This window comes from Stenotrophomonas sp. WHRI 8082 (assembly GCF_040223995.2).
GTDB lineage: Bacteria > Pseudomonadota > Gammaproteobacteria > Xanthomonadales > Xanthomonadaceae > Stenotrophomonas.
In genome coordinates this window covers 345624-403294 of the sequence record NZ_CP167826.1, presented here as the reverse complement: position 1 = coordinate 403294, position 57671 = coordinate 345624, and the positions used below count along the sequence as shown (strand labels likewise).

Genomic DNA, 57671 nt, shown 5'->3' with positions numbered 1-57671 from the left:
GGAAGTGCGCAGCTTCCGGGTCAAGGAAGAGGTCATCTCGGTGGCCAACATCAACGGTGTGTTCGGCAAGAACTTCCAGACCACCGGCCTGGAGAAGCGTGAGTCCGAAGACCTGGCGAAGATGCTGAAATCCGGCTCGCTGGCCGCGCCGATGGACTTCGTCGAAGAAAAGATCGTCGGCCCGAGCCTGGGTGCCGAGAACGTGCAGCGCGGTGTGACCGCAGTGGGCTTCGCCTTCCTGTTCACGCTGGTGTTCTTCACCGTGTATTACCGCATGTTCGGCGTCATCACCTCGGTGGCGATGCTGTTCAACCTGCTGATCGTGGTTGCGGTGATGTCGCTGTTCGGCGCCACCATGACCCTGCCCGGCTTTGCCGGTCTGGCCCTGTCGATCGGCCTGTCGGTGGACGCCAACGTGCTGATCAACGAGCGCATACGTGAAGAGCTGCGCGCCGGGATGCCGGCCAAGGCCGCCATCGTGGCCGGTTACGAAAAGGCATCGGGCACCATTCTCGACGCCAACCTGACCGGCATGCTGGCCGGCGTGGCGCTGTATGCGTTCGGTACCGGCCCGTTGAAGGGCTTCGCGGTGACGATGGTCGTGGGCATCATCGCCTCGATGTTCACCGCGATCACCGTTTCCCGTGCCCTTGCCGTGCTGCTGTATGGCCGTCGCAAGAAGCTCAAGTCCCTGGCCATCTGACGGGAAAAGGATCGATACCATGAAATTGTTTCCGCTCCACCTGATCCCGAACGATACAAAGTTCGATTTCATGCGCACCCGCTGGATCGCCATCGGCGTTGCCGTCCTGGTGTTCATCGTGGCCTTGGGCAGCATCATCGGAAAAGGCTTCAACTACGCACTGGATTTCACCGGTGGCACCGTGGTGGAAGTGCGTTTTGACCGCCCGGCCGACGTCGATGCCGTTCGCGAACACCTGGAGACCGCCGGGTACGGCGGTGCCCAGGTGCAGAGCTTCGGCAGCGGCAGCAACCTGCTGATCCGCCTGCAGCCGCAGGCACAGGCAGAAGGCGAAAGCGCCGGCGATGCCAACAACCGCACCGCGGAAGCTGTACGTACCGCCGTGTCGCTGGAAGGCAACGCGGCGACCGTGCTGTCCTCGGAGTTCGTCGGCCCGCAGGTCGGCAAGGAGCTGGCCCTGAACGGCCTGTACGCGGCCTTGTTTGTGCTGGTCGGCTTCCTGATCTACATCGGTTTCCGCTTCGAGTGGAAGTTCGCCGTGGTCGCCATCATCACGACGCTGTTCGACGTGCTGGTGGTGGCGGGGTACTTCTCCCTGAGCGGCCGCGAGTTCGACCTGACCGTACTGGCCGGCCTGTTGTCGGTGATGGGCTTCTCGATCAACGACACCATCGTGGTCTTCGACCGCGTACGTGAAAACTTCCGCAGCCTGCGCGTCGAGCCGCTGGAAGTGATGAACCGTTCGATCAACCAGACCCTGTCGCGCACCATCATCACCTCGCTGGTGTTCTTCCTGTCCGTGCTGGCGCTGTACATCTACGGCGGCGGTTCGCTGGAAGGACTGGCCCTGAGCCAGATGATCGGCGCGGTGATCGGCACGCTGTCCTCGATCTTCATCGCCTGCCCGCTGCTGACCATGGGCGTCCTCGCGGTGACCAAGCAGGACCTGCTGCCCAAGACCAAGGACGTGGAAGCGCTCGCCCGCCGCCCGTAACCGTCCCCGCAGCAGTTGAACAAGAGAGCCGCACGAAAGTGCGGCTCTTTTTTTTTGCTTTGCGCCTCCCCACCCGCACACACCGCGGCGAGCAGGAAACCATCCGGAGGAGGTCGGAGGGTCCGTGCGGGACACTGTGAGGCAGGAGCCGAACGGTAGCCTACATGGACGTACTTGCGGCGTGTCCCGCGCGGGCCCTCCGACCTCATCAGCGCAGGCGCCTGCATACGCCGCCGTCGGTTGTGCATAATCCCCCCGCACACTACGATTCCAGCGTTAAGCGTATGCGCGCCTCCGCGTTGCGCCTGTCCCACACCGAGGTATCCATGGTCATCAAACCGCGCATCCGCGGCTTCATCTGCGTCACCACCCATCCCACCGGCTGCGATGCGGCGGTCAAGCAGCAGATCGACTACATCAGCAGCAAGCCCAGGATCGTCAACGGTCCCAAGCGCGTGCTGGTGATCGGCGCCTCCACCGGCTATGGCCTGGCTGCGCGCATCACCGCCGCCTTCGGCAGCGACGCCGCCACCCTGGGCGTCTTCTTTGAAAAGCCCGGCAGCGAAACCAAGCCGGGCAGTGCCGGCTGGTACAACTCGGCCGCGTTCCACAAATACGCAGACCAGGCCGGGCTGTATGCCAAGAGCATCAACGGCGATGCGTTTTCCGATGAGGTCAAGGCGCAAGTCATCGCGACGATCAAGGCCGACCTGGGTGAAGTCGACCAGGTGGTCTACAGCCTGGCCTCGCCGCGCCGCCGACACCCCAAGACCGGCGAAGTGATCAATTCCACGCTGAAGCCGATCGGCGCGCCGATCACCCTGCGTGGGCTGGATACCGACAAGGAAAAGCTGACCGAGACGCACCTCGAACCGGCTACCGACGAAGAGATCGCCGGCACCGTGGCCGTGATGGGCGGCGAAGACTGGCAGATGTGGATCGATGCGCTGGCCGATGCGGGCGTGCTCGCCAACGGCTGCACCACCACCGCGTTCACCTACGTCGGCGAAGAGATCACCCAGGCCATTTACTGGAACGGCAGTATCGGCGCGGCCAAGAAAGACCTGGACCTGAAGGTGCTGGGCCTGCGCGAGAAGCTGGCGAAGATCGGCGGCGACGCGCGCGTATCGGTACTGAAGGCAGTGGTCACCCAAGCCAGCTCGGCCATCCCGACCATGCCGCTGTACCTCTCGCTGCTGTTCAAGGTGATGAAGGAAAAAGGCACGCACGAAGGCTGCATCGAGCAGCTGGATGTGCTGTACGACATCCTTTACGGCGGCAAGGACGAGGGCACGGCAGTGGATCGTCTGCGCCGCGAACTGATCGACGGCGATGGCCGCACGGTACCCCTGATCGATGCAGAAGGCCGCCTGCGTGCGGACTACAAGGAAATGGTCCCGGAGGTCCAGGCCGACGTGCTGGCGCTGTGGCCGCAGGTGACCAACGAGAACCTGTACCAGATCAGCGATCTGGCCGGCTACAAGGCGGATTTCCTGCGTCTGTTCGGCTTCGGCGTGGAAGGCGTGGACTACGACGCCGACGTCGATCCGGACGTCAAGATCGACAACCTGGTCGACATGACCTGATGCCGCCCGCCGCGCATGGCGCGGCGGTTTTTGTCTACGGGCGCCGATGCGCCCCGCCGAGCATGGCTCGGCGCTACCGGTACTCCGGAGCGCCGGGCCTCAGCCGAACTCAAACTCCATTCGCGGCGTCGCTACGCCGACGAACTCGCCCTGCACGTAATCCACGCCGGCGCTGAACAACAAGGTCATCGAGTTGGCGTCGGTCACGAACTCGGCGATGGTGGCGATGTCCGCCGCCTGCGCGCGCGCCGTGATTTCCTTGATCTTCTCGAAGTTCTCGCGGGTGCTGGCCACGTCGCGGGTGAATCCACGATCGAGTTTCAGGAACTGTGGCTGGAAGTGCGCCAGCAGCTGGAACGAATCCAGGCCGGAACCGAACTGCTCCAGGCCGATGCGGCAGCCTAACGGTGCCACGTCCTGCAGGAACTGCTGGGCGTTGCGCAGGTGGGTGAACACCTTCGATTCCGGCGTGTGCAACCACAGCCGCTCACCGGGCACACCATGGGCGCGTAGTTCGTCGTGAAGCACTGCGATCAGCTGCGGATCAGCGAAGGATTCCGGGGTGATCTTGACCAGCATGCTGGTCGTTCGGCCGGCACGCTGATGCTCGCCGAGAACGGCGATCGCGCGACGCACGACCCAGCGGTTGATGTCCGCCAGCAGGCCATGCTCTTCAGCGATGCCCAGGAAGGCCACCGGGCTCTGCAGTTCACCGTTGTTGTCCAGCCGCAGGTAGGCTTCGTACAGCTCGCGCGGCTCGCCCTGCAGGTTCAACACGGGTTGGTAGTGCAGCTGGAAGCCATCGCCATCCAGTGCCTCGCGGATGCGCGATACCCAGCGCGCAATGCGCTCTTCCTCGACGCGGTCCGTCGCGCCGGGATCGAAGATGCGCACCGTGTTGCCCAGCTCGGAGGCATCCCGCACGCAGGTTGTGGCGCGGGCCAACACCTGGCCGATGCTGGCGATCTTCTCACCCACCTGCACGCCACCAATGCTGACGGTGACGGTCGCGGAGCGGTTGCCGATGCTGAAGACATGGGCGGCGTAGGCAGCGCGGATGCGCTCGGCAAGTGCAGACGTATCGGCGAAGGCGCCCTCGAGCAGCACGCCGAAGCTGTGTTCACCGAAGCGCGCCAGCTCGGCCTGTTCGCCCACCGTGTCCTGCAGCAGGGCGGCCATGGCGGCGATCAAGGCATCGGCCGAATCCAGGCCGAAGTCCGGCAGCAGCCGGGCGTAGTGGTCCGGCTCGACCAGCAGCAGTCCGGCGCGGCCTTCGCTGCGGCCGGCCTGGGCGACGGCGTTCTCCACGCGCACCATGAACGTCGGCCGGTTCAACAGACCGGTCACCTGGTCGCGCTGGCGCAGCTCTTCCACCTCGCGGGCCAGTTCGGGGTCCAGTTCAAGGCGGCGGCGGAACACCACCTGCAGGCAGGTCTCACCCTCGTAAGTGGCCGCGGTGAACTCCATCGTGGCGGCAAACGCGGAGCCATCCTGGTGGCGCGCATCCACTTGGTACTGCGGCGGTGGCGCCTCGCCCTTGCTCAGGCCCTTCAACAGCTGTTTGAAGCCTTCAACGTGCTGCGCTGACACCATGTCCAGCAACGAGATGCCTTCCACATCGTCGAAATGCTCGAAGCCGAACATCTCCAGGTAGGCCTCGTTGGCACGGATGTGCATGCCTTCGTGGATGTACGCGATAGGGTCGCGCGACGAGGCGATCAGTGCATCGCAGCGGCGCTCGGTCTCGCGCATCTGCGCCTCGATGCGGCGCAGGCTGCGACGCGCCTGCAGATCCACCCACTGGTCGCGCACGACGGCCAGCAGGTGCTCCGGACGCGGTCGCAGGGCGAGGGCGCGGAAGCCGTGCGCACTGGCTTCCACCAGCGCGTCTTCCTCGATGTGGTCCACCAGCAGGATGAGCGGCACATCCTTGCCGCTGGCGGCAATCTGCTGGGATACCTGCGGCAGGCTGATCGACTGCGACGGCGTGGCCAGCACCAGGTCGATGGCCTGTGCGGTCAGCACCTGGCCCAGCTCCGCGGCGTCCTGCGGGCGCGACGGGCGGACGGCGATGCCACTGTTGCGCAGCGCGCTCACGATGGCTTCGGCGTTCTCGCCACTGTCATCCACGATCACCAGGCGCAGGGTGATGTCATTCGAGTTCTGCATTCATTGCTCCCCAAGCTGCGCATTAGATACACGATGCACGTCCGCAGGTCCATGCGCCAGCCCCTGGGGCGGACGGGAACTGCGCCATGCCTACACCACGCTGCCGGCGGCATGTCCGCTGGCCCACGCCCACTGGAAGTTGTAGCCGCCCAGCCAGCCGCTGACATCGAGCACTTCGCCGATGAAATACAGCCCGTCCACCTGCCGCGATTCGAAGGTCGACGAAGACACCTGTGCGGTATCCACCCCGCCCAAGGTGACCTCGGCGGTGCGGTAGCCTTCGGTGCCGCTGGCTACCAGCGGGAAGGCGCCCAGCAGGGCCGCCGCCTGCCGCAGTTGCGGTTCATCCAGCTGCTTGACCGGGCGATCCGGCAACCAGTGCTCGCACAGACGCTGTGCCAGCCGCTTGGGCAGCACATCGCCCAGTACCGTGCGCAGCGCCGCGTCCGGGCGGTCGCGCTTCATCTGGCGCAGCCAGTCCGCTGCATCCTGGCCAGGCAGCAGGTCTAGCTCCAGCGCGTCGCCCGGTTGCCAGAACGAGGAGATCTGCAGGATCGCCGGGCCGCTGATGCCGCGGTGGGTGACCAGCATCGCATTGCGGAACGACACCCCGTTGCTGCGTGCTTCCACCGGCAGCGCCACGCCGGCCAGGTCGGCCAGGCGTTGCTGGTGGGTACCACTGAGGGTCAGCGGCACCAGGCCGGCGCGGGTGGGCAGGACATCGTGGCCGAACTGGCGTGCGATCTCGTAGCCGAAGCCGCTGGCGCCCAGGCTGGGGATGGACAGCCCGCCGGTCGCCACCACCAGCGAAGCAGCGAAGATCACGCCATCGGCGGTGTGCACATGAAACCCATCACTGCCACGCTCGATGCGCTGCACCGCGCAGTCCGTGCGGATCTGCACACCGGCCTGCTGGCATTCGTCGACAAGCATCTTCACGATCTGCTTGGACGACACATCGCAGAACAGCTGGCCCAGTTCTTTTTCGTGATACGCGATGGCATGGCGCTCGACCATGTCGATGAAATGCCAGGGCGTGTAGCGGGCCAGCGCGGACTTGCAGAAGTGCGGGTTGGCTGACACGAAGTTGGCCGGCGTGGTGCCGGTGTTGGTGAAGTTGCAGCGGCCACCGCCGGACATCAGGATCTTCTTGCCGACCTTGTTGGCATGGTCGATGACCTGCACCACGCGGCCGCGCTTGCCGGCGGTCAGCGCGCACATCAGCCCGGCTGCGCCGGCACCGATCACCAGGACATCGCAACGGGGGGGCGCCACGCCGCTCACGCCTTGGCGGTTTTGCGCCAGACCGGAATGACGTCCAGCTGCATGTGGTCGGCGATCAGCTGTACTTCGGTGTCCTGGATCAGCACGCTCCAGCGCATCGCGCGCTGGATCTGCGTGGTCCACTGTTCTACGAACGGGGCGGGCAGGTCCAGTACCGACAGGTTGCCGAAGCGCTCCAGCGCCTTGCCCTGCTTCTGCCACCACACATCCGACGCGTGGCCGGCATAGTTGACGATCTGCACCTGCCGGCTGCGGTTGCAGGCCTTGCGGATGCGCGACTCGTCCGGGTGCCCCAGGTCGATCCAGCGCAGGATCTCGCCGGTGTAGTCGTGCTCCCACAGGTCCGGCTCGTCGTCGGTGCTCAGGCCGCGGCCGAACTCCAGGCGATCCGCTTCGTTCAACGCGAAGGCCAGCAAGCGCACCATCAGGCGCTCGTCGGTCTCCGACGGGTGCTGGGCGAGGGTGAGGTTGTGGGTCGCGTAGTAGCCGCGATCCATGTCGCTGATCTGCAGCTCGGCCTTGCGGATGGTGGCGGTGAGGGCCATGGGGCTTCCGTGTACAAAGAGCACCATGATAATGGGTGGGCCATGATGCCGTCCGATCCGATGTGCCCGCACGTTGCCGCCAGTCGCCTGCAGTTGCCGCCGGGGGCATGGGGCTGCCTGCTGGATGGGCTGTGCGCGCGCTTCCCGCGGATCAGTCGCGCGCAGTGGCTGGACCGGTTCGGCCGTGGGCGGGTGCAGGATGCGCAGGGCAGGGCGCTCGACCCTGCACAGCCGTGGCAGGTCGGTCTGGAGATCCGCTATTTCCGCGAGGTGGCGCACGAGCCGATCGTGCCGTTCGCCGAGCGCATCGTGCATCACGATGCGCACCTGCTGGTCGCCGACAAGCCCCACTTCCTGCCGGTGGTGCCGGCGGGCGGGCACGTCCAGCAGACGCTGTTGGCGCGCCTGATCGCCGCGACTGGCAATCCAGACCTGGTGCCCCTGCACCGGTTGGACCGGCTGACTGCGGGCCTGGTGCTGTTCTCGACGCGGCCCGGCAGCCGGGATGCCTACCAGCGCCTGTTCCGCGAGCGCCGTATCGAAAAGACCTATGAGGCGTTGGCGCCTGCGCTGCCTGCGACGGCGTTTCCGCTGCGCTACTGCAGTCGTTTGGAGCGCGGGACGCCCTTCCACCGCATGGCCGAAGTGGAGGGCGCGCCCAACAGCGAGACCGATGTGGAGGTAATCGAGGGAACCGGTCCGGTCTGGCGTTACCGGCTGCGCCCGGTCACGGGCCGCAAGCACCAGCTGCGGGTGCACATGGCCGCCCTGGGGGCACCCCTGCAGGGAGATGATCTGTACCCGACCCTGGCTCCGCGGGACGCGGGGGACTACTCCCAGCCCTTGCAACTGTTGGCCCGGACGCTTTCATTCAGCGATCCGCTCAGCGGGGAGGTGCGCCATTTCTGCAGCGGATTGACCTTGGAGGAGCCGTGGCGAGGATCCCCCGGCAAGGCCACGGGGGCTGACACCAACGCGCCGGAAGCCTGAATTGGGCTTGATGAACGTCTCCGCTATCGCTTTTTAGTCCAAACACGCGTATTGTCCGTCCCACTGTGTTTGCTAGGGTCACCGTAAATCGTGGCCTGGTGCAGTTGATCTCACGATCTGCTCCATCGATCCGCTTTGCCAACGCCTGCAACTCAGTCTCGGCCCCGATATCCGGTGGCTGCGATTTATTTCATATTGTTTCAGGAGTTTCAAAGATGTCTGATCGTCAGAGCGGTACCGTGAAGTGGTTCAACGATGCCAAGGGCTTCGGCTTCATCACCCCGGAAAGCGGCCCGGACCTGTTCGTGCACTTCCGTGCCATCCAGGGCAACGGCTTCAAGTCGCTGCAGGAAGGCCAGAAGGTAACCTTCGTCGCCGTGCAGGGCCAGAAGGGCATGCAGGCTGACCAGGTGCAGGCGGTCTAATCCGCTTGCTACCTTAAGGTAGCTATGAACGCCGGAAGCGAAAGCTTCCGGCGTTTTTTTTTGCCCGCGTTCCAGCCGGGCGACGCCCTTGTTCGTCACGCTTCGCGCAAACGCTGCCCACTACGCTATGGGAACCCTTCATCGCGGATCCCCTGCATGCGCATCGTCCACCACCTCGACAATTCCCGTTCCCTGCGCGTCCTGTGGGCGCTGGAAGAGCTCGGGCTGGACTACGAACTCAAGCAGTACGCGCGGGATGCCAAGACCATGCTCGCGCCTGCCGCGCTCAAGCAGATCCACGGGCTGGGCAAAGCCCCGGTGCTGCAGGACGGGACGCGGATGCTGGCCGAATCCGGTGCGATCCTGGACTACCTGGCCGATACCTACGACAAGGAGCGCGTGCTTTCCCCCGCGCCGCAGCCGTCCGGCAGTGACGAGCGCATGGCGTACCGGTATTGGCTGCACTACGCCGAAGGTTCGGCCATGCCGCCGATGCTGCTGACGCTGGTGATGGCCCGTATCCGCAACGCGCCGATGCCGTTCTTTGCCCGCCCCATCGCGCGCGCGATCGCGGACAAGGCAGAGCAAGGCTTCGTCGGGCCACAGCGTCGCCTGCATTTGGACTGGATGGAGCAGCGGCTCAGCGAAAGCCCGTGGTTTGCCGGTCAGCGCTTCACCTTGGCCGACATCCAGATGAGCTTCCCCTTGCAGGCCGCGGGCAGCCGCGGCGATGGCCTGGCCGACAAGCCGGCGATCCGCAGCTTCCTGCAGCGCATCGAGCAGCGTCCGGGCTACCAGCACGCCGTGGCGCGTGGCGGCAGCCTGAAGGCGCTGGACGGCCGCTGAGGAGGCGACTTGCCGGCTCGCGCGGGCATCCCCATGTAGTCGGCATGGATACGCAATCGCCGCACTTCGACAACCGCCTTATCGCCACCCTGCCGGGGGATCCAGAGCAGGGGCCACGCCGCCGTGAGGTGATCGGGGCCGCGTGGTCGGCGGTCATGCCCACCCCGGTCGCCGCGCCGGGCACCCTGGCCGTCTGGCCGGAGGTCGCCGCGCTGCTCGGTCTGCCGGCTGCGTTCGTTGAAAGCAGTGAGTTCGCGGAGGTGTTCGGCGGCAACGCCTTGCTGGCCGGCATGCAGCCGTGGGCCGCTAACTACGGCGGCCATCAGTTCGGCCATTGGGCAGGGCAACTGGGTGATGGACGGGCGATCTCGCTGGGTGAACTGGCCGCTGCCGACGGACGCCACTGGGAGCTGCAGTTGAAGGGCGCAGGGCCGACGCCCTACTCGCGCGGGGCCGATGGCCGCGCCGTGCTGCGGTCGTCGATACGCGAGTTCCTGTGCAGCGAGGCGATGCACCATCTGGGCGTGCCGACCACGCGCGCGCTGTCGCTGGTCGGCACCGGCGAAGGTGTGGTGCGCGACATGTTCTACGACGGCCATGCAAAGGCCGAGCCTGGCGCCATCGTATGCCGCGTGGCGCCTTCATTCCTGCGCTTTGGCAGCTTCGAGCTTCCCGCTTCGCGCGGCGATGTGGTGTTGCTGAAGCGGATGGTCGACGCGTGCATCGCCCGTGATTTCCCCGAGCTGCAGGGCAGCGATGATGCGCTGCTGGGTGCATGGTTTGGCGCGGTGTGCAGGCGCAGCGCGGAAATGGTCGCGCACTGGATGCGCGTGGGCTTCGTGCATGGCGTGATGAACACCGACAACATGTCGGTGCTCGGGCTCACCATCGACTACGGCCCGTATGGCTGGGTGGAGGATTTCGACCCGGAGTGGACGCCCAATACGACCGACGCACAGGGGCGGCGCTACCGGTTCGGCACCCAGCCACAGGTGGTGTTCTGGAACCTCACCCGGCTGGCGCAGGCGGTGGCGCCGCTGTTCGCCGACGTGCAGCCGCTGCAGGCGGGATTGGACACCTTCCAGGTCACGTTGGCCGCCTGCACGCGACGCGACGTCGCCGCCAAACTCGGTCTGTCCGTGGCGGGCGAGGACGACCTGCAGTTGCACCAGCGTTGGCAGGGGCTGATGCAGGACGGAGCGATGGACATGACCCTGGCCTACCGGGCGCTGATCCGCTTCGATGTCACGCGTCCGGATGCCGCTGTGCTGGACGGCGTGTATTACGACCCTGCGCGCCAGGCCGCCGTCCATGCGTCGCTGCTGCAGTGGCTGGGTGACTATGCCGCGCGGTTGCGTGCCGATCCCCTGTCGGTATCGGAGCGGATGACGCGGATGACCCGCGCCAATCCCCTGTACGTGCTGCGAAACTGGCTGGCCCAGGAAGCGATCGAGCGTGCCGAGCAGGGCGATCTGGGCGGTGTGCGGGCGCTGCAGGAGGTCCTGCGTGATCCCTACACCGAACGTGCCGGGCTGGAGCATTACGCCGGCAAACGTCCGGCGTGGGCGGATCACAAGGCAGGCTGTTCGATGCTGTCGTGCAGTTCCTGAGAAGCGCGGTGGAGTGCTCTTCTGTAAGACGATGGCACTACCTGTTCAGTTCGGTAATCGCACACATAGTCGATAAACGCACTTGAATGGTGCAGTGCGATAAAACTACTTTCATCCTCGTTCCAAGCGATCCACCCCTGGCGGGGCGAGGGCAGTGCCGAAGCGGTGCTGAAGCCAGGTGCAGGGGAAGACCGCCGGGATTCCTTCCACCTGTGCGGAGTTCGCATGCGCCGTCGTCTGTCTGCCGTTTCCCTGTTCCTGCTTGCCGTGCTGCCATCGCTGGCGCTGGCCTACCAGGCCGAACCGCCGCGCGAGGCGCTGCAGGTGCTGCGCGTGGACCGCTATACCGACGATGCGGCGCCGGGTTCGCTGCGTTGGGCGATCACCACCGCCAACCAGGCTCCCGGCCGTCATCGCATCGAGATCGAAGCGGTCGGCCAGGCGCCCTACGTGATCCGCCCGGCTTCGCCGTTGCCGGAGATCATCGGGCCGGTGCAGATCATCGGCATGCCGTGGGGACGCGAGGGCGTGCACGTGGCCATCGATGGTTCGGCCTATGTCACCGGCACCGGCACTGACGCGTGCCCGGGTGCCGAGCCGGGTCAGTCGGGCACCAACGTGCGCACCACCACGCTGCCGGGACTGGTGCTGCGCGATACGCAGGGCGTGGAGCTGGCCGGGCTGGAGATCCGCAACTTCTGCATCGGCGTGCTGATCAACCGCGCCAGTCACAGCGAGATCCATGACAACCGCATCGTCGCCAACAAGGGCGGCGCCGGCATCATGCTCACCGGCGATGATGGCACGGGCCAATCTACGCCCACCACCACCGTGCACAACCGGATCGTGCGCAACGTGTTCCTGGACAACGGCGATGGCCTGGAGCTCACCCGCGGCGCGGCCTGGAACCTGGTCGCCGACAATCTGTTCCAGTCCACCGACGCCAATCCGGAACCTTCGCAGGGCATCGAAATCCTGTGGGGCAACGACAACAGCGTGATGCGTAACCGCTTCGTCGATTACTCCGACGGCCTGCAGATCAACTGGGGCAACCGCAACTACATCGCCGCCAACACGTTCACCGGCAACTCGATCGGCCTGAGCATCACCGGTACCGGCAACGTGGTCGATGGCAACACCATCACCGGCAATGGCATCGGCATCGCCGTGCGTCCGCAACCGATCAGTGCACCGAACCGCTTCACCGCCAACCGGCTGGCCGGCAATGGCCTGCGCATCGAACGCTGCGAAGCCGGTGGTGCATGTGCGCCCGGCCAGGCACGCGGCGCGATCGTGTTCGGTGTGCCGGGGCTCGAACATGCCACGTTCGAAGGATCACGCGGCCGTGGCGTGGACACCGACCCATCCAAGCGTGCACGCATCTGCAGCGCCGCAGGGCAGGCCGACTGCCAGCCATTGGCCAACCTCGGCCAGGCCGCACCGACGCTGCAATCGGTGCAGGGCAGGGGTGCTGCACGCGTCGTGCACGGTGTGTTCAACGGCGCGCCGGACCAGCGCTACCAGGTCGAACTGTTCGGTAACGCGGCAAAGGGCAGCAGCGAGGCCGAACGCGTGCTGGGTACGGTGCAGGCGATCACCGATGCGCAGGGGCAGGGGCGGTTCGAGGTGCCGCTGGCCGATGCGGGAGACGGCGCCGGGCTCGCCACTGTGACCGCGACGGTGACGTCCGCGTTGGGCGCCACCTCCCCGTTGAGCGCGCCGCTGGCGCTGCGCTGATGACCTCCTTCCGGAACCTTTCGATGACGTCCACTTCCTCCTGCCTGCGGACCACCGCCACCGTCGCCGCCCTGCTGATGCCGATGCTGGCCAGCGCGCAATCCGCCAACGCTTACGACGGCCAGACGCTCACCGGTGACTGGGGCGGCACGCGCAGCGAGCTCGCCGCGCGCGGCATCACGTTCCGCGGCGACTACGTCGGTGAAGCGATGGGCGTGGTCGACGGCGGCTACGGTGAGACCGGCGCGCGCTACGCACAGCAGGTCCGCGTGGGCATGGACCTGGACATGGGCAAGTTGGCCGGGTGGGACGGCGGCATGCTGCACGTCACCCTCAATGATCGCCGCGGGCGCAGCACCTCGGTCGACTTCGTCGGCAACCGGTTCCCGATCCAGGAAGCCTACGGCGGCCAGTACACGCGCCTGACCGAGCTCAGTTACGACCAGAAATTCGCCGATGGCCAGTCGTATTTCAAGCTGGGCTATTACGCGATGGGCAACCAGTTCGGGCTGCACAGCCTGTTGACGCATTTCGTCAACGCGGCGTTCTGCGCGCATCCGTTGGCAATGTCCGGCAACAGCGGCTGGTACAACTACCCGGTGGCGCGCTGGGGCGGTGAGATCGCCCAGCAGGTCAGTCCGGCGCTGAATGTGCGCACCGGCTGGTTCCAGGTCAATCCGAACCTGGGCGGCAACATCGAGCGCAACGCCTTCCGACCGTTCGCTTCGGGCACCACCGGGTCGTTGTTCCCGGTAGAGCTGATCTGGACGCCCGGCAAGGGCGGTAATCATCCCGGCGTCTACAAGTTCGGCGGTTACTACGACACCTCGCGCGTGCCGCGGCGCGGCCTGGAACCGACCGCTACCACCGGCCGCCATGGCGGCTACGTGCTGGCCGAACAGCGTCTGACCCGTGAGGCCGGTGACCCGGAGCGGGGCCTGACCGCCTTTGCCCAGTACATGGTCTCCGACACCGATACTGCGCAGATCCGTCGCTGGTATGCCGTGGGCGGTGTCTACCAGGGAATCGGCTCACGGGACCAGGACAGCATCGCGCTGGGTTACGTCGGTGCCGACATCAATCGTCGGCTGATCGATGACCGCCGCGCCACCCTGGTCGAGGCGGGTGTACCCGGCGATTCGTCGCTGTACCACCTCAGCCAGGCCGAGGAACTGTTCGAGCTGTCCTACAGCGTGCAGGTCAATCCATGGCTGATGATCCGCCCGGACGTGCAGTACATCGTCAATCCGGGCACGTTTGCCTACACCCGCACCGACAACGCCTGGGCGCTCGGCGTGCAGGCCAAGGTGACCTTCTGATGCGTTTCTTTTCTTGCCCGATGACTCCCATGCGCGCGCTGACGCCCCTGCTGCTGGCCGTGGCCTGTGCCACCTCGATTACTGCGGTACAGGCCGCGCCGCCAGCGGTGGCGCCGTTGCAGATCGGCACGCTGCGCATCGGCGAGGGCATGCCCAAGACGATCGTGCCGATTACCGGGGCGACGGCGGAGCAGGCACTGCAGCAGGCTGCGGTGATCGCCGCCAGCGCGTCCACCGATATCGCCGAGTGGCGGATCGATTACCTGGATATCGCCACCGACGGCACCGCCCTGCTCGCGCTCGGCAAGCGCATCGAGCAGGCGTTGGCAGGCAAGCCGCTGATCGTGACCTTCCGCACCCAGGCCGAGGGCGGCAGCAAGCCGATCCGCGATGCCGACTACGGTGCGCTGTACGCCACCCTGCTGCGCGGCGGTTTCGTGCAGATGCTGGACGTGGAGATGTTCCGTGACCCGCAGGTGGTGCAGTCACTGGTCAGCGCGGCACACCAGGCCGGTGCCAAGGTGGTGATGTCCAGTCATGATTTCCACGGCACGCCACCGCGCGAGGAAATCGTGGCGCGCCTGCTCAGGCAGCAGGCGATGGGAGCGGACGTGCTGAAGATCGCGGTGATGCCGCGCGACGCCGGTGACGTACTGGCGCTGCTGGATGCCACCTGGCAGGTGCGCCAGCAGAGTGACCGTCCGTTGCTGACGATGGCCATGGGCGGCACCGGCGTGGTCTCGCGGCTGGCGGGGGAAACCTTCGGCCAGGCGATGACCTTCGGCATGATCGGCACGCCCTCCGCGCCCGGACAGGTCGACGTAGAGCAGCTGCAATCGGTGCTGCAGGTCATCCATGCATCCAGCCAGGCCGGCCGTTGAAGCGCGCCTGCCAGCTCCTTTCCGTCGTGTGTCGTCGCAGGTATTCCGCATGAGCAGTGCTTCCGTAACCGCCCCACCGCTGGTCCTGGAAAAAATGACGTCGTTCCAGTGGACGGCCATCGCCATCTGCGTGCTGTTGAACATGCTCGATGGCTTTGACGTGATGGTGATGGCGTTCACCGCACCCCACGTGTCCAGTGACTGGGGACTCTCCGGCAAGGCACTGGGCATGATGCTCAGCGCCGGCCTGGTCGGCATGGCACTGGGCTCCTTCCTGCTGGCACCGCTGGCTGATCGCTGGGGACGGCGGCCGATGATCATGTGCTGTCTGGCGATCCTGACCGTGGGCATGGCGCTGTCGGCGCTGGCCGCCACGGCCTGGCAGCTGGCCGCGCTGCGGGTGTTCACCGGTATCGGCATCGGCGGCATGCTGGCCGGCGTCGGGGTGATCACTGCCGAATATGCCAACGCCAAATGGCGCAGCACGGCGGTGGCTCTGCAGGCGACCGGCTACCCGATCGGTGCCACGTTGGGCGGGGTGCTGGCCGCGTGGATGCTGCAGCACTTCAGCTGGCACAGCGTGTTCCTGATCGGTGCGGCGGCCTCGCTGCTGTGCATCCCGCTGGTGCTGGCGTGCCTGCCCGAATCGCTGGATTTCCTGATCGCACGGCGTCCGGCCGACGCACTGCCTCGCTTGAACAAGCTGCTGGCGCGGATGCAGATGCCCGCGCTGCAGGCGCTACCCCCGGCGCCGTCGCACGGAGGTGGGCGCAAGGGCTATGCCGCGTTGTTCGTCGGTCATCTGCGCCCGGTGGCGGTGTTCATCGCGCTGGCGTTCTTCCTGCACATGTTCGCGTTCTATTTCGTGCTCAGTTGGACGCCCAAGCTGCTGGTATCTGCCGGCGTTTCGGCACAGCAGGGCATCACCGGCGGGGTGCTGCTGAACCTGGGTGGCATCGTCGGCGGCAGCCTGTTCGGGTGGCTGGCCTCGCGCTGGGCGCTGTCACGGCTGACCGCCGCCGCCTTGCTGATGGCGATGATCGCGATGCTGGTGTTCGCCGGCTTCAACACCACGCTCGGCGTCGCCTTCCCGGTGGCCTTCGTGATCGGTGCGGCGCTGTTTGCCGCGATGGCCGGCCTGTATGCGGCCGCGCCGGTGGTATTCGCTGCGGATGTACGCACCACCGGGTTGGGCTGGGCGATCGGCATCGGCCGGGTCGGCGCCATCCTGTCGCCCCTCAGTGTCGGCCTGCTGGTGGATCGAGGGTGGCCGCCGTCCGCGCTGTACGTGCTGTGCGCGCTGCCGCTGGGTCTGGCGGCATGGGCCTGCCTGCGGCTGCGGGTCGGCGTGGGGCAGGCACGCACATGACCACGGGATCGGCAAATGAAAGCGTGTTCGATTATCGAACGGCATGTCCGAATATCGGATTGATCGTCCGGTCCCGCATGACGACCATGTCGGTATCCGGTTCTTCTTCGTACGTCGCATCACCGCCTGCCGCTACCGGCAATGCAGGGATGGTGCAGGGAGCAATGCAGTGATCGACAAGACCGTGGCCGATGCAACAGCTGCAGTGGCCGATATCCACGATGGTGCGACGGTGATGATCGGCGGGTTCGGTACCGCCGGCATGCCCGATGCGCTGATCGAGGCGCTGATCGAACAGGGCGCGCGCGAACTGACCATCATCAACAACAACGCCGGCAACGGCGATTCCGGCCTTGCTGCGTTGATCCGCCACAAGCGCGTGCGCCGCATCGTCTGCTCGTTCCCGCGGCAGGCCGATTCGCAGCATTTCGATGCCGCCTACAAAGCCGGTGAGATCGAACTGGAACTGGTGCCGCAGGGCAACCTGGCCGCGCGCATCCACGCTGCCGGCGCGGGGCTGGGCGCGATCTTCACGCCGACCGGCTATGGCACGCAGCTGGCCGAAGGCAAGGAAACGCGCGAGATCGACGGACGCCACTACGTCCTGGAGCTGCCGCTGCATGCCGATTTCGCGCTGATCAAGGCGGACCGCGGCGATCGCTGGGGCAACCTGGTGTACCGCAAGACCGCGCGCAATTTTGGCCCGCTGATGGCGATGGCCGCGCGCTGCGCGATCGTGCAGGTGCGTGAGGTGGTGGCGCTGGGTGGGCTGGATCCGGAAGCCGTGGTGACGCCTGGCATTTTCGTGCAGCGGGTGGTCGCCATCGGCGCTGCGCAGGCTGCAGAAAGGAGTGCGGCATGAACCGTCTGAGCCGCCAGCAGATGGCTGCACGCGTGGCGCGCGACATTCCCGAAGGGGCCTACGTCAACCTCGGCATCGGCCTGCCGACCACCGTGGCCAACTTCCTGCCGGCCGACAAGGAAATCCTGCTGCAGAGTGAGAACGGCCTGCTTGGGATGGGCCCTGCGCCCGATGCCGGCGAGGAAGACCCGGATCTGATCAATGCCGGCAAGCAGCCTGTGACGCTGTTGCAGGGTGGCTGCTATTTCCACCACGCCGATTCGTTCGCGATGATGCGCGGCGGCCACCTGGACATCTGTGTGCTCGGCGCCTTCCAGGTGTCGGCACACGGCGACCTGGCCAACTGGAGCACCGGGGCGGCCGATGCCATTCCCGCCGTCGGCGGTGCGATGGACCTGGCGATCGGTGCAAAGCAGGTGTTCGTGATGATGGACCTGCTGACCAAGCAGGGCGAGAGCAAGCTGGTTGCCGAATGCAGCTATCCCTTGACCGGCCTGCGCTGCGTATCGCGTGTGTATACCGATGTCGGCGTATTCGACGTGGGTGCCGCGGGTGCGCGCGTGGTGGAGATGGTCGAGGGCGCCAGCCTTGAGCTGCTGCGCGAGCTGACCGGCCTGCCGCTGCAGATGGCCGAAGGAGCTTGACATGAGCCTGCACGATACCTACATCGTCGACGGCATCCGCACGCCGATCGGTCGCTACGCCGGCGCACTGGCCGGCGTCCGTGCCGATGACCTCGGCGCGGTCCCGCTGAAGGGCCTGCTGGCGCGTCATCCGGGGCTGGATCCGGCGCTGATCGAAGAGGTTTACCTGGGCTGCGCGAACCAGGCTGGCGAAGACAACCGCAACGTGGCGCGCATGAGCCTGCTGCTGGCGGGCTTGCCCGTTACCGTGCCCGGCAGCACGGTCAACCGCCTGTGCGGCTCCGGACTGGATGCCATCGGTACGGTGGCCCGCGGCATCGCCGCCGGCGAGTTGGGGCTGGCCATTGCCGGTGGCGTGGAATCGATGTCGCGCGCACCGATGGTGATGGGCAAGGCCAGCACCCCGTTCGCTCGTGATCAGATGCTCGAAGACACCACGATGGGCTGGCGTTTCATCAACCCGCGCCTGCGCGAACTGCATGGCGTGGAGACCATGGGTCAAACCGCCGAGAACGTGGCCGAGCGCCATGCGATATCGCGCGAGGACCAGGACCGGTTCGCGCTGCGCAGCCAGCAGCGCGCGGCGGCGGCGCAGCAGGCGGGCTTCTTCGACGGCGAGATCGTCGCGGTCGACGCGCCGGGCCGTAAGCGCGGCGAAACGGTGCGCGTCGAGTACGATGAACACCCGCGCGCGGACACCACGCTGGAGGCGCTGGCCCGGCTGAAGCCGCTGTTCCGCCAGCCCGGCACCGTCACCGCCGGCAATGCATCGGGCATCAACGACGGTGCCGCCGCGCTGCTGCTTGCTTCCGCAGCACAGGTGCATGCCCTGGGCCTGATGCCGCGCGCGCGCATCCTCGGCTTTGCCAGTGCCGGCGTGGAGCCATCGGTGATGGGCATGGGCCCGGTGCCGGCGACGCGCCGGCTGCTCGCGCGGCTGGGCTTGTCGATCACCGACTTCGATGCCATCGAACTGAACGAGGCCTTCGCCTCGCAGGGCTTGGCCTGCCTGCGCGAACTCGGCGTCGCCGACGATGCGCCGCACGTCAACGCCAACGGCGGTGCGATCGCGCTCGGCCACCCGCTGGGCATGAGCGGCGCCCGCATCGTGCTCACCTTGATGCGTCAGCTGGAAGCCAGCGGCGGTCGACGTGGCCTTGCCACCATGTGCATCGGGGTCGGCCAGGGCGTGGCGCTGGCCATCGAGCGGGTGTGACCCGCGCTTCCCCCATCCTGTTTCACGGCCGCCGCCCGCCCTGCGTGGCAGCGTGCGCGAATGCATCAGCCGCGGCCTACGGGCCGCCAGCCAACCGGAGTACGCGATGAGCGATCCCACTGAACTGCGCGGCTATCGAAAGCCGTATCCCGGCACCCAGCCGCCCCGCATCCACCTGCCGTACGCGTCCACCGCGAAGCGCGGGCCCAGCCGTGATCCGATCGCGATCCCGGTAACGCTGTCCGAGGCGACCGGCCCGACCCTGGACCGCATCACCCTGGGCGAGCATGCGGCCGATCTCACCGCCGGGTTCGCCGGCGAACCGCTGGGCGAGCGCATCATCGTCAGCGGCCGCGTGCTGGATGAGAACGGGCGTCCGGTGCGCAACAGCGTGGTGGAGGTGTGGCAGTGCAATGCGGCCGGTCGTTACCTGCACAAGGGCGACCAGCACGATGCACCGCTGGATCCGAACTTCAAGGGCACCGGCCAGGTGTTGACCGATGCGCACGGCCGCTACCGCTTCACCACCATCAAGCCCGGTGCGTATCCGTGGCGCAACCACTACAACGCCTGGCGCCCGGCACACATCCATTTCTCGCTGCACGGCGAAGGCATTGGCCAGCGCCTGGTGACCCAGATGTATTTTCCGGGCGATCCACTGCTGGACTACGACCCGATCTTCAACTGCGTGGATGACGCCAAGGCGCGTGCGCGCATGGTGTCGGCATTCGACTGGGAAACCAGCGCCAACGAATTCGCCCTCGGCTACCGCTTCGACATCGTGTTGCGTGGCCGCAAGATGACCGTGTGGGAGTGAACCAATGAGTTTCCAATCTACCCCGTGGCAGACCGTTGGGCCGTACTACCGTCTGGGCCTGGAACCGCTGTACCGCACCGACATCGCACCGGCCAGCGCGCTCGGCGAGCGCGTGGAAGTACGCGGGCAGGTGTTCGATGGCACCGGGCTGCCGGTGTCCGATGCCGTGCTGGAAATCTGGCAGGCCGATGCCAAGGGAATCTATGCCCATGCCGAGGATCCACGCCGCGACGACCACGACACGGCCTTCGATGGCTGGGGACGGGTGCCCACCGATGAGAACGGGCGCTTCGCCTTCAGCACGATCAAGCCGGGCAGCGTCGCCGGGCCCGGTGGCCGCGCACAGGCGCCGCACCTGGTGGTTCTGGTATTCATGCGCGGCCTGCTGCGCGCAGCCAGTGCACGGCTGTACTTCAGTGACGAGCCGCGCAATGCAGAGGACCCCATCCTGCTGCTGGTGCCGGCGGAACGTCGTGGCACGCTGCTCGCGCAGGCACAGGGCGATGGCTTGTACCACTGGAACGTGCACATGCAGGGACCGGACGAGACGGTCTTCTTCGATTACTGAGCGGTTCTCCACGCCCGCTGATCGCGGGCGTGGGTAAGCTGGTCCCCTCTGGATGGATGGCGGTACATGAGCGAAACCCATTCCCTGCTCGGGGACCTGTTCGGCGATCCGATCGTCGATGCCGGGTTCACCGATGCCGCACGCCTGCAGGCGATGCTTGATGTGGAGCGCGCGCTTGCACACGCGCAGGCGCGCTGCGGTGTCATTCCGCAGACGGCGCTGCCCGCCATCGAAGCGTCCTGCCACGCCCACCTCTACGACATCGCGGCGCTGGCCCAGGCCACGGCATTGGCAGGAAACCCCGCCATTCCGCTGGTCAAGGCACTGACCGCGCGCGTGCGCGCCGATGACGCCGACGCCGCGCGGTGGGTGCATTGGGGGGCCACCAGCCAGGACATCATCGATACCGGTGCGGTACTGCAACTGAGGCGGGCGCTGGGCCAGATGCAGGCGAAACTGCAGCACCTCTGCGCCGCACTGGCTGCACTGGCCAACGCCGAGCGTGATACCGGCCTGCCGGGACGCACCCTGCTGCAGCAGGCCGTGCCGGTCACCTTCGGGCTGAAGGCGGCGGGTTGGCTGGATGCCCTGCAGCGCAGCCAGCAACGGCTGCAGTCGCTGCATGCCGATACGCTGGTGCTGCAGTTCGGCGGGGCCGCCGGCACGCTGGCGTCGCTGCAGGGACGCGGCCTGGACGTGGCGCAGGCGCTCGCGGAGGGACTGCAGCTGCCGTTGCCGGCGCTGCCCTGGCATGCCGCCCGGGACCGCATCGCCGAACTGGGCAGCGTTTTCGCACTGCTGGTCGGCAGCCTGGGCAAGATCGCCACCGATATCGTGCTGCTGATGCAGTCTGAAGTGGCAGAAGCCTTCGAACCGGCGGGCGAGGGCAAGGGCGGATCGTCGGCGATGCCGCACAAACGCAATCCGGTGGGCTGCGTGGCGGCGATTGCCGCGGCCACCCGCGTGCCCGGATTGCTGTCCACGTTGTTCAGCGCCATGCCGCAGCCGCACGAACGCGCGGCCGGGCAGTGGCATGCGGAATGGGAAACCGTGCCGGAGATCGTTCGCCTGTGCGCCGGCAGCCTGGCCCAGGTCACGGTGGTGGTGCAGGGCCTGCAACTGGACCGTGCGCGCATGCAGCAACACCTGGGCAGTCACGGTGGCCTGCTGTATGCCGAGGCGGTAGCGGTCACCCTGGCGGAGCAGGTCGGCAAGGCGGCCGCACACGCACTGGTGGAGCAGGCCGCGCAGCAGGCGCTTGCCCGTTCGCAGCCCCTGCGCGAGGTGCTGCAGTCAAATCCAGAAGTCACCCGGCATCTGGGCAGCGACCAACTGGATGCGCTGTTCGCCGCCGACAGCTGGCGTGGCATGGCCGATACATGGATCAACCGCGTGCTGGCGCGCGTCCCCCACCATGATTGATGGAGCATGCATGGCGTTCCTTGAGCTTCCGCGACACCGTCTCCGCTATGTAGTGGAAGGGCCGGCCGATGCCCCTTGGCTGACCTTCTGCAATTCGCTGGGCACCGATCTGCACATGTGGGAGCCGCAGGCACGCGCCTTCAGCGGTCGCTTCCGCGTGCTGCGTTACGACCGGCGCGGCCACGGACTGTCCAGCACGCCGCCGGGCCTGTACACGGTGGATGACCTCGGTGCCGACGTGCTGGCGCTATGGGACCACCTGGGCATCGAACGCAGCCATTTCTGCGGGCTGTCGATCGGCGGACTGACCGGACAGTGGCTTGGCGTGCACGCCGGTGAACGTCTGGCCTCACTGACCGTGGCCGCCACCGCCGCCAGGATCGGCACCGTGGAAAGCTGGCAGGCACGTATTGCAGAGGTGCGCCAGTCCGGGCTGCAATCGCTGCTGGAAGGCACCCGCGAGCGCTGGTTCAGCAAGGCGTTCGCGCAGGCGCATGCGCAGCAGGTCGAAGACATCCTGCAGCGCTTCCTGACGACCTCGGCCGAAGGCTATGCCGGCTGCTGCAATGCGGTCGGCCATGCCGATTTCCGCGGCCGGCTGGCGGACATCAAGGTGCCTACGCTGGCCATTGCCGGTGACGAGGATCCCGTCTGCCCGCCGGCCGACCTGCAGGCCATCGCCGCCGGTGTCGCGCAGGGACGCTATGCCAGCGTGCGCGGGCGGCACATCTGCAACCTGGAGTCGGTCGACGCGTTCAACGCGGCGCTGGCTGATCATCTGAACGCCTGAGGAGCATCACGATGGACGAACAGCAACGTTACGAAGCCGGCTTGGCGGTACGCCGCGAGGTCCTGGGCGAGGCACACGTGGAGCGCTCGCTGCAGGCGCGTACCGATTTCACCGAGGAGTTCCAAGCCTTCATCACCCGCACGGCGTGGGGCACGGTGTGGACGCGCGACGGTCTGCCGCGGCACACCCGCTCGCTGCTGACCATCGTGATGATGGTGGCGCTGGGGCACGACGAAGAGTTCAAGCTGCATATCCGCGCAGCCCGCAACAACGGGGTGACGCCGGAGGACATCAAGGAAGTGCTGTTGCAGGCGGCGATCTACTGCGGCGTGCCGGCAGCCAACCACGCCTTCGCCCTGGCCAAGCCGATCCTGGAAGAACAGGCGACCGAATGATGCCGTAGTGACGGCCGATCGCTGCCGGTAGTGACGGCCGCTGGCCGTCAGGTTTCGACCTCAGCCCAGCAGCATCCCCAACTGCTGCGCCGATTCGCGCAACCGCGGCAGGATCCGGGTCTGCATCGTGCCCAGGCTGATGCGCCCAGCCTGGGTGCCGATGTTCAGCGCACCCACGACTTCGCCACTGCGGCGCAGCACCGGAACGGCGATCGAACGCAGCCCGATCTCCAGTTCCTGGTCGACCAGCGCCACGCGTTCGCGGCGCACCTTGTCCAGTGTCTCCAGAAACTCATCCACCCGGGTAATGGTGCGTTCGGTGCGCGGGCGGAGCGGCGTGCGCTCCAGGTAGCCGTCCAGCGTGTCACGCGGAAGCGCGGCCAGCAGCACCCGGCCCATCGACGTGCAGTAGCACGGCAGGCGGCTGCCGGCGCGTAGCCCGATGGACATGATGCGCACCGTTTCGGCGCGCGCGATGTACAGCACGTCATCGCCATCCAGCACGCCCAGCGAACACGACTCGTGCAGGTCATCGCGCAGCGCATCCAGTACCGGCTGCGCGGCTGCGGTCATCGACGAGGACGCCACATAGGCGCCGCCAAGACCCAGCACGCGCGGCAGCAGCACGAAGCCACGGCCCTGTTCGCCGACATAGCCCAGCTTCTGCAGGGTGTGCAGTACGCGGCGCACGGCCGCGCGCGAAATGCCGGTCTCGCTGCTGATCTGCGACATGGTCACTTCGCGCGGGTGCTGCGAGAACACCGTCATCACTGCCAGGCCACGGCCCAGCGAGGTCATGAAATCCGGATCGCCCTGGTTGTCCTGGATCTGCTGCATCAATGCGTGGGACAGGCCACGGTCCTGTGGCGGGGCAGGGGACGGCTTGGGGCGACGACTGGGGGGAACAACAGGCATGTACGGAAGGTTCGCGCGGTGATCCTGCATGGTAAGTGCTGGCGCCGAAGATGCGAAACCGCAGGCACCCTGGTCGTGGCGACCACGGTGCCTGCAGGTGCCTTATTTCGACGGCAGTGCGTAGGCGATCACGTAGTCACCGCGATCCGGTGACTGCCGCGCGCCGCCTGCGGAAATCACCACGTACTGGCGACCGGTGGTCGGCGATACGTAGGTGATCGGCGTGCCCTGGCTGCCCACCGGAAGGCGCGCTTTCCACACTTCCTTGCCGCTGCGGCTGTCATAGGCGCGCAGGTAGAAGTCCTGGGTGCCGGCAAAGAACAGCAGGCCGGACTGGGTAGCCAGCGAACCGCCCAGTGTCGGCATGCCAACCGGAATCGGCAGGTGCATGCGGATGCCCAGCGGGCCGGTGTCCTGCACGGTGCCAACCGGCACCTGCCAGACCAGCTGGCGGGTCGCCAGATTGATCGCCGACATCGTGCCGAACGGCGGCTTCTGGCACGGGATGCCCAGCTTGGACAGGAAACGGTCGCGCAGCGAACCATACGGCGTGCCGGTCTGCGAGGCCGCGCCCATTTCCACGCCGCCAGCGCCACTGGTCATCTGCGCGCGCGGAATCAGCTTGGTCCACAGGCCCAAGCGCATGTCATTGACGAACAGATAGCCGGTCGTCGGGTCCACCGAGGCACTGCCCCAGTTCATGCCGCCCAACGAGCCCGGCCACTGCAACGCCAGGTCTTCTCCCGGCGGGGTGAACATGCCGTCGTAGCGCATCTGCTTGAACTGGATGCGGCACAGCATCTGGTCGATGGGCGTGGCGCCCCACATGTCCGACTCGGTCAGGGTCTGTGCACCGATCTGCGGCAGGCCCACCGAAAGCCGTTGGGTCGGCGCGTAGCGCTCGCCCTCTGCATTGCCTTGCGGCGCCGCGACGTCCGCCACCTCGGCGATGGGCTGGCCGGTGGCACGGTTGAGCATGAACACCTGCCCGGCCTTGGTGACCTGAAGCAGGGCAGGCAGCGTACCGCCCTTGCCGTCGGGGACATCGGTCAGCGTCGGCTGCGCCGGCAGATCGTAATCCCACAGATCGTGGTGGACGGTCTGGTAGACCCAACGCTCCTTACCGGTCGCCACGTCCAGCGCCACCAAGGCCGAGCTGTACTTGTCATCCTGCGGCGTCCGCTCGCCGGCCCACTGGTCCGGCGTGGTATTGCCGGTGGGCAGGTAGACCAGTCCAAGCTGGGCGTCGTAGGCCATCGAGGTCCACACGTTCGGGGTGGCGCGGGTGTAGTGGACGGACGGATCCAGCGGCACGTCCGGAGTTTCTTTGGAAAGATCCCATACCCAGGTGAGCGCGCCGCTGCGCACGTTGTAGGCGCGGACCACGCCGGACGGCTCATTGACTTCGATGTTGTCGGCCACGCGCCCGCCGACCACCACCAGGTCACCGGCCACCAGCGGGGCGGCGGTCAAGGTGAAGAAGCCCGGCTTGATCTCCCCCATGCCCTGTTTCAGGTCCACGACGCCATTGCTGCCGAAGTCCGGACAGGCCGCACCCGTGGCCGCATCCAGTGCGAACAGGCGGGCGTCGATGGAGGTCATCAGAATGCGTTTTTCGCACAGCGCCGGCGCGGCGCCGGCTGCTGCCGGCGTCGGTGCTGGATCGGTCGGGGTGGGCGCCGCCGTGCCCGCCAGCGGCTGGCTGGCATCGAAGTAGCCCAGCCCGCGGCAGCGTTGCCAGTTGGGCGCGGTGGCCTTGGGATCAAAGGCCCAGCGCTGGCGGCCGGTATCGGCATCGACGGCGATCACCCGGTTGTGCGGAGTGCACAGGAACAACGTGTCGCCGATCTGTAGCGGCGTGCTCTGGTCCTCGGCGCCGAAGCCGTTGCTCTCCGGTATGTCGCCGGTATGCGCGGTCCAGGCAACCTGCAGTTGATCCACATTGTCCAGGGTGATCTGGTCCAGCGCGGCGAAACGGGTGCCTGCGGTGGTGTTGCCCCAGTGCGCCCAGTCGCGTTGCTGGGTGCCTTCGGCGACCGGCGTGATCGGGGGCCGTGTGCCCTCGGCGGCCACGACGGGACGCTCACGGAAGGCCGAGGCGCCGGTGCCCAGCAGCCCCACCAGCAGCAGGCCGGCGATCACGTAGCCGCCCCTGCCTGGTGCCAGCCCGCGAGCGCGACGCAGTGCCGGCCAGGTCAGGGCCACCAGCAGGGCCAGCACCGCCGGCATCACCAGCCGCGATACCAGCGGCCAGAACTCCAGGCCCACGTCCACCAGGGACCAGACGATGGTGGCGAGGAAGGCGAGCGCGTACAGCAGCGCGCCGCCCGGGCGTCGCCGCAGTATCAGCACGCCGGCCAGCAGCGAGGCCGCGCCCATCGGTGCGAAGTAGCCACTGCCGCCAAGCAGCAGCAAGCGCACACCGCCGACCAGCAGCACCAGGCCAAACAGAGCGACCAGCAGACCGGTCAGGATGACCAGCGCCCGGCACAGCGCCGGGTTTTTTGTTTTCTCGTCCACGTTGCATGAACCTCTACGTTCGAAACCCGGCCGCGGGGTCGGGCAGGCCCGCGCGCGCGGACGCGTGGCGGGGACCGTCGGCATTCACTTCCCTGCGGATCAGAAGGGGCGACAGGGCATCGCTGCACTGTGCGCTGGAACGAGGTGAATGTCCGGCAGGGGCGATTATCGCACGTGTGTGCGATTTTGGAGAGTGCTCGACGCGTCACGCGTGGAACGCAGCGACACGGCGACGGCGCCGACCGGGGCTGCGCACGGGCAGCAAGGCGACGATCTGCCTGTTACCCTATGCCGCCAACTCCGCTGGCCTTGCAATGACCGACGCATCCGTCGAACCGCAGTGGGCATCGCGCCTGCGCGACATCGCTGATTTCCCCAAGCCGGGCATCCTGTTCAAGGACATCATGCCGCTGCTCGCCAACGGCGATGACTTCCGCGCCGCGGTCAAGGCGATGAGCGCACGCTGGCGTGACCTGCAGCTGGATGCGGTGGTCGGCATCGAGTCGCGCGGCTTCATCCTGGGCGCAGCCATGGCACACGAGCTGGGTATCGGCTTCGTGCCGGTGCGTAAGCCGGGCAAGCTGCCGGGCAAGGTGCTGCGCGAGGAATATACGCTGGAATACCGCAGCGACTGCATCGAAGTGCACGCCGACGCGTTGCCGGCCGGTGCGCGGGTGGCGATCATCGATGACGTACTGGCGACCGGCGGCACGCTGGTGGCGGCGCTGTCTTTGGTGCGGCGCCTGGGCGTGAACGTGGTGGGTGCCGGCGTGCTGGTGGAGCTCGACGGCCTGGGCGGCCGCGGCCGCTGGGAAGCCGACCTGCCGCTGCACGCAGAACTGGTGTACTGAGGGACCCGCCGGTCCGACCGGAATGCACGGTCGGCCGGGAACAAACGGGCGGCTGGAATACACGGTCGGCTGGAATGCCCGGTCGGCCGGAAATACACGGTCCGCCGGAAATAGCGGTTGGCCGGAAATACACGGTCCGGCTTAAATACACGGTCGGCTGAAAATACACGGCCGTCCGAAACAAACGGCCGGCCGATACAAACGGTCGACCGGAATCCGGTAGAGCCGACTTCAGTCGGCTGTTGTTGCGTGCGAAGCCGACTGAAGTCGGCTCTACCAGACGCAAAGCAGGCCCGAAGCAAGCCAGGCCCGAAGCAAGCCAGGCCCGAAGCAAAGCAGGCCCGAAGCAAAGCAGGCCCGAAACAAGCCAGAGCACCGGCGTACCGATGCGTGACTCTTACATCACCCGGGTGCGGAAGCGGCGGCCCTTGATCTTGCCTTCTTCCAGCTTGCCCAGTGCGCGGTTGGCGTGGTCGCGGGCGATCGCCACGTAGGAGCGCGTGGGATAGATCGCGATCTTGCCGATGTGCTTGCCCGCCAGTCCGGCATCGCCGGTCAGTGCGCCCAGGATGTCACCTGCACGCAGCTTGTCGGTCTTGCCGCCGTCGATGCGCAGGGTGCGCATGGCCGCCTGCGGCAGTTCGTCCGGGCGCGAGGTGGCCAGCGGGGTTTTCTGCCAGTCCAGCGGCTTGCCACGCTGCGCTTCCAGTGCCTCGGCGCGCGACTTCTCGCGGCCCGCGACCAGGCTGATCGCCATGCCGCTGGCGCCGGCGCGACCGGTGCGGCCCACGCGGTGCTGGTAGGTCTCGATGTCGGTCGGCAGTTCGTAGTTGATCACTGCAGCCAGGTCTTCCACGTCCAGTCCGCGCGCAGCCACGTCACTGGCCACCAGCACGTTGCAGCTGCGGTTGACGAAGCGCACCAGCACTTCCTCGCGGTCGCGCTGCTCCATGTCGCCATGCAGGGCCAGCGACGAGAAGCCGAACTGCTGCAGCGAGTTGGCGACCTCGTCGACATCCTTGCGGGTATTGCAGAACACCACCGCCGATTCCGGGGTGTACTTCAGCAGCAGGCCGGCCAGCGCCTTCTGCCGATGCGCCGGCTCTACTTCGCAGAACAGATGGCGGATGTCGGGGGCGTCGTCGGCACCGTCCACGGTCACTTCCACCGGTTCGCGCAGCACGTCGCGGCCGATCGCGCGGATCGCGTCGGGGAAGGTGGCCGAGAACAGCATCGTCTGCCGATCCTTGTGCGTGCGTCCTGCGATCTCGCGGATGGGCTCTTCAAAGCCCATGTCCAGCATGCGGTCGCCCTCATCCAGCACCAGGGTGCGCACCTGGCCCAGGTTCAGCGCACGCTTGCGCGCCAGTTCCTGCACGCGGCCGGGGGTGCCGACCACCACGTGCGGGTGGTGGGCTTCCAGCGAGGCCAGTTGCGGGGCCAGCGGCGAGCCGCCGGTAAGCACCAGCAGCTTCATGTTGGGGATGCCGGTGGCCAGCTTGCGGATCTGCTTGCCGACCTGGTCGGCCAGTTCGCGGGTAGGGCACAACACCAGCGCCTGCACGCGCTGGGTGGCCGGATCCAGTGCCTGCAGCAGGCCCAGCCCGAAGGCGGCGGTCTTGCCGCTGCCGGTCGGCGCCTGCGCGATCACGTCGCGGCGGTCGAGGATGGGGGGCAGGGCGCGCGCCTGGATGGCGGTCATCGTGGTGTAGCCAAGCGCTTCCAGGCCGGGCTGCAGGGCCGGGCTCAGCGGCAGGGTCGAGAATTCATTCATGGCGCATTGTACGGGGTCCGCGCCGGGCCTGATCCCTTTTCCCCAGAAAAGCGATCCGACCCCGTACAATAGCCCCATGCCTCTGATTACCTTGCAGAACGTCGACTTCAGCGTCGGCGGCCCGTTGTTGCTGGAAAAAGCCGAACTGTCGATCGAACCGGGTGAGCGTATCGCCCTGATCGGCCGCAACGGCGCCGGCAAATCCACTTTGCTCAAGCTGCTGTCCGGCGACCACAAGCCCGACGACGGCGAAGTCCGCATCCAGCAGGGCGTCCGCGTGACGCGCCTGGAACAGGAGGTGCCCATCGGTGCCGCCGGCAGCGTGTTCGACGTGGTCGCCGAGGGCCTGGGCGAGCTGGGCCAGTGGCTGGCCGAATTCCACCACCTCAGCATGGCCGAGGACTTCGACGGCGACGCGCTGGGCGCGGTGCAGGCGAAGATCGATGCAGCCAACGGCTGGGGCCTGGATCAGCGCGTCAGCGAAACGCTGACCAAGCTGGACCTGGACGGTGATGCCGAGTTCGCGCGCCTGTCCGGCGGCATGAAGCGCCGCGTGCTGCTGGGCCGCGCGCTGGTGTCCAGCCCGGATCTGCTGCTGCTGGACGAACCGACCAACCATCTGGACATCGAGGCCATCGACTGGCTGGAAATGTTCCTGAAGAACTGGAACGGCAGCGTGGTGTTCGTCACCCATGACCGCCGCTTCCTGCGTGCACTGGCTACCCGCATCGTCGAGATCGACCGTGGCCAGGTCACCAGCTGGCCGGGCGACTGGGCAAACTACGAGCGTCGCCGCGAGGAACGGCTGAACGCGCAGGCGCAGGAAAACGCCCGCTTCGACAAGATGCTGGCGCAGGAAGAAGTGTGGATCCGGCAGGGCATCAAGGCCCGCCGTACCCGCGATGAAGGCCGCGTGCGCCGTCTGGAAGCGATGCGCAGCGAGCGCTCCGTGCGCCGTGACCTCAGTGGCAACGTACGGATGGAAGCGGCCCAGGCGGCCAACTCCGGCAAGAAGGTCATCGACATCAAGGATGTGTCGTTCTCCTTCGGTGAGCGTTGCATGGTGCGCGACTTTTCCGCGACGATCCTGCGCGGCGATCGTATCGGCCTGATCGGGCCGAACGGCAGCGGCAAGACCACGCTGCTGAAACTGCTGCTGGGCGACCTGGCACCGGACAGCGGCGAAGTGCGTGCCGGCACCAACCTGGAAATCGCGTATTTCGACCAGTACCGCGCGGTGTTGCGCGAGGACTGGACGGCGATCGAGAACGTGGCCGAGGGCCGCGATTTCATCGAGTTCAACGGCAAGCGCAAGCACGTGCATGCCTACCTGCAGGACTTCCTGTTCACGCCGGAACGGGCACGCGCGCCCATCACGCGGCTGTCCGGTGGTGAACGCAATCGCCTGCTGCTGGCCAAGCTGTTCGCGCAGCCGTCCAACCTGCTGGTGATGGATGAGCCGACCAACGACCTGGACGTGGAAACCCTGGAGCTGCTGGAAGAGCTGCTGGGCGATTACACCGGCACGTTGCTGCTGGTCAGCCATGACCGTGACTTCCTGGACAACGTGGTGACCTCCACGCTGGTGATGGAAGGCAACGGCGTGGTCGGTGATTACGTGGGCGGCTATACCGATTGGCAGCGCCATGCGGCGTTCGTGGCGGCGCAGGCGCTCAACGCGCCGGTGGTGGCCAGCCGGCCTGCCGTGGCGGCTGCACCTGCCGTTGCCGCAGCTGCACCGGCCAAGCGCAAGCTGAGCTACAAGGATGCACGCGAGCTGGAGCAGCTGCCGTTGAAGATTGAAACGCTGGAGAAGGACGTCGAGGGCCTGACCGCCGCGATGAACGACCCCGCGTTCTACCAGCGCAGCGCGCCGGACATGGCCGCGCACAACCAGAAGCTGGCGAAGGTGCAGGCCGAACTGGATGCCGCCTACGCCCGCTGGCAGGAGCTGGACGCCTGAGGGATGTGCTGCCGCTCGGGGGTGGGCGGTGGTAGCGCCGAGCCATGCTCGGCGGATTGCGTCGACACCCGGGCCGCTGTGCTCGCCGACCATGGGTCGGCGCTACCGGATGTGTGAACGCCTGGGCCGCTGCGCTCGCGGACTGTGGGTCGGCGCTGCCGGATGCGTGAACGCCTGGGACGCTGCGCTCGCCGACCATGGGTCGGCGCTACCGGTGACGGGGCGGTGGTTTGGGCCTGTGCTTGGGCCTGTGCTTTGGCTTGTGCCCTGGTAGAGCCGACTTCAGTCGGCTGCTTGCTGTACAAAACAGCCGACTGAAGTCGGCTCTACCGTTTCGGCTCTACCCGTGCACGGGCATGTCCGGCCTGCGGCTATTTCAGGCCGTGCAGGTCGCGCAGCTGGGTGGGGCGTGAGCCGAAATAAGCGGCCAGGTCGGCGATCTCCTGATCGCTCAGGCCCGTCGCCTGCGGGGTCATCAGCGCGTGCTGGCGATCGCCGCTGCGGTACGCCTGCAGCGAATGCGCGAGGTAATCGCTGTACTGGCCCCCCAGCTTCGGGTACGTCGGATCGATCGGCGAATTGCCGTCGGCCCCGTGGCAGTCGATGCAGCTCTGTCCGGTGGCCTTGCCCTTGGCCTGCGCACGTGCCTCACCGGCGGCGAGGCGCCCAGCCGGCAGGCCGGCAGACGACGAAGGCGCTGGAAGATCACCCGCGGCCTGTCCCGGCTGTGCGGGCGACTGCGTGCTGCTGTCCTCGTGCGAGGGCGAGCAGGCCGCCAGCAGGACGGCGACGGACAAGGCGATGGCATGACGCGTAAACGGCGCGGCTTTCGACATGTGGGCGTGCCTTACTTGATGGTGGACAGGTAAACAGCGAGATCGGCGATCTCCTGTTCGCTGAAACTCATCGACTGCGCCTGCATCGTGGGATGTCGGCGTTTGCCATGGCGGTACTCGGTGAGCGCCTGCAGCAGGTACTGCTCGCTCTGCCCGCCGATCTTGGGCACTTTGTAGCTGGGATAGGCGTTCTTGTAGCCGGTGATGCCATGGCACCCCTGGCAGGTATAGGCCAATACCCGGCCATTGTCGAAATTGCCGGTCAGCGCCGCGGCAGGGGCGGGCGCCTGCGGGGCCGGAAGCGGCGCCGGCGCGGCCGGAGCCGTAGCGGGTGAAGCAGGGGCAGGAGCGGCCACGGCGGCCCCGAAGGGCAGGAGGACGGCCAGAGCAAGACAAGCGGCGAGCGGCTGCGGGCGCATGATGTCGTTTCCGGGATTCGGGTCTGGTCGTTCCGGCGTGGGGTTCGGAACGGCCCGAGTATAGCGGCTCATTTCATGTTGCTGAAATGGGCAGCAGCCAACCGGCGGCGTGAAGTCACCGTGACCTTTGGGATATGGTGTACCCGTGAGGTGGTGCATTACTTTGCTACCACACCTGCTCACGCATCCCCAGGGACCCGACGATGTCACGCCATGCCTTCCTGCCCGCCGGCCGCAGCGGAATCTGCGCCGCCGCGCTGCTCATCTCCACCTCGTTGCTGCTGTCCGGCTGCGCAGGGGGCCCCAACACCGAAGCCAAGGCAGCGGAAACCAAGGATGGCAAGACCGACGAGAAGAAGGTCGAGTCCGTGCCGGTGGAAGTGGCCGTGGCCAGCCATCGCGGCGTTGCGGCCAGCTATACCGGCACGGCGGCACTGGAACCGCGCGCTGAAGCCCAGGTCGTTGCCAAGACGTCCGGCGTAGCGCTGGCGGTGCTGGTGGAAGAAGGCCAGCAGATACGTGCCGGCCAGCCGCTGGTGCGCCTGGACCCGGACCGCGCGCGCCTGGCCGTCGCCCAGAGCGAGGCGGTGATGCGCAAACTGGAGAACAACTACCAGCGCGCCAATCGGCTGGTCGGCCAGCAGATGGTCAGCGCCGCCGATGTCGACCAGCTGCGTTACGACGTGGAAAACGCCCGCGCGCAGTACCGGCTGGCCACGCTGGAACTGTCCTACACCACGGTCACCGCACCGATCAGCGGGGTCATCGCGTCGCGCTCGATCAAGACCGGCAACTTCGTGCAGATCAATACGCCGATCTTCCGCATCGTCGACAACTCCCGCCTGGAAGCTACGCTCAACGTGCCCGAGCGCGAGCTGGCAACGCTGCGTGCTGGCCAGCCGGTGACCCTGCTGGCCGATGCACTGCCCGGCCAGCGCTTCACCGGCCAAGTGGACCGCATTTCGCCGGTGGTGGATTCGGGCAGTGGCACCTTCCGCGTGGTGAGTACCTTCGACGGCGGCGTGCAGTCGCTGCAGCCGGGCATGTTCGGTCGCATCCGCATCGACTACGACCAGCGCGCCAATGCGTTGGTGATACCGCGCCTGGCGCTGCTGGACGATGGGGATCCGGCCGTGTTCCGCGTGCGGGCCGGCAAGGTCGCGCGCGTGCCGATCACCCTGGGCTACGCCGAAGGGGCGTGGATCGAGGTACGCGAAGGGCTGGCCGCCGGCGATCAGGTGGTGACCGCCGGCAAGGTCGCGCTGCGCGACGGCACGGCCGTGCAGGTCATCGTGCCCGCCGATCCCAAGCAGGTGGCCAAGGCCACGCCGGCGACCAAGGCAGGGAGCGCCCCATGACATCGGCCAGCAACGACCACGGTCGCGACCCCCACGAGGGTCACGGCCCCGGCGGCATGGGCGGCGGCCTGGTGGAGTTCGCCACGCGTCGCCGGGTGACCATCGCCATGTGCACGGTCACCCTGATCCTGTTCGGGCTGATCGCCTTGGGCAGCCTGAAGGTGAATCTGCTGCCGGACCTCAGCTATCCCACGTTGACCGTGCGCACCGAGTACACCGGCGCGGCGCCGTCTGAAATCGAAACCCTGATCTCCGAGCCCGTGGAAGAAGCGGTCGGGGTGGTCAAGAACCTGCGCAAGCTGAAGTCCATTTCGCGCACCGGCCAGAGCGATGTGGTGCTGGAGTTTGCGTGGGGCACCAACATGGACCAGGCCAGCCTGGAAGTGCGCGACAAGATGGAAGCGCTGAACCTGCCACTGGAGGCCAAGGCCCCGGTGCTGCTGCGCTTCAATCCGTCCACCGAACCGATCATGCGTCTGGTGATATCCAGCAAGGAAGCACCGGCCAGCGATGCCGAGGCGATCCGTGAGTTGACCGGCCTGCGTCGCTACGCCGACGAAGACCTGAAGAAGAAGCTGGAGCCGGTGGCCGGCGTGGCCGCGGTGAAGGTCGGTGGCGGCCTGGAAGATGAGATCCAGGTGGATATCGACCAGCAGAAACTGGCGCAGTTGAACCTGCCGATCGACACGGTCATCCAGCGGCTGAAGGAGGAGAACGTCAACATCTCCGGCGGGCGTCTGGAAGAGGGGTCGCAGCGCTTCCTGGTGCGGACGGTGAACCAGTTCGCCGACCTCGAAGAAATCCGCAACCTGCTGATCACCAGCCAGTCGTCCAACGGTAGCGCTGCCGCCTCGGCGATGGCGCAGATGTTCGCGATCGCAGCGGCCACCGGCTCGGATGCGGCGATGTCGGCGGCATCGGCGGCGCAGAGTGCATCCGGCGGCAGTTCCAGCGTGGTGGCCAACGGTGTGCCGGTGCGGTTGAAGGACGTTGCTACCGTGCGCCAGGGCTACAAGGAGCGCGAAGCGATCATCCGCCTCGGCGGCAAGGAAGCGGTGGAGCTGGCGATCTACAAGGAAGGCGACGCCAACACCGTGACCACGGCCGAAGCGCTGCGCGCGCGGCTGGAGCAGATCAAGACCACCTTCCCGGCCGATGCCGAACTGACCACCATCGAAGACCAGTCGCGCTTCATCGAGCACGCGATCAGCGACGTCAAGAAAGACGCGGTGATCGGCGGCCTGCTGGCGATCCTGATCATTTTCCTGTTCCTGCGTGACGGCTGGAGCACCTTCGTGATCAGCCTGTCGCTGCCGGTCTCGATCATCACCACGTTCTTCTTCATGGGCCAGTTGGGCCTGAGCTTGAACGTGATGTCGCTGGGCGGCCTGGCATTGGCGACCGGGTTGGTGGTCGATGACTCCATCGTGGTGCTGGAAAGCATCGCCAAGGCACGCGAACGCGGGCTGGGGGTGCTGCAGGCGGCCATTGCCGGTACCCGTGAAGTCAGCATGGCGGTCGTAGCGTCCACCCTGACCACCATCGCCGTGTTCCTGCCGCTGGTGTTCGTCGATGGCATCGCCGGCCAGCTGTTCCGCGACCAGGCGCTGACCGTGGCGATCGCCATCGCGATCTCGCTGCTGGTGTCGATGACCCTGATTCCGATGCTGAGCTCGCTGAAAGGACGTCCTCCGCTGGCGTTCCCGGAAGAACCGGCGACCGACGCATGGCGTCCGCAGAACCGCTGGCTGAAGCCGGTAGCGGGCGGCCGGCGGGGCGCCATGGCCGGTATCCGGTACACCTTCTTCGGCGCGGCCTGGCTGGTGGTGCGGGTGTGGCGCGGCATCGTGGCCGTGGTCGGCCCGGTGATGCGCAAAGCCAGCGACGTCGCGATGAAGCCCTATGCGGGTGCGGAGCGCGGTTACCTGCGCCTGCTGCCCAATGCCTTGGCTCATCCGGGCAAGGTGCTCGGGCTGGCCGCGCTGGCGTTCGTTGCCACGATGGCGCTGGTGCCGATGCTGGGTGCGGACCTGATTCCGCAACTGGCGCAGGATCGCTTTGAAATGACGGTCAAGCTGCCGGCCGGCACCCCGCTGAAGCAGACCGATGCCCTGGTGCGCGAACTGCAGCTGACCCACGGCGACGGCAAGCAGCCGGCCGGTGAGGGCATCGCCTCGCTGTACGGTGTCAGCGGCGCCGGCACGCGGCTGGATGCCAGTCCGACGGAAAGTGGCGAGAACATCGGCAAGCTGACCGTGGTGATGGAAGGCGGCGGAAACGCACGCAGCGAAGCGGCGATCAGCGATCGGCTGCGCGCCACCATGGCGACGCACCCGGGGGTGCAGGTGGACTTCGCGCGGCCGGCATTGTTCAGCTTCTCCACGCCGCTGGAAATTGAACTGCGTGGGCAGGACATGGCCTCGCTGGAGCTGGCCGGGCAACGGCTGGCGGCGATGCTGCGCAACAACGCGCACTACGCTGACGTCAAATCCACGGTGGAAGAAGGCTTCCCGGAAATCCAGATCCGCTTCGACCAGGAACGTGCCGGTGCACTAGGGCTGACCACACGGCAGATCGCCGATGTGGTGGTCAAGAAGGTGCGCGGTGACGTGGCCACGCGCTACAGCTTCCGTGACCGCAAGATCGACGTGCTGGTGCGGGCCCAGGAAGGCGACCGGGCCAGCGTGGACAGCATCCGCCGGCTGATCGTCAATCCGGGCAGTACCCGACCGGTGACCCTGGATGCCGTGGCCGAAGTGGTGGCCACCACCGGGCCGAGCGAGATCCATCGCGCTGACCAGACGCGGGTAGCGGTGGTGTCGGCCAACCTGCGCGACATCGACCTGGGCGCGGCGATGCGCGAAGTGCAGGCGATGGTCGCCGAGCAGCCGCTGGGCGCTGCGGTGGGCATGCACATCGGGGGCCAGGGCGAAGAGCTGGAAGAGTCCGCACGCTCGCTGATCTTCGCCTTCGGGCTGGCGATCTTCCTGGTGTACCTGGTGATGGCCTCGCAGTTCGAATCCCTGCTGCATCCGTTCGTCATCCTGTTCACCATCCCGCTGGCCCTGGTCGGTGCGGTGCTGGCACTGCTGCTGAGTGGCAAACCGATCTCGGTGGTGGTGTTCATCGGGTTGATCCTGCTGGTGGGGCTGGTGACCAAGAACGCGATCATCCTGATCGACAAGGTCAACCAGCTGCGCGAAGCCGGCATAGCCAAGCACGAGGCGCTGGTGGAAGGCGCTCGCTCGCGCCTGCGCCCGATCATCATGACCACGCTGTGCACGTTGTTTGGCTTCCTGCCGCTGGCTGTAGCGATGGGCGAGGGGGCCGAAGTGCGCGCGCCGATGGCGATCACCGTGATCGGCGGCCTGCTGGTGTCCACGCTGCTGACCTTGCTGGTGATCCCGGTGGTGTACGACCTGATGGACCGCAAGGGCGATGCCTACTACCGTGAGCGCGGCCGCAAACTGGCGTACGGGTCCGCCGTCGAAGGTCACCCGGAGAGTGCGGCATGAGCATTGCCGAGTTCTCCATCCGCCGCCCGGTCACCACCATCATGTGTTTCGTGTCGCTGGTGGTGGTGGGTCTGATCGCCTCGTTCCGGCTGCCGCTGGAAGCGCTGCCGGACATCACCGCGCCGTTCCTGTTCGTGCAGGTGCCGTACGCGGGCTCCACGCCGGAAGAAGTCGAACGCACGGTGATCCGGCCGGTGGAGGAAAGCCTGGCCACGATGACCGGGATAAAGCGGATGCGCTCTTCGGCGACATCGGAAGGAGCCAGCATCTTCATCGAGTTCAGTGACTGGGACCGTGACATCGCCATCGCCGCGTCCGACGCGCGCGAACGCATCGATGCCATCCGCAGCGACCTGCCCGACGACCTGCAGCGCTACAACGTGTTCAAGTGGTCCAGCAGTGACGAACCGGTGCTCAAGGTGCGGCTTGCCAGCGACACCGACCTGACCGGTGCGTATGACATGCTGGACCGCGAGTTCAAGCGGCGGCTGGAACGCATTCCCGGCGTGGCCCGGGTGAACATTTCCGGTGCGCCGCCGAATGAGGTCGAGATCGCCATTGACCCGAACCGCCTCAACGCGCATGGGCTGAGCATCAACGACCTCAGCGACCGCCTGCGGACCCTGAATTTCTCGCTGTCGGCGGGGCAGATCGATGACAACGGCCAGCGCGTGCGCGTGCAGCCGGTAGGCGAGATCACCGACCTGCAGGAGATGCGCGACCTGGTAATCAATGCCAAGGGACTGCGGCTGGGTGACATCGCCGAGGTGCGCCTGAAGCCCACGCGGATGAGCTACGGCCGCCGGCTGGATGGCAACCCGGCCATCGGCCTGGATGTCTTCAAGGAACGCAGTGCGAACCTGGTGGAGGTTTCGCGCGCGGCACTGGCCGAAGTGGAAGCGATCCGCGCGCAGCCGAGCATGCGCGACGTACAGATCAAAGTCATCGACAACCAGGGCAAGACGGTGACCTCGTCGCTGCTGGAACTGGCCGAAGCCGGTGCGGTGGGCCTGATCCTGTCGGTGACCGTGCTGTTCTTCTTCCTGCGCCACTGGCCGTCCACCCTGATGGTGACCCTGGCCATCCCGATCTGTTTCATCATCACCCTGGGCTTCATGTATTTCGTCGGGGTGACGCTGAACATCCTGACCATGATGGGGCTGCTGCTGGCGGTCGGCATGCTGGTCGACAACGCCGTGGTGGTAGTGGAAAGCATCTACCAGGAGCGCGAACGGATATCCGACCAGCCGCGGCTGGCGTCGATCATCGGCACCCGCAACGTAGCCATCGCGCTCAGCGCCGGCACCCTGTGCCACTGCATCGTGTTCCTGCCGAACCTGTTCGGTGAGACCAACAACATCAGCATCTTCATGTCGCAGATCGCGATCACCATCTCGGTGTCCCTGCTGGCATCGTGGCTGGTGGCGGTGAGCCTGATCCCGATGCTGTCCGCGCGCATGGATACGCCCAAGCTGCTGCATTCCAAAACGGGCGTCATCGCGCGCCTGCAGGACCGCTATGCCGTGCTGCTGGACTGGACGCTTCGCCACCGTGGCTGGAGCCTGCTGGGCATCCTGCTGGTGGTGCTGGTCAGCCTGGTGCCGATGAAGCTGACCAAGGTGGACATGTTCGGCGGCGAAGGCGGCAAGGACGTGTTCATCGGCTACATGTGGAAGAGCGCCTACACCTACCGGCAGATGTCCGATGAAGTGAAGCGCGTGGAGGACTGGCTGGACGCCAACCGCGAGCGGTTGCACATCACCCAGGTGTATTCCTGGTACAGCGAGGAAGAAGGCAGCTCGACCATCGTCACGGTCGACGAGGCGCACGCGGGTGGTCTGAAGGCGATCCAGGAAGAAATGCGCAAGGGGCTGCCGAAATCCGCGCGGGCCGACTACTTCGTCGGCAACCAGGGCGGTGATTCCGGCAGCAGCAACAGCGGCGTGCAGGTGCAGCTGGTCGGTGATTCCAGTTCGATGCTGCAGGAGATCGGCGAGGAAGTGCTACCGCTGCTGGCCCAGCGCAAGGAGCTGCGCGATGTGCGCATCGACAACGGGGAGAAGGGCAGCGAACTGGCGATCCGCGTTGACCGCGAGCGCGCCTCGGCGTTCGGCTTCAATGCCGAGCAGGTCGCCAGTTTCGTGGGCCTGGCCCTGCGTGGCGCGCCCATGCGGGAGTTCCGACGCGGTGACAACGAGGTGCCGGTGTGGGTCCGTTTCGCAGGTGCCGAGAAAAGCACGCCGGAAGACCTTGCCGGCTTCAGCGTACGCACGGGCGATGGCCGCACCGTGCCGCTGCTGAGCCTGGTGTCGGTGGACATCGTGTCATCGGCCACGCAGATTGGTCGGACCAACCGACAGACGACGTTGACCATCAAGGCCAACCTTGCTGAAAAGATCACCGCACCCGATGGTCGGAAGGCGATCGAAGCCGTTCTGAAGCCGATGAACTTCCCGGCGGGCTACAGCTTCAGCTTCGATGGCGGCGACTTCGGCAACGACGACGAGGCCATGCAGCAGATGCTGTTCAATCTGGTGATCGCATTGGTGATGATCTACGTGGTGATGGCGGCGGTGTTCGAATCGCTGCTGTTTCCGGCTGCGATCATGAGCGGTGTGCTGTTCTCGATCTTCGGTGTGTTCTGGCTGTTCTGGCTGACCGGCACCTCGTTCGGCATCATGTCCTTCATCGGCATTCTGGTGCTGATGGGGGTGGTGGTGAACAACGGCATCGTGATGATCGAGCACATCAACAACCTGCGCCGCAACGGCATGGGGCGTACGCAGGCATTGGTGGAAGGATCACGCGAGCGGCTGCGCCCGATCATGATGACGATGGGCACGGCGATCCTGGCGATGGTGCCGATCTCGCTGACCGACACGCAGATGTTCGGCGACGGCCCGCCGTACTACCCGATGGCCCGTGCGATTGCAGGTGGGCTGGCGTTCTCCACGGTGGTCAGCCTGTTGTTCCTGCCGACGATCTATGCGGTGCTGGACGATGCGCGCAGCGCAGCCGGCCAGTTGATCCGCAAGGCGCGCGGGCGTGGCGTGGAGGCCCCATCCCTGAGGTAGCGCCGAGCCGTGCTCGGCGGGGTTCACGCGAAGGGCGCCGCTGCGCTCGCCGACCGTGGGTCGGCGCTACGGGGCGGCCGCGTTTCTCGGCGGGGTTTGTGCGAAAGGCGCCGCTGCGCTCGCCGACCGTGGGTCGGCGCTACCGCAGTCCGCCGTTACTGCGCGGCGACCTTGCCCCATACCTGGAACCCGGTCAGCCACAGGCCGAGCATGCTGCCGAGGTTGGTCAGCATGAAGGTCAGCACCACGCGGGTGACGCGGTTGCGGTACCAGCCCTTCAGCGTCTGCGCGTCGTCGCGCAGTTTCAGGAAGTCTTCGTAGGCCGGCTTGCGCAGGCGCGTCTCTACCAGCGCCGCGAACGCGCCGGTGGGAATGCTCAGGCGGAACGGCTTGAACGGGGCCACCACGATCGCGGTGAGAATGCTCAACGGGTGGCTGCCTGCCAACAGGCAGCCCAGGCCCGCCAGGCCGCCGGTGTACATCGCCCAGGTCGCCAGCAGTTCGGTGCCCACGCCCATCCCGCCGCGGTAGAAGCCCACGCCGATGCCGGTTGCCACGATGGCCAGGATGGCCAGGGTGAACCACGGAATGTTGCGCTTCTTCGCCACGGATTCCAGCTGCGCACGCAGCGGCACCGGCGGCTCATTGTCGGTTTCCAGATAGGTGGCCAGACCGGCCAGATGGCCGGCACCCACCACCGCCAGTACTTCGCGCTGCGCCGGCTCGACACCCTGCAGGGCACGTTCTTCGCGCAGGCGGGTCGCCATGTAGCGGTCGCGCTCGCCGATGATCGTGTCGTACAGCGCGGGGCTTTCCTTGGCGAACTCGCCAAAGCTGGATTCGAGCATGTCGCCCTGCTTCAGCTTCTCGATTTCATCACTGCCCACCTCGTCGGACGAGAACAGGCCAGCCGCCAAGCCGGTCATCAGCTTGATCTTGCCGAAAAAGCCCAGCTGCGACGACGCACGCTTGAAGGTCAGGCCGACCTCACGGTCGATCAGGTGCACGGGCAGCCCGCGCTCACGCGCCAGCAGTACCGCGCGCTTCAACTCCGCGCCCGGTTCGATGCCGAGCTGCTCGGCCAGGCGGCGCTGGTAAGCCGACAGCGCGAGGTTGGCGGCGAACAGGGCCACGCGGCCCTTGCGGATCACCTCCACCAGATCCAGCTTGGCCAGCGTATCCGGCTCGGTCAGTGCCTGCAGGCGCTGCGGATCCAGTTCTACCGCGACGGCATCGAAGCGCCCGCTGTAGATGGCTTTTTCCACCGCTTCCACGCTGGTGTGCGATACGTGCGCAGTGCCCAGCAGCGTGTAACGCACACCGTCGCGTACGACGATGCGCACGGGCTGGCCGGCAAACAGTTCTTCGCCATCAGCAACATCGCTGGAGCGGGGCAGGGAGTCAGTCATGCATTACTCATTGGTGGGTGCGCTGTCAGTGCCGTCGCCGAGCGCGCGTTGCATCTGCACCGTGTCGAGCCAGCGGCCGTGCTTGCGCCCCAGCCCCTGGAAAACACCGACCAGATGGAAACCGAAGCGCTCGTGCAACTTGATGGAGGCGGTGTTGGTGGGTTCGCCGATCACGGCCACCATCTGCCGATAACCGCGTGCGGTGCAGGCATCGATCAACGCCTGCAGCAGCGTGGTGCCTACGCGCTGGCCCTGGAAGCGCGCATCCACATAGACCGAGTTTTCCACGGTCCACTGATAGGCCACTCGGGTGCGGTAGGTATTGGCATAGGCATAGCCGGCGACGTCGCCGTCAACCTCGGCGACGATGTAGGGGAAGCCGCGGGCCACGATGTCCTGCATCCGACGCTGCATTTCAGCCGCGTCGGGGATGTCGTACTCGTAGGTGTTGACGAAATCGGTCACTTCCACCGCGTAGATCGCGGTGATCGCAGCGATGTCAGCCTCGCGGACATCACGGATAAGCACGGCCATGGGCGCAGGTTCCGGCAGGGGATCAGTCGATGTAGCGCTTGAGCAGGTCGCCGTACGCGTCGATGCGGCGATCACGCAGGAACGGCCAGATGCGGCGCACGTGCTCGCTGCGCTGCAGGTCGACCTCGCAGATCAGCACCGTTTCCTCACCACCGGCTTCGGCGATGAACTCGCCCTGCGGCCCCAACACGTGGCTGTTGCCCCAGAACTGGATGCCCGATGCGCCCATTGGCGACGGTTCGTGGCCGACGCGGTTGCAGCTGAGCACCGGCACGCCATTGGCCACGGCATGGCCGCGGTGACTGAGCACCCACGCATCGCGCTGGCGATTCTTTTCATCCTGCTGGTCATCCGGGTCCCAGCCGATGGCGGTGGGATAGAGCAGCAGCTCCGCGCCGGCCAGCGCCATCAGGCGGGCCGCTTCCGGATACCACTGGTCCCAGCACACCAGCACGCCAAGGCGGCCGACCGAGGTGTCGATCGGCGTGAAGCCGAGATCGCCCGGGGTGAAGTAGAACTTTTCGTAGAAGCCCGGATCGTCCGGAATGTGCATCTTGCGGTACTTGCCCAGCAGGCTGCCATCCTTTTCGAACACCACCGCGGTGTTGTGGTACAGGCCCGCGGCACGGCGCTCGAACAGCGAGGCGACCAGGACCACACCGTGCTGCTTGGCCAGCTTGCCCAAGCGCTCGGTGCTGGGGCCCGGAATCGGCTCGGCCAGATCGAATTCGTCCACATTTTCGTGCTGGCAGAAGTACGCGCCATTGTGCAGCTCCTGCAGCAGCACCAGCTTGGCGCCATTGGCTGCGGCTTCAGCGACACGGGATTCGATCACGGCGAGATTGGCGGCGGCATCACCGTGGTTGCGCTCCTGGATCAGAGCGACGGTAAGGGGCTGGCGGGGACTCATCCGAAAGCGTTCCTGCAGGGGAAAACATGCATGTTAACGCGGATGGGCGAGGGCAGCGTGGCCGCGGCTGAATGATGGGTATGGGAGCGTTCTGGCCTGCGGCCGGCAGAAGCGCAGGCAACGTCAAAACCAGACGGCAACTGCAATTTCAGGAGCACGGCTGCATCGCCCCGGCCGGCGCGGGAGGGGTTGCCGGGAATCGCCGTGGATCGGCGAACTCCGCCGACCATGGGTCGGCGCTACCGATCGCCGTAACTCGTCGGGTGGAGGGAGCCCCTGAGTCAGGGGCGGCCGCGAAGCGGCGGGGTGTGGGCGCTGGTGAGAAGGGGCCCACGGTTTGCGCAGCAAAGCGTGGGAGCGACAGCGCGAATGCGATGACGTGGACCCACGCCATGGATGGCGCGAAACGAGGCACGCATGGATGCAGCCCTTGCCGTCCCCCGCGCAGTCCCACCGCCCGGCCCAAACCAGCTGCCGCTTCCCCGCCAGCCACGAAGGGCTCAGCCGTTTGCCAACAACCCCGCCGGCAACTGCATCGTGATGCAATGCAGGCTCCCGTTCTGCCAGATCAGCGACCGGCAGGGCACCTGCACGATCTCCCTATCCGGGAACGCCGCCGCCAGCACATCCCGTGCGGCGTCATCGGTGACATCACCGTAGGCCGGCATCAGCACCGCCCCGTTGATGATCAGGAAGTTCGCATACGACGCAGCCAGACGGCGGCCGTCGTCCAGTACCGGCTGCGGCCACGGCAGCGGGAACAGACGGTACGGCGCGCCATCGACGGTGCGCAGCGCGGCCAGCTCGGCGCCCATCGCCTGCAGCTCGGCATGGTGTGAGTCGCCGGCGTCATCACAGGCCTGGTAGACGATGCTGTCCACGGACGCGAAACGTGCCAGCGTGTCGATATGCGCGTCGGTGTCGTCGCCTTCCAGATAGCCGTGATCCAGCCACAGCACCCGGTCCTGCTGCAGCCAATCGGCCATGTCGGTCGACAGGCTGGCGCGCTCACGGTCCGGGTGGCGCTCATGCAGGCACTTCCACGTGGTCAGCAGCGTGCCCTGGCCATCGGTTTCAATGCCGCCGCCTTCCAGCGCGAAGGGAATGCTGCGAACCGGTGCATCGGTGAACACGCCCGCGCCGGCCAACACGCCGACCAGTTGGTCATCCAGGCTGGCATCGAACTTGCCGCCCCAACCGGTGAAGCGGAAGTCCAGCAGCTGGAAGCCGCCGTCCCTGCGCTGCAGGGTGATAGGACCGGAGTCGCGCAGCCACGTGTCGTCGTACTGCGCGGTGACGAAGTGCACGCGGTCCATGTCGATGCGGTTGGAGCGCAGGCGCATTTCGGCGTAGGTCTCCACGTCGTCGTCGGCCACGCAGATCAGCACCGGCTGGAAGCGGGTGATCGCGGCCACCAGGGCGATGTAGGTCTCTTCCACCTGGCCCAGGCGCTCGGCCCAGTCGGTGTCGGCCGTCGGCCAGGCAATCAGGACGCCGCTCTGGGCTTCCCACTCGGCAGGAAAACGTAGGGTCTCGTTCATGGTCTCGCTTGCATTGGCCCGCGCGGGCGCGGGCTGGGTTCGTCAGCGGATCGGCGGCTTCGGGCCGATCTCGTTGGGGGCCGCCTTGTTGGCCACCACGTCGATCACCTTCTGCTTTTCAAAGTAGACGGTGAACTGCGGGTAGACCCAGCGGTTGATGGTCGGCCACTGGCGCTTCTGGCCGCCGCGAGCATCCAACTGCTCGGCCGGTGCGCCGAACTGGCTCTGCACCTGCTGCATGCTCTGGCCGCGGACGGGCAGGGCGATGCCCGGCTTCTCGGCGGCGCGATCCACCAGCAGGGTGTCTGCCAGGGCCGGTGTGGCCGCGGCGAGGGTGGCCATCACGGCCAGGGAAATCAGGCAACGCTTCATCTCGAACTACTCCCCAGTGGTCAAGAAACGCGATTACAACATGGATAAAGCAGAAAGCCGCCCGGAGGCGGCTTTCTGTATCAAACCGGCCCCGCGAAGGACCTGTGGTCGGCCGTGAGGCCGGCCAACTCAGCGCTGGCGCGCCTTGAAACGCGGGTTCGACTTGCAGATCACGAAGATCTTGCCACGACGACGCACGACCTTGCAGTCACGGTGACGGGCCTTCGCTGACTTCAGGGAGGACAGGACTTTCATGGCATACCTCGGCGTACACGTTGAGTGTAAAAGTAAGTGTTCAAGTGGAGCGCGGCCGCGATATGCCAGAGACAATACTGCGTTGACGCTCGTTCAAGCCCGCCATTCTACCGGGCTTTTCTCCATCGTTTCAAGTGGTTGCACAGACCAATCGCAGCACCCGGTCAGGCTGGGGCTAGAATGGGCCCTTCACACCTGCTGGAAACCCCATGTCTGCACTCGTTCCCGTCCTCACCATCGACGGCCCTTCCGGGGCTGGCAAGGGTACCATCAGCCGCATCGTGGCCCGCCGCCTCGGCTGGCATTACCTCGATTCCGGCGCGCTGTACCGGGCCGTGGGCGTGGCCGCCAGCTGGGCGGACATCGACACCTCGGACGCGTCGGCGCTGGTGCGCTGCACGTTCGACACCAAGGTGCAGTTCGTGGAGCAGGGCGAGACGATGCGGGTGCTGGTCAACGGCACCGATGCCACCGACGAGCTGCGGCTGGAAACCACCGGTGCGCTGGCCTCGGCCATTGCCGCCATCCCGGAAGTGCGTGGCGCACTCAAGGAGCGGCAGCGCGCATTCAGGTCTGCCCCCGGGCTGGTGGCCGATGGCCGTGACATGGGAACGGTCATCTTCGCGGACGCCTCCTATAAGGTGTTTCTGACCGCAAGTGCCCAGGAGCGCGCCGAGCGCCGGCATAAGCAGTTGAATGACAAGGGGGTTTCTGTTAACTTTGATGACCTCCTGCGCGAGATCATGGCCCGCGACGCCCGTGATGCACAGCGCACTGTGGCGCCCCTGAAGCCGGCAGACGATGCCGTCCTCATCGATACCACTGGTATCGGCATCGATGATGTCGTTGCACGAGTGATGGATCTGCTTCCGGTTTCGGCTGCCTGATCCGTTCGTACAGGAGAACCGCCCTCGACGGGCGGTGTCGCAATACGCACCGCAGGGTTGTAAATGCTCCGTCGCGCAATGATGCGTGGCGGTTTAATCACTTCACACACGGCCCGCTTTTCCGGGGTCGACCAACAGGCGGGCGGCTGGGTTCCTTGATGGAAACCGCTGACCCATGTGATCAACAGAGTAAATCTAATGACCGAATCTTTTGCCGAACTGTTTGAAGCCAGCCAGGCCAATCTGGCCAAGCTGAAGCCGGGCTCCATCGTCAGCGGTACCGTCGTGGAAGTCCGCGGCGATGTCGTGGTGATCAATGCCGGGCTGAAGTCCGAAGGCATCGTGCCGATCGAACAGTTCCGTAACGATGATGGCGAGATCGATGTCGCCGTAGGCGATGTCGTCAAGGTCGCCCTCGATTCCATCGAGAACGGCTTCGGTGAGACCGTTCTGTCGCGTGAGAAAGCAAAGCGCGCGATGGTGTGGGACGAGCTGGAAGAAGCGCTGGAAAAGAACGAAACCATCACCGGTCGCATCAGCGGCAAGGTCAAGGGTGGTTTCACCGTCGACATCAAGGATGTCCGCGCGTTCCTGCCGGGTTCCCTGGTCGATGTGCGCCCCGTGCGCGATCCGGCCTACCTGGAAGGCAAGGAGCTGGAATTCAAGCTCATCAAGCTGGACCGCAAGCGTAACAACGTCGTGGTTTCGCGCCGCGCTGTCGTCGAAAGCGAGCACTCGGAAGAGCGCGAGCAGCTGATGGACAAGCTGCAGGAAGGCGCGATCCTGAAGGGTGTCGTCAAGAACCTGACCGATTACGGCGCTTTCGTGGACCTGGGCGGCATCGACGGCCTGTTGCACATCACCGACATGGCATGGAAGCGCGTGCGCCATCCGTCCGAAGTCGTGAATGTCGGCGACGAGCTGGACGTGCGCGTGCTGAAGTTCGACCGCGAGCGCAACCGCGTTTCGCTGGGCCTGAAGCAGCTGGGCGAAGATCCGTGGGATAACATCTCGCGTCGTTACCCGGCCAACAGCCGCGTGTTCGGCAAGGTCTCCAACGTGACCGATTACGGCGCATTCGTCGAAATCGAGCCGGGCGTGGAAGGCCTGGTGCACGTGTCCGAGATGGATTGGACCAACAAGAACGTCAACCCGTCCAAGGTGGTGCAGGTCGGTGACGAAGTCGAAGTGATGGTGCTGGATTGTGACGAAGAGCGTCGCCGCATCTCGCTGGGCATGAAGCAGGTTGCCGCCAATCCGTGGGAAACCTTCGCTGCCACCCACAAGAAGGGTGACAAGGTGTCGGGCCAGATCAAGTCGATCACCGACTTCGGCATCTTCATCGGCCTGGACGGCGGCATCGACGGCCTGGTTCACCTGTCCGACATCAGCTGGGCGACCACTGGCGAAGACATCGTGCGCAACTTCAAGAAGGGCGACAACCTGGACGCAGTGGTCCTGGCGGTTGATCCGGAACGCGAGCGCATCAGCCTGGGCGTCAAGCAGCTGGAGCAGGATCCGTTCGGTCAGTTCATGGCCGTCAATCCGAAGGGTTCCAAGATCGAAGGTGTGGTCAAGGAAGTTGACGCCAAGGGCGCCATCATCGAACTGGCCGACGGCATCGAGGGCTATGTTGCTGCCCGCGATATCTCGGTCGACCGCGTCGACGATGCCACCCAGCACCTGAAGGTCGGCGACAAGATCGAAGCCAAGTTCGTGGGCATGGACCGTAAGGGCCGTACCCTGCAGCTGTCGATCAAGGCGAAGGACGATGCGGAAATGCGCGAAGTGCTGGAGGACTACCAGTCCGCCTCTTCGGCCGGCATGACCCAGCTCGGCGCGCTGCTGCGTGCACAGCTGGGCGGCAACAAGTCCGAGTAATCGGTCTGCCGCTGTCGTAGTTTCCTGGACGGCCCGGACATCAGTCCGGGCCGTTTCAGGGTTTGAGCCCCTCGAGCAGAGCCTGCAATGACCAAATCCGAACTGATCGAAATCCTTGCGCGCCGGCAGGCGCACCTGAAGGCCGATGATGTCGATCTGGCGGTGAAGTCGTTGTTGGAGATGATGGGCGGGTCGTTGTCGGCCGGTGATCGCATCGAGATCCGCGGTTTCGGCAGTTTTTCCCTGCATTACCGTCCGCCGCGCCTGGGTCGCAATCCCAAGACCGGTGAATCGGTCGCCCTGCCGGGCAAGCATGTCCCGCACTTCAAGCCGGGCAAAGAGCTGCGCGAACGCGTCAGCGATGTGGTGCCACAGGAAGCCGATCCGGCCTGATCCTGCATCACGACGTGCGATCCACCCACCGGGTCGGATAAGCTACGGTCTTCCGTGACTGGAGCTGTCGCATGAAGGTTTTCCGTTTACTGGTCCTGCTGGCAGTGCTGGTCATTGGACTGATCATCGGTGCGGTCAATATGACCGAGATGACGATCAACCTGGTTTTCACTGAATTGCATACCTCGGTTGGCGTGGCGATGATCGCTGCGTTGCTGGTCGGGGTCGTGGTCGGTGCCGGCCTGGTGCTGGTGAGCGTGGTCGTTCCGCTCTATGCCCAGCTGCGCCGTGCCAACAAGGCTGCCCTGGCAACTCCGGGTGTGGCTGTTACTCCTCCTTATGATGGACGCTGATCGCAGATGGAATTTGTCTCCGAGTACTTCTGGTTTTTCCTGTGTGTCCCGCTGGCGGCGGTTGCCGGCTGGGTCATCGGCCGGCGCGGCGGACAGCGCCACGGCGACAACCAGGTCAGCCGCCTGTCCAGCACCTACTTCCGCGGCCTGAACTATTTGCTCAACGAGCAGCCGGACAAGGCGATCGAACTGTTCCTGCACATCGCCGAGCTGGACAAGGAAACCTTCGAGACCCAGGTCGCGTTGGGCCACCTGTTCCGCCGTCGCGGTGAGGTCGACCGCGCGATCCGCCTGCACCAGGGACTGGTGAACCGCACCGACCTCAGCGATCCCCAGCGCGTACAGGCGCTGCTGGCGCTGGGCGAGGACTACATGAAGTCCGGCCTGCTGGATCGTGCCGAAACCGTGTTCTCCGAACTGGCACAGATCGACCAGCGCGCACCGCAGGCGCTCAAGCACCTGATCGGCATCTACCAGGCCGAGCGGGACTGGGAAAAGGCGATCGACAACGCGTTGCGCTTCGAAGAAGTCACCGGCGAACCCATGGGCAAGCTGGTCGGGCAGTTCGAATGCGAACTGGCCGAGCGCCACCGCGGCGCCGGTAACGTGGAGCAGGCGAGGGCAGCTATTGCGCGGGCCTACCAGGCCGATGCGATGTCCGTACGGGCCGGCATCATAGAAGGCCGTCTGGAAACCGATGCCGGCAACGCCGAAGCCGCCGTCCGCGCTTTCGAGCGCGCCGCGCGCAACGATCCGGAGTACCTGCCGGAAGTGCTGCAGCCGCTGATGCAGAACTACCGCAAGGTCGGTGACCTGGGCGGCGCGCGCAGCTTCCTGTCCGAGATGACGGAACATTACCGTGGCATCGCGCCCGTGCTGGCGCTGACCCGGTTGATGGAAGAGCAGGAAGGCGTCGCCCCCGCGCGTGCCTACCTCGGCCGCCAGTTGAAGGATCGCCCGTCAGTACGCGGCGAGTCGGCGCTCATCGACCTCACCTTGGCCGAGGGTGCCGACCCGACCGCCACCCTGCACGATCTGAAGCACATCACCGACCAGTTGCTGGTGCGCAACCCGGCTTACCGCTGCACGCGCTGCGGTTTTGGCGCACGCACGCACCACTGGCAGTGCCCGAGCTGCAAGGAATGGGGCACGGTCAAGCCACTGCTGAATTACGCGGTGCTGTAACCCATGAACGCTGTTGTCGCGTTCGAGGCGCTGGGCATGCTCACCCTCGCGGCTGCCGGCCTGACCTGGCTGGCACGCCGCTATGCGCTGCATCGCCAGCTGCTGGACCAGCCCGGTGAGCGGCGCAGCCATGCGGTGGCGACGCCTCGTGGCGGTGGCATTGCCATCGTGGCGACGGTCCTGCTGGGCACGACCGCCGGCGCGATGGTGTGGCCTGCTGCGGTGGTCGGGCTGGCCGTTTTCGCTGCGGGACTGTTGCTGGTCGCAGGGATCGGCTGGTGGGATGACCATCATCCGTTGCCGGCGATGCGGCGGCTGATGGTACACATGCTGGCATCGGCGCTGCTGGCTGCGCTGGTGTGGCAGGAAACGGGCAGCATCGTGCAGGCCGTCCTGCTGTTCTTTGTCGCAACTGCCTTGATAAATCTATGGAACTTCATGGATGGCATCAACGGCATCGCCGCCAGTCAGGCGGTGATTGCCGCGCTGGCCATCGCCGCGATCCTGCCAACCCCTGTGGCGCTGCTGGCGATCGCCGTGGCGGGCGGGTGCCTTGGATTCCTGCCGTTCAACTTTCCGCGCGCACGCATCTTCATGGGTGATGTCGGCAGCGGGGCCTTGGGCTACCTGCTTGCGGCGCTTGTCGGGTTGGCCAGTGTGGTGACCGACATCAACTGGCTGCTGTTGCTGGTGCCGCTCGCGGTCTTCCTTGTGGACGCAGGCTTCACGCTGTCATCCCGCATGCTCTCCGGGCAACGCTGGATGGAACCACACACGCAGCACGTCTATCAGCGCGCCGTGAAGGCTGGCTTCAGCCACGCACGGGTGACGGGCGTGTATATTCTGCTCGGCCTGGTCGGAGCGGTGCTGCTGTATGCAGCGCGTTCGATATCTTCGCTGCATCAGGCTGGCGTGGCGGTCGCCTGGGGGGTGCTGTTGGCCTGCCTGTGGGGTGTGTCGCGCGTTCGCCTGCGCAATTTCTGAGGGTTTATCCTGCTCATGTCAGCTAGGTGGAACAGAATTCTCGCGCTGCTGCCGCGCGCCGCCATCGTCGTCCATGATCTTTTCATGGTCTGGGCCTGCTGGCAGCTGCTGCACGCGGGCCGGTACTCGATCCTCCCCGATGCGCCGGCGCTGCCTCTCTGGAATGTAGACACCTCGCTGGTGCTGGGCATCCAGGCATTGGTGTTCTGGCGCGTCGGCCTGTATCGCGGCCTGTGGCGTTTTGCCAGCGTGGCCGACCTGATCAACATCTTCAAGGCCAGCTTCATCGGCCTGATCGCCATCGTCTTGACGTTGGCGTGGAAGCGCTTCGACGGCGTGCCGCTGTCGGTGCTGGTCATCTATCCCTTCGCGCTGTCCGCGCTGCTCGGCGCCCCGCGCCTGCTGTATCGCGCCTGGAAGGATTATCAGTCCGTGCAGTCAGACTCCACCGGTCGCCGTGTGCTGATCCTGGGCGCAGGCCAGGCCGCCGAGGCGCTGGTGCGCGACCTGCGCCGTTCCGGTGAGTACGATCCGGTCGGCCTGCTGGACGATGCCCCGCACCTGCAGGGCGCCAAGCTGCAGGGACTGCCGATCCTCGGCACGCTGGACGACGCGCCGGCGGTTGCGCGCGAAACCGTCGCGCGGCTGATCGTCATCGCCATTCCCTCGCTGGATGCGGTGGGCATGCAGCGGGTGGTCGGCCTGTGTGAAAGCACGGGTGTGCCGTTCCGCACGGTGCCCAAATTGAGCGACATCCTGCAGGGCCAGTCGCTGCCAGGTCAGTTGAAGGAAGTGGCTATCGAAGATCTGCTGGGGCGCAAGCCGATCCAGCCGGACTGGTCCTTGATCCGCGGTTGGCTGGGCGGCCGGACGGTGCTGGTTACTGGCGCCGGCGGGTCGATCGGTTCGGAACTGTGCCGCCAGTGTGCACGCCATGGGGCAGGGCGCATCGTGCTGCTCGAGATGAGCGAACTGCTGCTGCTGACCATCGAAGCCGAGCTGCGTCGCAGCTTCCCGGACATCGAGGTCGAGGCCGTGCTGGGTGACTGCGGCGACCCCGCGGTGATCCGCCATGCGCTGTCGCTGCATCGGGTGGAAGCGACCTTCCATGCGGCCGCCTACAAGCAGGTGCCGGTCTTGGAGCGTCAACTGCGCGAAGCGGTCCGCAACAACATCCTGGCCACCGAGAACGTGGCGCGCGCCTGCATGGAAGCAAAGGTGGAGCACTTCGTCTTCATCTCGACCGACAAGGCCGTAGACCCGGTCAACTCGCTGGGCGCCAGCAAGCGCTATGCCGAGATGATCTGCCAGAGCCTGGACCAGAAGTCCACGCATACGCGTTTCGTGACCGTCCGCTTCGGCAACGTGTTGGCCTCCGCTGGCAGCGTGGTGCCGTTGTTCCGCGACCAGATCATGAAGGGCGGTCCGGTGACCGTCACCGATCCGGAGGTCACGCGTTACTTCATGACCATCCCGGAAGCCTGCCAGCTGATCCTGCAGGCGGCCGCGTCCGCCTCGCACGGCGCGATCTACACGCTGGACATGGGCGAACCGGTACCGATCCGCGTGCTCGCCGAGCAGATGATCCGACTGACGGGAAAGCAGCCGTACAAGGACATCGCCATTATCTACACCGGCCTGCGTCCCGGTGAGAAGCTGCACGAAACGCTGTTCTACTCCGATGAGGAATACCGGCCCACCTCACACCCCAAGGTGCTGGAGGCGGGCGTGCGTACGTTCTCGCGGGACCTCGTGCTGGCCAACGTGCCGAAGCTGCGCGACGCGATATCCACTTACGATATCGAAGCGATCCAGGAGATCCTGTTCGCCACGATGCCGGAGTTCGATCCGCTTCAACAGGATGCTTACATCCCTTCGGCTAACGTGGTTCCCTTCCCGGTAAGAGAGGCCAACAGGTAGCAGATGAGCAAGCGAATCAGAAAGGCAGTTTTTCCGGTGGCAGGGCTAGGGACGCGCTTTTTGCCGGCAACCAAGACGGTTCCGAAGGAAATGCTGCCGATCATCGATCGTCCGCTCATCCAGTACGCCGTTGACGAAGCCATCGAAGCGGGCTGCGACACCCTGATCTTCATCACCAACCGCTACAAGCATGCGGTTGCCGACTATTTCGACAAGGCCTACGAGCTCGAGCAGAAGCTCGAACGCGCCGGCAAGCTGGAGCAGCTGGAGCTGGTTAGGCACGTGCTTCCCAACGGCGTGCGTGCGGTCTTCGTGACCCAAGCCGAAGCGCTGGGCCTGGGCCATGCTGTGCTGTGTGCGAAAGAGATCATCGGCGATGAGCCCTTCGCGGTGCTGCTGCCGGACGATCTGATCTACAACCGTGGTGATGGTGCGCTCAAGCAGATGGCCGACCTCAACGAGGCCACGGGTGCCAGCGTGATCGCGGTGGAAGATGTGCCGCATGAACAGACGGCGAGCTACGGTATCGTCGCCACGGATGCGTTCGATGGCAGTCACGGCCGCATCTCGGCCATCGTCGAAAAGCCGAAGCCGGAAGACGCACCCAGTGACCTCGCGGTAGTGGGCCGTTACGTGCTCAGCCCGAAGATCTTCGAGCTGCTGGAAGCGACCGGTACCGGTGCAGGTGGCGAGATCCAGCTGACCGACGCGATCGCCGAGCTGCTGAAGAGCGAGCCCGTCGATGCCTATCGTTTCGAAGGACGTCGCTTCGACTGCGGCACGCATCTGGGCCTGGTGGAAGCCACCATCCGGTTTGCATTGAACAGCAAGAAGCTGGCCAAGCCGGCCCGGCAGAAGCTGCAGGAAATGCTCGCCGAAGACGATTGATCCGGCGAACGGCGGAGCCCCTCGTGGCGGGCGGCGAAAGCTTAGAGGTGGGTCGGGCGGGTAGGGCTTGCGAGGGACGCGCACAAGTACGTCCATGTAGCGCTTGTTTCGCGCCATCCATGGCGCGGGTTCACGTCATCGCATTCGCGCTGCCGCTCCCACGCTTTGCTTCGCAAACCATGGGCCCCGTCTCACCAGCACCCATACCCCGCCGCTTCGCGGCCGCCCCTGACTCAGGGGCTCCTTCCACCCGACGGGCTACTGTCATCGGTAGCGCCGACCCATGGTCGGCGGAACGTTGCCGCCAACGGCCCGCTGCGCTCGCCGACCATGGGTCGGCGCTACCGATGCCCGCAGGTCCCGTGGCCGCCATGGACCTGTCGAAGGTGGGGCGGGGTGTGTTCGCGGGGGCGTTGAGTGCCATGGATGGCACGAAACGAGGCCCGCAGGATGCGGTTGTTGCCGTCCCCCGCGAACCCACCCCGTCCCGCCCATCCGGCAATGCAGCTGTTGCCGTTGCTCTGACTCCAGCAGGGTGCCAGGGCGCAGCCCCGGCAACCAAACCCCGCTCGGCGGAATGTTGCCGCCAACGGCCCGCTGCGCTCGCCGACCATGGGTCGGCGCTACCGATGCCCGCAGGTCCCGTGGCCGACATTGACCTGTCGAAGGTGGGGCGGGGTGGGTTCGCGGGGGCGTTGAGCGCCATGGATGGCGCGAAACGAGGCCCGCATGGATGCGGCTGTTGCCGTCCCCCGCGAACCCACCCCGTCCCACCAGACACACATACCTGCAGATGCAGCTGTTGCTGTTGCCGTGGCCCTGGCTCCAGAGCTGGGAGCCGGGGCGCAGCCCCGGCAACCAAACCCCGCTCGGCGGAATGTTGCCGCCAACGGCCCGCTGCGCTCGCCGACCATGGGTCGGCGCTACCGATGCCCGCAGGTCCCGTGGCCACCGTGGACCTGTCGAAGGTGGGGCGGGGTGGGTTTGCGGGGGCGTTGAGTGCCATGGATGGCACGAAACGAGGCCCGCAGGATGCGGCTGTTGCCGTCCCCCGCGAACCCACCCCGTCCCGCCCATCCGGCAATGCAGCTGTTGCCGTTGCTTTGGCTCTGGCTCTGGCTCAAGCAGGGTGCCGGGGCGCAGCCAAGGCAACCAAAACCCTCTTACAGCGATTCGAAGATGCCCGCCGCACCCATGCCGGTGCCGATGCACATCGTCACCATGCCGTACTTCTGCTGGCGACGACGCAGACCGTGCAGCAGCGTTGCCGTACGGATCGCACCCGTGGCGCCCAGCGGATGGCCCAGCGCGATGGCGCCGCCCAGCGGATTGACCTTTGACGGGTCCAGCCCGCAATCGCGGATCACCGCCAGCGACTGCGCCGCAAATGCTTCATTGAGCTCAATCCAGTCCAACTGATCCTGGGTCAGGCCGGCCTGCTTCAGCGCCTTCGGAATCGCCGCGATCGGGCCGATGCCCATCACTTCCGGGCGCACACCGGCGACCGAGAAGCTGACGAACCGGGCCAGCGGCTTCAGGCCGTAATCCTTCACCGCCTGCTCGGACGCCAACAGCACCGCACCGGCACCATCGCTCATCTGCGAGGAATTGCCGGCCGTGACCGTACCGCCGAACTGACCGTTGCGGAACACCGGGCGCAGCTTGGCCAGGCCTTCGGCGGACGAATCCAGGCGCGGGCCCTCATCGGTGTCGACGATGGTGTCGCGGGTGATGATGCGGCGGCCGTCGGCCAGGTCCGGCTGACGGGTGCGCACGTCGTACGGGCTGATCTCGTCCTTGAAATCGCCGTTCTGGATCGCGGCGATCGCCTTCTGGTGCGAGGCGAGGGCGAAGGCGTCCTGCTCTTCCCGCGATACCTTCCACTCTTCGGCGACCTTCTCGGCGGTGATGCCCATGCCGTAGGCAATGGCCACGTGGTCGTTGTCGAACACGCTGGGGGCCATCGCGATCTTGTTGCCCATCATCGGTACCATCGACATCGATTCGGTACCGCCGGCCAGCATCAGGTCGGCATTGCCCAGACGGATCTGATCCGCCGCCATGGCGACGGCCTGCAGGCCGGATGAGCAGAAACGGTTCACCGTCTGCGCCGCGATGGTGTCCGGCAGGCCGGCCAGCAGCACGCCGATGCGCGCCACGTTCATGCCCTGCTCGGCTTCCGGCATCGCGCAGCCGATGATGGCGTCGTCGATGCGGTTGACGTCGATGCCCGGCGCCTGCGCTACCACCGAGCGCAGCACGTGGGCCAGCATGTCGTCGGGACGGGTGTTGCGGAACATGCCCTTGGGCGCCTTGCCTACCGGTGTGCGGGTGGCGGCGACGATGTAGGCGTCCTGGATTTGCTTGGTCATTGCAGTGATCTCTTCAATAGGGGTTGGGATGAGGTTGCCGGCCAACGGCCGGCACGACCGATGTCCCGTCAGTTCCGCAGCGGCTTGCCGGTCTTCAGCATGTGCGCGATGCGGGCCTGGGTTTTTTCCTGCTGTGCCAGTTCGACGAAGTGCTTGCGCTCCAGGGTCAGCAGCCACTCCTCGTCCACCAGCGTGCCGCGGTCCACTTCGCCGCCGCACAGGACGGTCGCGATGCGTACGGCGATCTCGTAGTCGTACGGGCTGATGAAGCGGCCTTCCAGCATGTTGACCAGCATCATCTTGAAGGTCGCGATACCGACATCACCGGCGACCTGGATGCGGCGCGAGGGCATCGGCGGGCGATAGCCGCCTTCGGCGAGGGCCAGCACTTCGGCCTTGGCAATGTGGAGCGCCTCGAAGCTGTTGAACACCACCTTGTCGGTGGCGCGCATCAGGCCGAGTTCCTTCGCGTTGACCGCCGAGTTGGAGACCTTGGCCATGGCTACCGTTTCAAAGGTCTTCTTCAGTTCGGCGAACACATCACCACCGGGGCCGGCAGCCTGCGATGCACGCACCGCCAGCTCCTTCAGGCCGCCGCCGGCCGGCAGCAGGCCGACGCCCGCTTCCACCAGGCCGATGTAGCTTTCCAGCGATGCCACGCTCTTCGCGCTGTGCATCTGGAATTCGCAGCCACCGCCCAAGGCCAGGCCACGCACCGCCGTTACCACCGGTACCAGCGAATACTTGATCGCCTGGCTGGTGCGCTGGAAGTTGTGCACCATTTCTTCGAACTGCTCGACCTTGCCGGCCTGCAGCAGGCCCAGTGCACCGGCCAGGTCGGCGCCGGCGGAGAAGGGTTCCTTCTGCTGCCAGATCACCAAGCCCTTGAAGTCTTTCTCAGCGCGCTTGATGGCTTCCTGCAGGCCATCGAGCACGTGATCGGACACGGTGTTCATCTTGGTCTTGAAGCCGACTACCGCGATGCCATCGCCGTCGTGCCACATGCGCACGCCGTCGTTTTCATACACGGTGTCGCCCTGCGGGAACTGTTCGCCCAGCAGCGGATCGGGGAAGCGCTGGCGCTGGTAGACCGGCAGTGCGGAGCGCGGCAGCTTGGCGTTGCGCGTCGGGCTGTAGCTGCCTTCGGCGGCGTGCACGCCATCGCGGCCATCGAACACCCAATCCGGCAGTGGCGCGCTGCTCATGCTCTTGCCGGCGACAATGTCATCGGCAATCCACTGCGCGACCTGCTTCCAGCCGGCGGCCTGCCAGGTTTCGAACGGGCCCAGCGACCAACCATAGCCCCAGCGGATGGCAAGGTCGACGTCGCGCGCGGTCTCGGCGATGTCAGCCAGGTGATACGCGCTGTAGTGGAACAGGTCGCGGAAGG

At 66.1% G+C, this 57671-nt stretch carries 48 protein-coding genes (2 of these 48 cut by a window edge); 32 read left to right on the top strand and 16 right to left on the bottom strand.

All coding sequences use genetic code 11. The features are described from left to right. The 3 genes from secD to fabV form a co-directional block, all read left to right on the top strand. Positions 1-703, top strand: partial view of a protein translocase subunit SecD gene (secD, locus tag ABRP17_RS01680; RefSeq protein WP_349985282.1) — the end only. Its footprint begins 1148 nt before the window's first position; only the last 703 of its 1851 coding nucleotides appear in the window; its start codon lies off the left edge, out of view; the stop codon is at positions 701-703. A gap of 19 nt (positions 704-722) precedes the next feature. Further along, entirely contained in the window at positions 723-1697 is a 975-nt protein-coding gene (gene secF / locus ABRP17_RS01675; protein ID WP_188324305.1) for a protein translocase subunit SecF, read from the top strand. Positions 1698-2023: 326 nt separating this feature from the next. Next, a complete protein-coding gene (gene fabV / locus ABRP17_RS01670) occupies positions 2024-3283 on the top strand; it encodes an enoyl-ACP reductase FabV (RefSeq protein WP_349985281.1) in 1260 nt (419 codons plus the stop codon). Between the two features lie 99 nt (positions 3284-3382). Here the strand turns inward: fabV and ABRP17_RS01665 are convergent, their stop codons facing one another. The 3 genes from ABRP17_RS01665 to ABRP17_RS01655 form a co-directional block, all read right to left on the bottom strand. Then, positions 3383-5452 carry an EAL domain-containing protein gene (locus ABRP17_RS01665; RefSeq protein ID WP_188324303.1) on the bottom strand — a complete coding sequence of 690 codons (2070 nt, stop codon included), beginning with the start codon at positions 5450-5452 and terminating at the stop codon, positions 3383-3385. 90 nt (positions 5453-5542) lie between these two features. Next, a complete protein-coding gene (locus tag ABRP17_RS01660; RefSeq protein WP_188324302.1) occupies positions 5543-6727 on the bottom strand; it encodes an NAD(P)/FAD-dependent oxidoreductase in 1185 nt (394 codons plus the stop codon). A gap of 5 nt (positions 6728-6732) precedes the next feature. Then, positions 6733-7281 carry a YaeQ family protein gene (locus ABRP17_RS01655; protein ID WP_349985278.1) on the bottom strand — a complete coding sequence of 183 codons (549 nt, stop codon included), beginning with the start codon at positions 7279-7281 and terminating at the stop codon, positions 6733-6735. A gap of 42 nt (positions 7282-7323) precedes the next feature. On the opposite strand from ABRP17_RS01655, the gene ABRP17_RS01650 reads away from it, so the two are divergent. The 16 genes from ABRP17_RS01650 (at position 7324) to pcaC (ending at position 23172) form a co-directional block, all read left to right on the top strand. Then, positions 7324-8271 carry a pseudouridine synthase gene (locus ABRP17_RS01650; RefSeq protein WP_349985276.1) on the top strand — a complete coding sequence of 316 codons (948 nt, stop codon included), beginning with the start codon at positions 7324-7326 and terminating at the stop codon, positions 8269-8271. 215 nt (positions 8272-8486) lie between these two features. Beyond that, positions 8487-8696, top strand: a complete 210-nt coding sequence (locus ABRP17_RS01645; protein ID WP_042615064.1) for a cold-shock protein — start codon at positions 8487-8489, stop codon at positions 8694-8696. Between the two features lie 156 nt (positions 8697-8852). Further along, entirely contained in the window at positions 8853-9542 is a 690-nt protein-coding gene (locus ABRP17_RS01640) for a glutathione S-transferase (protein ID WP_192093760.1), read from the top strand. Positions 9543-9586: 44 nt separating this feature from the next. After that, on the top strand, positions 9587-11152 hold the full coding sequence (locus tag ABRP17_RS01635; protein ID WP_349985273.1) for a protein adenylyltransferase SelO: 1566 nt from the start codon (positions 9587-9589) through the stop codon (positions 11150-11152). A gap of 225 nt (positions 11153-11377) precedes the next feature. Next, a complete protein-coding gene (locus ABRP17_RS01630) occupies positions 11378-12889 on the top strand; it encodes a NosD domain-containing protein (RefSeq protein ID WP_349985271.1) in 1512 nt (503 codons plus the stop codon). A gap of 23 nt (positions 12890-12912) precedes the next feature. Next, entirely contained in the window at positions 12913-14208 is a 1296-nt protein-coding gene (locus ABRP17_RS01625) for a carbohydrate porin (RefSeq protein WP_349985269.1), read from the top strand. Then, entirely contained in the window at positions 14208-15089 is an 882-nt protein-coding gene (gene aroD / locus ABRP17_RS01620; RefSeq protein ID WP_349985267.1) for a type I 3-dehydroquinate dehydratase, read from the top strand. The genes ABRP17_RS01625 and aroD overlap by 1 nt, the downstream gene beginning before the upstream one ends. Before the next feature lie 49 nt (positions 15090-15138). Further along, complete coding sequence (locus ABRP17_RS01615; RefSeq protein WP_349985266.1) at positions 15139-16458, top strand: MFS transporter; 1320 nt, start codon at positions 15139-15141, stop codon at positions 16456-16458. A 169-nt stretch (positions 16459-16627) separates the two neighbouring features. Further along, positions 16628-17320, top strand: coding sequence for a 3-oxoacid CoA-transferase subunit A (locus ABRP17_RS01610; RefSeq protein WP_349985309.1), 693 nt, complete (start codon positions 16628-16630; stop codon positions 17318-17320). Continuing rightward, positions 17317-17964: a 3-oxoacid CoA-transferase subunit B gene (locus tag ABRP17_RS01605; RefSeq protein WP_188324294.1), complete on the top strand. Its 648-nt coding sequence runs from the start codon at positions 17317-17319 to the stop codon at positions 17962-17964. Before ABRP17_RS01610 ends, ABRP17_RS01605 begins: the two co-directional genes overlap by 4 nt. 1 nt (position 17965) lies before the next feature. Beyond that, positions 17966-19180, top strand: coding sequence for a 3-oxoadipyl-CoA thiolase (gene pcaF, locus ABRP17_RS01600; protein ID WP_372486860.1), 1215 nt, complete (start codon positions 17966-17968; stop codon positions 19178-19180). 106 nt (positions 19181-19286) lie between these two features. Further along, positions 19287-19997, top strand: coding sequence for a protocatechuate 3,4-dioxygenase subunit beta (pcaH, locus tag ABRP17_RS01595; protein WP_349985263.1), 711 nt, complete (start codon positions 19287-19289; stop codon positions 19995-19997). A gap of 4 nt (positions 19998-20001) precedes the next feature. Beyond that, on the top strand, positions 20002-20565 hold the full coding sequence (gene pcaG, locus ABRP17_RS01590) for a protocatechuate 3,4-dioxygenase subunit alpha (RefSeq protein ID WP_349985261.1): 564 nt from the start codon (positions 20002-20004) through the stop codon (positions 20563-20565). Positions 20566-20631: 66 nt separating this feature from the next. Continuing rightward, a complete protein-coding gene (locus ABRP17_RS01585; RefSeq protein ID WP_349985260.1) occupies positions 20632-21987 on the top strand; it encodes a 3-carboxy-cis,cis-muconate cycloisomerase in 1356 nt (451 codons plus the stop codon). Between the two features lie 10 nt (positions 21988-21997). Further along, positions 21998-22777, top strand: a complete 780-nt coding sequence (gene pcaD / locus ABRP17_RS01580; protein WP_349985258.1) for a 3-oxoadipate enol-lactonase — start codon at positions 21998-22000, stop codon at positions 22775-22777. Between the two features lie 11 nt (positions 22778-22788). After that, the gene (gene pcaC / locus ABRP17_RS01575; RefSeq protein WP_188324289.1) at positions 22789-23172 is read left to right on the top strand and encodes a 4-carboxymuconolactone decarboxylase; all 384 of its coding nucleotides are present in this window, start codon (positions 22789-22791) and stop codon (positions 23170-23172) included. A gap of 60 nt (positions 23173-23232) precedes the next feature. On the opposite strand, the gene ABRP17_RS01570 is transcribed toward pcaC, so the two are convergent. Continuing rightward, positions 23233-24087: an IclR family transcriptional regulator C-terminal domain-containing protein gene (locus ABRP17_RS01570; RefSeq protein WP_188324288.1), complete on the bottom strand. Its 855-nt coding sequence runs from the start codon at positions 24085-24087 to the stop codon at positions 23233-23235. Between the two features lie 102 nt (positions 24088-24189). Further along, positions 24190-26607 carry a membrane-bound PQQ-dependent dehydrogenase, glucose/quinate/shikimate family gene (locus tag ABRP17_RS01565; protein WP_349985255.1) on the bottom strand — a complete coding sequence of 806 codons (2418 nt, stop codon included), beginning with the start codon at positions 26605-26607 and terminating at the stop codon, positions 24190-24192. A gap of 314 nt (positions 26608-26921) precedes the next feature. On the opposite strand from ABRP17_RS01565, the gene ABRP17_RS01560 reads away from it, so the two are divergent. After that, entirely contained in the window at positions 26922-27458 is a 537-nt protein-coding gene (locus tag ABRP17_RS01560; RefSeq protein WP_188324286.1) for an adenine phosphoribosyltransferase, read from the top strand. A gap of 397 nt (positions 27459-27855) precedes the next feature. On the opposite strand, the gene dbpA is transcribed toward ABRP17_RS01560, so the two are convergent. Then, the gene (dbpA, locus tag ABRP17_RS01555; protein WP_188324285.1) at positions 27856-29232 is read right to left on the bottom strand and encodes an ATP-dependent RNA helicase DbpA; all 1377 of its coding nucleotides are present in this window, start codon (positions 29230-29232) and stop codon (positions 27856-27858) included. 76 nt (positions 29233-29308) lie between these two features. On the opposite strand from dbpA, the gene ABRP17_RS01550 reads away from it, so the two are divergent. Beyond that, positions 29309-31195: an ATP-binding cassette domain-containing protein gene (locus tag ABRP17_RS01550; RefSeq protein ID WP_349985253.1), complete on the top strand. Its 1887-nt coding sequence runs from the start codon at positions 29309-29311 to the stop codon at positions 31193-31195. Positions 31196-31566: 371 nt separating this feature from the next. Here the strand turns inward: ABRP17_RS01550 and ABRP17_RS01545 are convergent, their stop codons facing one another. Together ABRP17_RS01545 and ABRP17_RS01540 are read right to left on the bottom strand one after the other, a co-directional pair. Next, complete coding sequence (locus ABRP17_RS01545) at positions 31567-32031, bottom strand: cytochrome c (protein ID WP_188324283.1); 465 nt, start codon at positions 32029-32031, stop codon at positions 31567-31569. Positions 32032-32042: 11 nt separating this feature from the next. After that, positions 32043-32450: a cytochrome c gene (locus ABRP17_RS01540; RefSeq protein ID WP_188327298.1), complete on the bottom strand. Its 408-nt coding sequence runs from the start codon at positions 32448-32450 to the stop codon at positions 32043-32045. Positions 32451-32653: 203 nt separating this feature from the next. On the opposite strand from ABRP17_RS01540, the gene ABRP17_RS01535 reads away from it, so the two are divergent. Genes ABRP17_RS01535 through ABRP17_RS01525 form a run of 3 tightly spaced genes read left to right on the top strand, consistent with a single transcriptional unit; the run spans position 32654 to position 40397 of the window. After that, entirely contained in the window at positions 32654-33808 is a 1155-nt protein-coding gene (locus ABRP17_RS01535) for an efflux RND transporter periplasmic adaptor subunit (RefSeq protein WP_192080672.1), read from the top strand. Continuing rightward, positions 33805-37323, top strand: coding sequence for an efflux RND transporter permease subunit (locus ABRP17_RS01530; protein WP_372486859.1), 3519 nt, complete (start codon positions 33805-33807; stop codon positions 37321-37323). The genes ABRP17_RS01535 and ABRP17_RS01530 overlap by 4 nt, the downstream gene beginning before the upstream one ends. Next, entirely contained in the window at positions 37320-40397 is a 3078-nt protein-coding gene (locus ABRP17_RS01525) for an efflux RND transporter permease subunit (protein ID WP_349985250.1), read from the top strand. Before ABRP17_RS01530 ends, ABRP17_RS01525 begins: the two co-directional genes overlap by 4 nt. Before the next feature lie 155 nt (positions 40398-40552). Here the strand turns inward: ABRP17_RS01525 and ABRP17_RS01520 are convergent, their stop codons facing one another. From ABRP17_RS01520 to ykgO, 6 genes are all read right to left on the bottom strand, one after another. Further along, positions 40553-41806, bottom strand: a complete 1254-nt coding sequence (locus ABRP17_RS01520; protein ID WP_349985248.1) for a TraB/GumN family protein — start codon at positions 41804-41806, stop codon at positions 40553-40555. Between the two features lie 3 nt (positions 41807-41809). Next, entirely contained in the window at positions 41810-42340 is a 531-nt protein-coding gene (locus ABRP17_RS01515) for a GNAT family N-acetyltransferase (RefSeq protein ID WP_188324278.1), read from the bottom strand. A 22-nt stretch (positions 42341-42362) separates the two neighbouring features. After that, positions 42363-43250: a carbon-nitrogen hydrolase gene (locus ABRP17_RS01510; RefSeq protein ID WP_192080681.1), complete on the bottom strand. Its 888-nt coding sequence runs from the start codon at positions 43248-43250 to the stop codon at positions 42363-42365. 500 nt (positions 43251-43750) lie between these two features. Further along, complete coding sequence (locus ABRP17_RS01505) at positions 43751-44791, bottom strand: agmatine deiminase family protein (RefSeq protein WP_349985246.1); 1041 nt, start codon at positions 44789-44791, stop codon at positions 43751-43753. Between the two features lie 42 nt (positions 44792-44833). Next, positions 44834-45133 (bottom strand): hypothetical protein, encoded by a 300-nt coding sequence (locus tag ABRP17_RS01500; RefSeq protein ID WP_372487045.1) that lies wholly within the window; start codon positions 45131-45133, stop codon positions 44834-44836. A gap of 159 nt (positions 45134-45292) precedes the next feature. Continuing rightward, positions 45293-45418 carry a type B 50S ribosomal protein L36 gene (ykgO, locus tag ABRP17_RS01495; RefSeq protein WP_005409283.1) on the bottom strand — a complete coding sequence of 42 codons (126 nt, stop codon included), beginning with the start codon at positions 45416-45418 and terminating at the stop codon, positions 45293-45295. A 209-nt stretch (positions 45419-45627) separates the two neighbouring features. Between ykgO and cmk the strand changes: the two genes are divergently transcribed. The 8 genes from cmk (at position 45628) to galU (ending at position 53909) form a co-directional block, all read left to right on the top strand. Further along, the gene (gene cmk / locus ABRP17_RS01490; protein ID WP_349985240.1) at positions 45628-46305 is read left to right on the top strand and encodes a (d)CMP kinase; all 678 of its coding nucleotides are present in this window, start codon (positions 45628-45630) and stop codon (positions 46303-46305) included. Between the two features lie 198 nt (positions 46306-46503). Continuing rightward, positions 46504-48186, top strand: a complete 1683-nt coding sequence (rpsA, locus tag ABRP17_RS01485) for a 30S ribosomal protein S1 (RefSeq protein ID WP_188324273.1) — start codon at positions 46504-46506, stop codon at positions 48184-48186. Between the two features lie 87 nt (positions 48187-48273). Then, entirely contained in the window at positions 48274-48579 is a 306-nt protein-coding gene (locus tag ABRP17_RS01480) for an integration host factor subunit beta (RefSeq protein WP_188324272.1), read from the top strand. 71 nt (positions 48580-48650) lie between these two features. Further along, positions 48651-48932 carry a lipopolysaccharide assembly protein LapA domain-containing protein gene (locus ABRP17_RS01475; RefSeq protein WP_188324271.1) on the top strand — a complete coding sequence of 94 codons (282 nt, stop codon included), beginning with the start codon at positions 48651-48653 and terminating at the stop codon, positions 48930-48932. Positions 48933-48938: 6 nt separating this feature from the next. Continuing rightward, positions 48939-50117: a lipopolysaccharide assembly protein LapB gene (gene lapB / locus ABRP17_RS01470; RefSeq protein ID WP_188324270.1), complete on the top strand. Its 1179-nt coding sequence runs from the start codon at positions 48939-48941 to the stop codon at positions 50115-50117. A gap of 3 nt (positions 50118-50120) precedes the next feature. Next, entirely contained in the window at positions 50121-51101 is a 981-nt protein-coding gene (locus ABRP17_RS01465) for a glycosyltransferase family 4 protein (RefSeq protein ID WP_349985237.1), read from the top strand. Positions 51102-51116: 15 nt separating this feature from the next. Next, complete coding sequence (locus ABRP17_RS01460; RefSeq protein WP_349985236.1) at positions 51117-53021, top strand: nucleoside-diphosphate sugar epimerase/dehydratase; 1905 nt, start codon at positions 51117-51119, stop codon at positions 53019-53021. A 3-nt stretch (positions 53022-53024) separates the two neighbouring features. Further along, the gene (gene galU, locus ABRP17_RS01455; RefSeq protein WP_188324267.1) at positions 53025-53909 is read left to right on the top strand and encodes a UTP--glucose-1-phosphate uridylyltransferase GalU; all 885 of its coding nucleotides are present in this window, start codon (positions 53025-53027) and stop codon (positions 53907-53909) included. Between the two features lie 1163 nt (positions 53910-55072). Here the strand turns inward: galU and ABRP17_RS01450 are convergent. Both ABRP17_RS01450 and ABRP17_RS01445 read right to left on the bottom strand, forming a co-directional pair. Beyond that, positions 55073-56281 (bottom strand): acetyl-CoA C-acyltransferase, encoded by a 1209-nt coding sequence (locus ABRP17_RS01450; protein WP_349985233.1) that lies wholly within the window; start codon positions 56279-56281, stop codon positions 55073-55075. A gap of 68 nt (positions 56282-56349) precedes the next feature. Next, positions 56350-57671: the 3' portion of a 3-hydroxyacyl-CoA dehydrogenase/enoyl-CoA hydratase family protein gene (locus ABRP17_RS01445; RefSeq protein WP_349985231.1), read on the bottom strand. 1051 nt of this gene lie beyond the right edge of the window; the window shows 1322 of its 2373 coding nt (coding positions 1052-2373); the start codon falls outside the window, past its right edge; the stop codon is at positions 56350-56352.

Bases quoted from the DNA above. Each gene is read 5' to 3' on its own strand.
- secF (WP_188324305.1), top strand. From the start codon at position 723: ATGAAATTGTTTCCGCTCCACCTGATCCCGAACGATACAAAGTTCGAT.
- fabV (WP_349985281.1), top strand. From the start codon at position 2,024: ATGGTCATCAAACCGCGCATCCGCGGCTTCATCTGCGTCACCACCCAT.
- ABRP17_RS01665 (WP_188324303.1), bottom strand. From the start codon at position 5,452: ATGCAGAACTCGAATGACATCACCCTGCGCCTGGTGATCGTGGATGAC.
- ABRP17_RS01655 (WP_349985278.1), bottom strand. From the start codon at position 7,281: ATGGCCCTCACCGCCACCATCCGCAAGGCCGAGCTGCAGATCAGCGAC.
- ABRP17_RS01650 (WP_349985276.1), top strand. From the start codon at position 7,324: ATGATGCCGTCCGATCCGATGTGCCCGCACGTTGCCGCCAGTCGCCTG.
- ABRP17_RS01645 (WP_042615064.1), top strand. From the start codon at position 8,487: ATGTCTGATCGTCAGAGCGGTACCGTGAAGTGGTTCAACGATGCCAAG.
- ABRP17_RS01640 (WP_192093760.1), top strand. From the start codon at position 8,853: ATGCGCATCGTCCACCACCTCGACAATTCCCGTTCCCTGCGCGTCCTG.
- ABRP17_RS01635 (WP_349985273.1), top strand. From the start codon at position 9,587: ATGGATACGCAATCGCCGCACTTCGACAACCGCCTTATCGCCACCCTG.
- ABRP17_RS01630 (WP_349985271.1), top strand. From the start codon at position 11,378: ATGCGCCGTCGTCTGTCTGCCGTTTCCCTGTTCCTGCTTGCCGTGCTG.
- ABRP17_RS01625 (WP_349985269.1), top strand. From the start codon at position 12,913: ATGACGTCCACTTCCTCCTGCCTGCGGACCACCGCCACCGTCGCCGCC.
- aroD (WP_349985267.1), top strand. From the start codon at position 14,208: ATGCGTTTCTTTTCTTGCCCGATGACTCCCATGCGCGCGCTGACGCCC.
- ABRP17_RS01615 (WP_349985266.1), top strand. From the start codon at position 15,139: ATGAGCAGTGCTTCCGTAACCGCCCCACCGCTGGTCCTGGAAAAAATG.
- ABRP17_RS01605 (WP_188324294.1), top strand. From the start codon at position 17,317: ATGAACCGTCTGAGCCGCCAGCAGATGGCTGCACGCGTGGCGCGCGAC.
- pcaF (WP_372486860.1), top strand. From the start codon at position 17,966: ATGAGCCTGCACGATACCTACATCGTCGACGGCATCCGCACGCCGATC.
- pcaH (WP_349985263.1), top strand. From the start codon at position 19,287: ATGAGCGATCCCACTGAACTGCGCGGCTATCGAAAGCCGTATCCCGGC.
- pcaG (WP_349985261.1), top strand. From the start codon at position 20,002: ATGAGTTTCCAATCTACCCCGTGGCAGACCGTTGGGCCGTACTACCGT.
- ABRP17_RS01585 (WP_349985260.1), top strand. From the start codon at position 20,632: ATGAGCGAAACCCATTCCCTGCTCGGGGACCTGTTCGGCGATCCGATC.
- pcaD (WP_349985258.1), top strand. From the start codon at position 21,998: ATGGCGTTCCTTGAGCTTCCGCGACACCGTCTCCGCTATGTAGTGGAA.
- pcaC (WP_188324289.1), top strand. From the start codon at position 22,789: ATGGACGAACAGCAACGTTACGAAGCCGGCTTGGCGGTACGCCGCGAG.
- ABRP17_RS01570 (WP_188324288.1), bottom strand. From the start codon at position 24,087: ATGCCTGTTGTTCCCCCCAGTCGTCGCCCCAAGCCGTCCCCTGCCCCG.
- ABRP17_RS01560 (WP_188324286.1), top strand. From the start codon at position 26,922: ATGACCGACGCATCCGTCGAACCGCAGTGGGCATCGCGCCTGCGCGAC.
- dbpA (WP_188324285.1), bottom strand. From the start codon at position 29,232: ATGAATGAATTCTCGACCCTGCCGCTGAGCCCGGCCCTGCAGCCCGGC.
- ABRP17_RS01550 (WP_349985253.1), top strand. From the start codon at position 29,309: ATGCCTCTGATTACCTTGCAGAACGTCGACTTCAGCGTCGGCGGCCCG.
- ABRP17_RS01545 (WP_188324283.1), bottom strand. From the start codon at position 32,031: ATGTCGAAAGCCGCGCCGTTTACGCGTCATGCCATCGCCTTGTCCGTC.
- ABRP17_RS01540 (WP_188327298.1), bottom strand. From the start codon at position 32,450: ATGCGCCCGCAGCCGCTCGCCGCTTGTCTTGCTCTGGCCGTCCTCCTG.
- ABRP17_RS01535 (WP_192080672.1), top strand. From the start codon at position 32,654: ATGTCACGCCATGCCTTCCTGCCCGCCGGCCGCAGCGGAATCTGCGCC.
- ABRP17_RS01530 (WP_372486859.1), top strand. From the start codon at position 33,805: ATGACATCGGCCAGCAACGACCACGGTCGCGACCCCCACGAGGGTCAC.
- ABRP17_RS01525 (WP_349985250.1), top strand. From the start codon at position 37,320: ATGAGCATTGCCGAGTTCTCCATCCGCCGCCCGGTCACCACCATCATG.
- ABRP17_RS01520 (WP_349985248.1), bottom strand. From the start codon at position 41,806: ATGACTGACTCCCTGCCCCGCTCCAGCGATGTTGCTGATGGCGAAGAA.
- ABRP17_RS01515 (WP_188324278.1), bottom strand. From the start codon at position 42,340: ATGGCCGTGCTTATCCGTGATGTCCGCGAGGCTGACATCGCTGCGATC.
- ABRP17_RS01510 (WP_192080681.1), bottom strand. From the start codon at position 43,250: ATGAGTCCCCGCCAGCCCCTTACCGTCGCTCTGATCCAGGAGCGCAAC.
- ABRP17_RS01505 (WP_349985246.1), bottom strand. From the start codon at position 44,791: ATGAACGAGACCCTACGTTTTCCTGCCGAGTGGGAAGCCCAGAGCGGC.
- ABRP17_RS01500 (WP_372487045.1), bottom strand. From the start codon at position 45,133: ATGGCCACCCTCGCCGCGGCCACACCGGCCCTGGCAGACACCCTGCTG.
- ykgO (WP_005409283.1), bottom strand. From the start codon at position 45,418: ATGAAAGTCCTGTCCTCCCTGAAGTCAGCGAAGGCCCGTCACCGTGAC.
- cmk (WP_349985240.1), top strand. From the start codon at position 45,628: ATGTCTGCACTCGTTCCCGTCCTCACCATCGACGGCCCTTCCGGGGCT.
- rpsA (WP_188324273.1), top strand. From the start codon at position 46,504: ATGACCGAATCTTTTGCCGAACTGTTTGAAGCCAGCCAGGCCAATCTG.
- ABRP17_RS01480 (WP_188324272.1), top strand. From the start codon at position 48,274: ATGACCAAATCCGAACTGATCGAAATCCTTGCGCGCCGGCAGGCGCAC.
- ABRP17_RS01475 (WP_188324271.1), top strand. From the start codon at position 48,651: ATGAAGGTTTTCCGTTTACTGGTCCTGCTGGCAGTGCTGGTCATTGGA.
- lapB (WP_188324270.1), top strand. From the start codon at position 48,939: ATGGAATTTGTCTCCGAGTACTTCTGGTTTTTCCTGTGTGTCCCGCTG.
- ABRP17_RS01465 (WP_349985237.1), top strand. From the start codon at position 50,121: ATGAACGCTGTTGTCGCGTTCGAGGCGCTGGGCATGCTCACCCTCGCG.
- ABRP17_RS01460 (WP_349985236.1), top strand. From the start codon at position 51,117: ATGTCAGCTAGGTGGAACAGAATTCTCGCGCTGCTGCCGCGCGCCGCC.
- galU (WP_188324267.1), top strand. From the start codon at position 53,025: ATGAGCAAGCGAATCAGAAAGGCAGTTTTTCCGGTGGCAGGGCTAGGG.
- ABRP17_RS01450 (WP_349985233.1), bottom strand. From the start codon at position 56,281: ATGACCAAGCAAATCCAGGACGCCTACATCGTCGCCGCCACCCGCACA.